At 63.0% G+C, this 51,422-nt stretch carries 48 protein-coding genes, 1 tRNA gene, 1 rRNA gene and 1 pseudogene; 28 read left to right on the top strand and 23 right to left on the bottom strand.

The window, feature by feature from the left end; genetic code table 11:
• Both AB4Y81_RS18755 and AB4Y81_RS18750 read left to right on the top strand, forming a co-directional pair.
• A pseudogene (locus AB4Y81_RS18755) lies at window positions 1–306 on the top strand (TasA family protein); the annotation flags it as partial.
• Between the two features lie 182 nt (window positions 307–488).
• Entirely contained in the window at window positions 489–968 is a 480-nt protein-coding gene (locus AB4Y81_RS18750) for a hypothetical protein (protein ID WP_144027695.1), read from the top strand.
• Between the two features lie 31 nt (window positions 969–999).
• On the opposite strand, the gene AB4Y81_RS18745 is transcribed toward AB4Y81_RS18750, so the two are convergent.
• Window positions 1,000–2,559 (bottom strand): glycoside hydrolase family 32 protein, encoded by a 1,560-nt coding sequence (locus tag AB4Y81_RS18745; protein ID WP_441996484.1) that lies wholly within the window; start codon window positions 2,557–2,559, stop codon window positions 1,000–1,002.
• A gap of 326 nt (window positions 2,560–2,885) precedes the next feature.
• Here AB4Y81_RS18745 and AB4Y81_RS18740 point away from each other — a divergent pair, with 326 nt between their 5' ends.
• From AB4Y81_RS18740 to AB4Y81_RS18715, 6 genes are all read left to right on the top strand, one after another.
• Complete coding sequence (locus tag AB4Y81_RS18740) at window positions 2,886–4,322, top strand: GH32 C-terminal domain-containing protein (RefSeq protein ID WP_441996482.1); 1,437 nt, start codon at window positions 2,886–2,888, stop codon at window positions 4,320–4,322.
• 45 nt (window positions 4,323–4,367) lie between these two features.
• The gene (locus AB4Y81_RS18735; RefSeq protein WP_018779915.1) at window positions 4,368–5,705 is read left to right on the top strand and encodes an ABC transporter substrate-binding protein; all 1,338 of its coding nucleotides are present in this window, start codon (window positions 4,368–4,370) and stop codon (window positions 5,703–5,705) included.
• Window positions 5,706–5,753: 48 nt separating this feature from the next.
• Window positions 5,754–6,635 (top strand): carbohydrate ABC transporter permease, encoded by an 882-nt coding sequence (locus AB4Y81_RS18730; protein WP_018779914.1) that lies wholly within the window; start codon window positions 5,754–5,756, stop codon window positions 6,633–6,635.
• Window positions 6,632–7,537 (top strand): carbohydrate ABC transporter permease, encoded by a 906-nt coding sequence (locus AB4Y81_RS18725; protein WP_441996479.1) that lies wholly within the window; start codon window positions 6,632–6,634, stop codon window positions 7,535–7,537. The genes AB4Y81_RS18730 and AB4Y81_RS18725 overlap by 4 nt, the downstream gene beginning before the upstream one ends.
• A gap of 38 nt (window positions 7,538–7,575) precedes the next feature.
• Window positions 7,576–8,649 carry a LacI family DNA-binding transcriptional regulator gene (locus AB4Y81_RS18720; protein WP_018779912.1) on the top strand — a complete coding sequence of 358 codons (1,074 nt, stop codon included), beginning with the start codon at window positions 7,576–7,578 and terminating at the stop codon, window positions 8,647–8,649.
• 109 nt (window positions 8,650–8,758) lie between these two features.
• Window positions 8,759–9,652 carry a glucose 1-dehydrogenase gene (locus AB4Y81_RS18715; RefSeq protein WP_441996477.1) on the top strand — a complete coding sequence of 298 codons (894 nt, stop codon included), beginning with the start codon at window positions 8,759–8,761 and terminating at the stop codon, window positions 9,650–9,652.
• A 286-nt stretch (window positions 9,653–9,938) separates the two neighbouring features.
• Here AB4Y81_RS18715 and AB4Y81_RS18710 read toward each other — a convergent pair whose 3' ends face one another.
• Together AB4Y81_RS18710 and AB4Y81_RS18705 are read right to left on the bottom strand one after the other, a co-directional pair.
• The gene (locus tag AB4Y81_RS18710; RefSeq protein ID WP_055974177.1) at window positions 9,939–10,397 is read right to left on the bottom strand and encodes a Clp protease N-terminal domain-containing protein; all 459 of its coding nucleotides are present in this window, start codon (window positions 10,395–10,397) and stop codon (window positions 9,939–9,941) included.
• 42 nt (window positions 10,398–10,439) lie between these two features.
• The gene (locus AB4Y81_RS18705) at window positions 10,440–10,643 is read right to left on the bottom strand and encodes a helix-turn-helix domain-containing protein (RefSeq protein ID WP_039239890.1); all 204 of its coding nucleotides are present in this window, start codon (window positions 10,641–10,643) and stop codon (window positions 10,440–10,442) included.
• A gap of 35 nt (window positions 10,644–10,678) precedes the next feature.
• Between AB4Y81_RS18705 and AB4Y81_RS18700 the strand changes: the two genes are divergently transcribed.
• The 3 genes from AB4Y81_RS18700 to AB4Y81_RS18690 all read left to right on the top strand — a co-directional run bounded on the left by AB4Y81_RS18700 (window position 10,679) and on the right by AB4Y81_RS18690 (window position 12,600).
• Window positions 10,679–11,461 carry a hypothetical protein gene (locus AB4Y81_RS18700; protein ID WP_441996474.1) on the top strand — a complete coding sequence of 261 codons (783 nt, stop codon included), beginning with the start codon at window positions 10,679–10,681 and terminating at the stop codon, window positions 11,459–11,461.
• Window positions 11,462–11,673: 212 nt separating this feature from the next.
• On the top strand, window positions 11,674–12,168 hold the full coding sequence (locus AB4Y81_RS18695) for a DUF2306 domain-containing protein (protein WP_441996472.1): 495 nt from the start codon (window positions 11,674–11,676) through the stop codon (window positions 12,166–12,168).
• Window positions 12,169–12,297: 129 nt separating this feature from the next.
• Window positions 12,298–12,600 carry a hypothetical protein gene (locus AB4Y81_RS18690; protein WP_018779906.1) on the top strand — a complete coding sequence of 101 codons (303 nt, stop codon included), beginning with the start codon at window positions 12,298–12,300 and terminating at the stop codon, window positions 12,598–12,600.
• Between the two features lie 268 nt (window positions 12,601–12,868).
• On the opposite strand, the gene AB4Y81_RS18685 is transcribed toward AB4Y81_RS18690, so the two are convergent.
• Together AB4Y81_RS18685 and AB4Y81_RS18680 are read right to left on the bottom strand one after the other, a co-directional pair.
• A complete protein-coding gene (locus AB4Y81_RS18685) occupies window positions 12,869–13,105 on the bottom strand; it encodes a hypothetical protein (protein WP_018779905.1) in 237 nt (78 codons plus the stop codon).
• Between the two features lie 174 nt (window positions 13,106–13,279).
• Window positions 13,280–13,774: a hypothetical protein gene (locus tag AB4Y81_RS18680; RefSeq protein ID WP_441996470.1), complete on the bottom strand. Its 495-nt coding sequence runs from the start codon at window positions 13,772–13,774 to the stop codon at window positions 13,280–13,282.
• Window positions 13,775–13,984: 210 nt separating this feature from the next.
• On the opposite strand from AB4Y81_RS18680, the gene AB4Y81_RS18675 reads away from it, so the two are divergent.
• The 4 genes from AB4Y81_RS18675 (at window position 13,985) to AB4Y81_RS18660 (ending at window position 15,956) form a co-directional block, all read left to right on the top strand.
• Window positions 13,985–14,707 (top strand): hypothetical protein, encoded by a 723-nt coding sequence (locus AB4Y81_RS18675; protein ID WP_144027694.1) that lies wholly within the window; start codon window positions 13,985–13,987, stop codon window positions 14,705–14,707.
• A gap of 19 nt (window positions 14,708–14,726) precedes the next feature.
• Window positions 14,727–14,879, top strand: a complete 153-nt coding sequence (locus AB4Y81_RS18670) for a hypothetical protein (RefSeq protein WP_018779902.1) — start codon at window positions 14,727–14,729, stop codon at window positions 14,877–14,879.
• A gap of 382 nt (window positions 14,880–15,261) precedes the next feature.
• Complete coding sequence (locus AB4Y81_RS18665; protein ID WP_227453687.1) at window positions 15,262–15,567, top strand: hypothetical protein; 306 nt, start codon at window positions 15,262–15,264, stop codon at window positions 15,565–15,567.
• Window positions 15,568–15,611: 44 nt separating this feature from the next.
• Window positions 15,612–15,956, top strand: a complete 345-nt coding sequence (locus tag AB4Y81_RS18660; RefSeq protein ID WP_055974199.1) for a hypothetical protein — start codon at window positions 15,612–15,614, stop codon at window positions 15,954–15,956.
• A gap of 228 nt (window positions 15,957–16,184) precedes the next feature.
• Here AB4Y81_RS18660 and AB4Y81_RS18655 read toward each other — a convergent pair whose 3' ends face one another.
• The 6 genes from AB4Y81_RS18655 to AB4Y81_RS18630 all read right to left on the bottom strand — a co-directional run bounded on the left by AB4Y81_RS18655 (window position 16,185) and on the right by AB4Y81_RS18630 (window position 20,957).
• A complete protein-coding gene (locus AB4Y81_RS18655) occupies window positions 16,185–17,615 on the bottom strand; it encodes a hypothetical protein (RefSeq protein ID WP_156369792.1) in 1,431 nt (476 codons plus the stop codon).
• A 172-nt stretch (window positions 17,616–17,787) separates the two neighbouring features.
• Window positions 17,788–18,069 carry a hypothetical protein gene (locus AB4Y81_RS18650; protein ID WP_441996467.1) on the bottom strand — a complete coding sequence of 94 codons (282 nt, stop codon included), beginning with the start codon at window positions 18,067–18,069 and terminating at the stop codon, window positions 17,788–17,790.
• Window positions 18,066–18,374, bottom strand: coding sequence for a hypothetical protein (locus tag AB4Y81_RS18645; RefSeq protein WP_441996465.1), 309 nt, complete (start codon window positions 18,372–18,374; stop codon window positions 18,066–18,068). Before AB4Y81_RS18645 ends, AB4Y81_RS18650 begins: the two co-directional genes overlap by 4 nt.
• Entirely contained in the window at window positions 18,367–19,056 is a 690-nt protein-coding gene (locus AB4Y81_RS18640) for a helix-turn-helix domain-containing protein (protein WP_441996464.1), read from the bottom strand. Before AB4Y81_RS18640 ends, AB4Y81_RS18645 begins: the two co-directional genes overlap by 8 nt.
• Window positions 19,057–19,854: 798 nt before the next feature.
• Window positions 19,855–19,931: transfer RNA gene (locus tag AB4Y81_RS18635), tRNA-Thr, on the bottom strand.
• Between the two features lie 147 nt (window positions 19,932–20,078).
• The gene (locus AB4Y81_RS18630) at window positions 20,079–20,957 is read right to left on the bottom strand and encodes a DsbA family protein (RefSeq protein WP_018779880.1); all 879 of its coding nucleotides are present in this window, start codon (window positions 20,955–20,957) and stop codon (window positions 20,079–20,081) included.
• 176 nt (window positions 20,958–21,133) lie between these two features.
• Between AB4Y81_RS18630 and AB4Y81_RS18625 the strand changes: the two genes are divergently transcribed.
• From AB4Y81_RS18625 to AB4Y81_RS18605, 5 genes are all read left to right on the top strand, one after another.
• The gene (locus AB4Y81_RS18625) at window positions 21,134–22,630 is read left to right on the top strand and encodes an alpha,alpha-trehalose-phosphate synthase (UDP-forming) (RefSeq protein WP_064723542.1); all 1,497 of its coding nucleotides are present in this window, start codon (window positions 21,134–21,136) and stop codon (window positions 22,628–22,630) included.
• The gene (otsB, locus tag AB4Y81_RS18620) at window positions 22,620–23,417 is read left to right on the top strand and encodes a trehalose-phosphatase (RefSeq protein ID WP_039239857.1); all 798 of its coding nucleotides are present in this window, start codon (window positions 22,620–22,622) and stop codon (window positions 23,415–23,417) included. The genes AB4Y81_RS18625 and otsB overlap by 11 nt, the downstream gene beginning before the upstream one ends.
• A 206-nt stretch (window positions 23,418–23,623) precedes the next feature.
• Entirely contained in the window at window positions 23,624–24,706 is a 1,083-nt protein-coding gene (locus AB4Y81_RS18615) for an ABC transporter ATP-binding protein (protein WP_018779877.1), read from the top strand.
• A gap of 88 nt (window positions 24,707–24,794) precedes the next feature.
• Window positions 24,795–26,390 carry a beta-N-acetylhexosaminidase gene (locus AB4Y81_RS18610; RefSeq protein ID WP_441996462.1) on the top strand — a complete coding sequence of 532 codons (1,596 nt, stop codon included), beginning with the start codon at window positions 24,795–24,797 and terminating at the stop codon, window positions 26,388–26,390.
• Entirely contained in the window at window positions 26,387–27,802 is a 1,416-nt protein-coding gene (locus tag AB4Y81_RS18605; protein WP_018779875.1) for a DUF4032 domain-containing protein, read from the top strand. Before AB4Y81_RS18610 ends, AB4Y81_RS18605 begins: the two co-directional genes overlap by 4 nt.
• Before the next feature lie 63 nt (window positions 27,803–27,865).
• Here AB4Y81_RS18605 and AB4Y81_RS18600 read toward each other — a convergent pair whose 3' ends face one another.
• Window positions 27,866–28,567 (bottom strand): GntR family transcriptional regulator, encoded by a 702-nt coding sequence (locus tag AB4Y81_RS18600; protein ID WP_229778712.1) that lies wholly within the window; start codon window positions 28,565–28,567, stop codon window positions 27,866–27,868.
• Between the two features lie 34 nt (window positions 28,568–28,601).
• Window positions 28,602–30,068 carry a chlorohydrolase family protein gene (locus AB4Y81_RS18595; protein WP_413308145.1) on the bottom strand — a complete coding sequence of 489 codons (1,467 nt, stop codon included), beginning with the start codon at window positions 30,066–30,068 and terminating at the stop codon, window positions 28,602–28,604.
• Window positions 30,069–30,228: 160 nt separating this feature from the next.
• Between AB4Y81_RS18595 and AB4Y81_RS18590 the strand changes: the two genes are divergently transcribed.
• The 6 genes from AB4Y81_RS18590 to AB4Y81_RS18565 all read left to right on the top strand — a co-directional run bounded on the left by AB4Y81_RS18590 (window position 30,229) and on the right by AB4Y81_RS18565 (window position 37,481).
• The gene (locus AB4Y81_RS18590) at window positions 30,229–31,263 is read left to right on the top strand and encodes an ABC transporter permease (RefSeq protein WP_235338879.1); all 1,035 of its coding nucleotides are present in this window, start codon (window positions 30,229–30,231) and stop codon (window positions 31,261–31,263) included.
• 64 nt (window positions 31,264–31,327) lie between these two features.
• Window positions 31,328–33,052 (top strand): ABC transporter substrate-binding protein, encoded by a 1,725-nt coding sequence (locus AB4Y81_RS18585; RefSeq protein ID WP_039239854.1) that lies wholly within the window; start codon window positions 31,328–31,330, stop codon window positions 33,050–33,052.
• 84 nt (window positions 33,053–33,136) lie between these two features.
• The gene (locus AB4Y81_RS18580; protein WP_441996458.1) at window positions 33,137–34,135 is read left to right on the top strand and encodes an ABC transporter permease; all 999 of its coding nucleotides are present in this window, start codon (window positions 33,137–33,139) and stop codon (window positions 34,133–34,135) included.
• Complete coding sequence (locus AB4Y81_RS18575) at window positions 34,132–35,184, top strand: ABC transporter ATP-binding protein (RefSeq protein ID WP_039239850.1); 1,053 nt, start codon at window positions 34,132–34,134, stop codon at window positions 35,182–35,184. The genes AB4Y81_RS18580 and AB4Y81_RS18575 overlap by 4 nt, the downstream gene beginning before the upstream one ends.
• Before the next feature lie 8 nt (window positions 35,185–35,192).
• Window positions 35,193–36,215: an ABC transporter ATP-binding protein gene (locus AB4Y81_RS18570; protein WP_441996456.1), complete on the top strand. Its 1,023-nt coding sequence runs from the start codon at window positions 35,193–35,195 to the stop codon at window positions 36,213–36,215.
• Between the two features lie 36 nt (window positions 36,216–36,251).
• Window positions 36,252–37,481: an amidohydrolase family protein gene (locus AB4Y81_RS18565; protein WP_441996454.1), complete on the top strand. Its 1,230-nt coding sequence runs from the start codon at window positions 36,252–36,254 to the stop codon at window positions 37,479–37,481.
• An 82-nt stretch (window positions 37,482–37,563) separates the two neighbouring features.
• On the opposite strand, the gene AB4Y81_RS18560 is transcribed toward AB4Y81_RS18565, so the two are convergent.
• The 7 genes from AB4Y81_RS18560 to AB4Y81_RS18530 all read right to left on the bottom strand — a co-directional run bounded on the left by AB4Y81_RS18560 (window position 37,564) and on the right by AB4Y81_RS18530 (window position 47,196).
• Window positions 37,564–38,049, bottom strand: a complete 486-nt coding sequence (locus AB4Y81_RS18560; RefSeq protein ID WP_441996452.1) for a pyridoxamine 5'-phosphate oxidase family protein — start codon at window positions 38,047–38,049, stop codon at window positions 37,564–37,566.
• Window positions 38,046–39,269, bottom strand: a complete 1,224-nt coding sequence (locus AB4Y81_RS18555) for an MFS transporter (protein WP_441996450.1) — start codon at window positions 39,267–39,269, stop codon at window positions 38,046–38,048. The genes AB4Y81_RS18560 and AB4Y81_RS18555 overlap by 4 nt, the downstream gene beginning before the upstream one ends.
• Window positions 39,270–39,717: 448 nt before the next feature.
• Window positions 39,718–41,181, bottom strand: coding sequence for an FAD-binding oxidoreductase (locus tag AB4Y81_RS18550; protein WP_413307876.1), 1,464 nt, complete (start codon window positions 41,179–41,181; stop codon window positions 39,718–39,720).
• A 113-nt stretch (window positions 41,182–41,294) separates the two neighbouring features.
• Complete coding sequence (locus AB4Y81_RS18545; protein WP_441996448.1) at window positions 41,295–43,229, bottom strand: glycoside hydrolase family 13 protein; 1,935 nt, start codon at window positions 43,227–43,229, stop codon at window positions 41,295–41,297.
• A gap of 2 nt (window positions 43,230–43,231) precedes the next feature.
• On the bottom strand, window positions 43,232–44,164 hold the full coding sequence (locus AB4Y81_RS18540; protein ID WP_441996446.1) for a sugar ABC transporter permease: 933 nt from the start codon (window positions 44,162–44,164) through the stop codon (window positions 43,232–43,234).
• Window positions 44,164–45,801 (bottom strand): ABC transporter permease subunit, encoded by a 1,638-nt coding sequence (locus AB4Y81_RS18535; RefSeq protein ID WP_189076865.1) that lies wholly within the window; start codon window positions 45,799–45,801, stop codon window positions 44,164–44,166. The genes AB4Y81_RS18540 and AB4Y81_RS18535 overlap by 1 nt, the downstream gene beginning before the upstream one ends.
• Before the next feature lie 96 nt (window positions 45,802–45,897).
• Window positions 45,898–47,196 (bottom strand): sugar ABC transporter substrate-binding protein, encoded by a 1,299-nt coding sequence (locus AB4Y81_RS18530; protein ID WP_189076866.1) that lies wholly within the window; start codon window positions 47,194–47,196, stop codon window positions 45,898–45,900.
• 209 nt (window positions 47,197–47,405) lie between these two features.
• On the opposite strand from AB4Y81_RS18530, the gene AB4Y81_RS18525 reads away from it, so the two are divergent.
• Entirely contained in the window at window positions 47,406–49,133 is a 1,728-nt protein-coding gene (locus AB4Y81_RS18525) for a glycoside hydrolase family 13 protein (protein ID WP_229778713.1), read from the top strand.
• 20 nt (window positions 49,134–49,153) lie between these two features.
• A complete protein-coding gene (locus AB4Y81_RS18520; RefSeq protein ID WP_189076867.1) occupies window positions 49,154–50,176 on the top strand; it encodes a LacI family DNA-binding transcriptional regulator in 1,023 nt (340 codons plus the stop codon).
• A gap of 13 nt (window positions 50,177–50,189) precedes the next feature.
• On the opposite strand, the gene AB4Y81_RS18515 is transcribed toward AB4Y81_RS18520, so the two are convergent.
• The 3 genes from AB4Y81_RS18515 to rrf all read right to left on the bottom strand — a co-directional run.
• A complete protein-coding gene (locus AB4Y81_RS18515) occupies window positions 50,190–50,711 on the bottom strand; it encodes a GNAT family N-acetyltransferase (protein WP_229778714.1) in 522 nt (173 codons plus the stop codon).
• Window positions 50,704–51,198 (bottom strand): SRPBCC domain-containing protein, encoded by a 495-nt coding sequence (locus AB4Y81_RS18510; protein WP_441996443.1) that lies wholly within the window; start codon window positions 51,196–51,198, stop codon window positions 50,704–50,706. Before AB4Y81_RS18510 ends, AB4Y81_RS18515 begins: the two co-directional genes overlap by 8 nt.
• 127 nt (window positions 51,199–51,325) lie before the next feature.
• A 5S ribosomal RNA gene (gene rrf / locus AB4Y81_RS18505) occupies window positions 51,326–51,422 on the bottom strand; the annotation flags it as partial.

The following is a 51,422-nucleotide window of genomic DNA, read 5'->3' as shown; positions in this document are numbered from 1 at the left end:
GCCTCCCTCCTCACCACCGACACCACCAACGGCCTGCAACTGACCATCGAAAACTGCTCCACCCCCTGGACCGGCACCGCCGCCCCCTACACCTGCGCCGGCACCAAAACCACCGTCCTGGCCAACGGCCCCGTCATCGCAGCGAACAAAACCCTGAACAACCTCACCTCCCTGACCTCAGCCAAAACCGACAACCTCAAAGTCACCACCGCGTTCCCCACCACCGCGGACAACACCTTCCAAGGCGCCACCTCCACCATCGCCTTCGCCTTCACCGGCACCCAACGCACCGAAACCACCAAATAAACCACCCCAAACCCCGGGAACCGGCCCGTCTTGCCCTTCAGGCCGGTTCCCGGCCATTACTGTGCCGGTCAAATCCAGGCTTTCCCTGAGTCTTGAGTAGACCTTGAGGGTCCGAAGGATCTTTTCCTGAGGATCCCTTGGGAGAGTTGGATCAAGGCCAATCCACACCATCAGAAACGGAAGTGACGACGAGCATGCGGATCAAGTTCATCCTCTGGCGCGGACCGGCCATCTTCCTGGCCGTCCTGCTGATGCTGATGGGCTTTTCGTTGTCTCCGGCCCATGCACAGTTCCACGACACCGAAAGCGCCGGCATGGCCGTGGCGGCAGCGCGGATCCCGGCACCGGCGGCCAATACCGTCTCCGTAACCAAGAGCTGTGATTCCTTCTTGTGGTTCGGCCAGGCCAAGATCAGTGTAGGAAGCTACACCGCCGTAACCTATGCGAACTACTACGAACTCAAAGTCATCGATCCCGACGGCGTCGTCCAGTTCACTGGAGATCTGAGCAAGTCGTCCGGCCGTTCCTACAGTTCGGGAATCCAGAGCGTGGGAAACCTCAGCGGAACGTGGACTTACCAGATCCGCGGTTATTACAAGGTGCCCAACTCCACCAACAGCTGGGCAGGCCAGCCGCTGACCGGCACGCTGAACTGCCCCTGAGCCGCGGAATCCGCGACGCCACGAAGAACTTCTAGATGGGGTTGCCGAACTCACGGATGGTTATACCCGTGAAGTTGGCAGGGCCACCATCGGCATAGAGGGAAATCCCGGTGTCGCCGTCCGCGAAGTGAACTTGCTGCGAAACAACGGTGTGTCCGGAATTCACAAAGACCTCCACGCTTTGTTTATCGACAAAGATGCGCAGGTGGACGGAGCGGGCGTTGGCATCAATGGGTGCGGCAGCACGGGTGTACGGTGCCAGCGAATAGCCGGCCAGCTCGGAGGGACTCCTGTCCACGTACAACTCATCGCCGTACTTTCCGATGTTCGTGTGCCGCGTTCCATCGGCCGAACGGCCCACTGAAACCCCGACATTGGCTGCTGCGTCCCAGGAGATACTGAGCTCCAGTTCATAGGCACGGCCGGTCCATGGCAGGACGGCGCTGCCATTGACGACGCGGTCCGGGAGGGCGGTGGTGGCACTGACGTAGCCCTGCAAGGCAGCGACCGGGGAACTCAGCAGGCTGTACCAGCCTCCTGCCTGCCTTTCCAGCCTCAGCTCCCGGACAATCGAGTTTTGCCCGTTGTACCCATCGGATGCGACGGTGGGGACGTCCCGGGCGGCGTATTTCCAGTTGTTCATCCATGCAACGGCAAGACGCTTGGTCTCCGGCGCTTCCACGGCCGGCCAAGTCACCCCGGCGTACCAATCCCAGCCCCAGTCCAACCACTGCGGCGTCAAGTCATCGGCAATGAAGGCCGAGCCGTTCCAGCTGCCAGTCCAGTACGCATAGGTCATGGGCAGGCCCACGCTGTAGGCATCCATGCTCGCGGCGAAGATCCAATGCCGGGTGCCATCGCCTGCGGTCATTTCAAACAGGTCCGGGCACTCGATCCCGCCGAGTGCGTGGTTGGGGTAGTCGAAGTTGGAGGTCCATTGCCAATCACGCAGGTTCGCGGAGGTGTAGAAGGCCGCATAGCGGGCCCGGCCGATGACGCACACCCATTCGCTGCGTGTCGCATCCCATTGGATCTTGGGATCGCGGAACCACTCAGCGTTGTCGATCTCGGCGGGTGTGGTGGCGGCCCGGCCGTCAGTGTTCACGATCACCGGATCCGGCAGCGCCGTGAAGTTGTAGCCGCCGTCGGTGGACCAGTACAGGTACTGCTCCTGGTACTTGCGGATGCCGTCGGTCGGCTTGGTGGCGAGCACGACGACGGCTCCCGCGCCAAAGCCTGCGGTGTTGGCCGTGTCCACCACTCCCGACCCGGACCAGACGGGGAAGTTCGGTTGGAGCGGCAGGACTACGCCGTGGTGGCTGAAGGACACCGCGTCAGTTGTGGTGGCGTGATCCCAACCGCCCTGGCCGTTGTTGATGCTGGAGTGCAGGTAGTACAGCTGGTAGCCGCCGTTGGTGTACACCGGCCTCTGCGGATCACACAACCATCCGGACGGCGGTGTCATGTGATAGACCGCCCGCTGCGAGGCAGCAGCCTGGGCGGAGCCGGACACGGCACCACCCATCAGCAGGGCCAAAGCGCCGGCTCCGGTGCCTTGGAGAAGGGTTCGTCGTGGAAATTGGGGCGTCATGAAGCGGTTTCCTCTCAAACATTCTTTGGTTGAGAACGCGGTGGGTGTGCGGATACGGCTGTGCATCCGGGCACGCCAAAGTGCGCCATCAAAGGAACTGGATTACTTCGTCCGGTGGGCGTGGCCAAAGGTGTCTGCTCGGCGTCGAGGGACACAGGTGTGCCTCCGGTAGCAAGGACGTTAGTGGCTGGGGGTTTCGGTGGTCAAGCGTTTTAGCGAAGAATATTTTTGAGCAAATTAACTTTGCTAAAACGCTTGATCAATGTGTGTGACCTGCGCTACCTTCAGTGTGATCAAACGCTTTAGCAGAATGGACATCAGCGCAGATGAAACGCTCAGTCTTCTTCCAACCCGCCGACGGCTGGGTCGGCGACCTCATCCCTTTCGAGAAAGACGGGGAGTTTTGGCTCTACTACCTCCATGAAGTCCGGTCACAGCCCAAACCGGGCACTTCATGGAACCTCATCACCACCAAGGACCTCACCCAGTTCGAGGACCACGGCGTTGCCCTCCCGCACGGAACCGAAGCGGAACTGGACTTCAACGCCTACACGGGCAGCGTCGTCGTCGATGACGCCGGAGTCCACCACCTGTTCTACACCGGCCAGAACCCCCGCAACCTGGGCACCGACGGCGCACCGCTCCAACTGGTCATGCACGCCACCAGTACCGACGGCATGCAGAGCTGGACCAAGCACCCGGAGCTCACCTTCGGAGCTCCCGACGGGTACGAATCCGGGGACTGGCGGGATCCCTTCGTTTTCCGGGATGAAGCCAAAGGCCAGTGGCGGATGCTGCTCGCGGCTCGGCATTCAGAAGGACCCGAGCGGCGTCGCGGTGTCATCGCCCAGTGCGTATCCACGGACCTGATGACCTGGGAGCACACCGAGCCCTTCTGGGATCCCCGCCGCTACATCACTCACGAATGCCCGGACGTTTTCCAGTGGGGCGACTGGTGGTACATGGTCTACTCAGAATTCTCGGAATCGTTCACCACGCGGTACCGGATGGCCAAGAGCCCTGACGGCCCATGGACCGTACCGAACCTGGACAGCATCGATGGCCGGGCCTTCTATGCGTCCAAAACAGCCGAACGCGACGGACGCCGCTTCCTCTTCGGATGGATCGCCAGCAAGGAAGGCAACAAGGACCACGGCCCTTGGGAATGGGCCGGCACCATGTCCGTCCTGGAGACCCGACAGAATCCGGATGGCACCCTCGGGTTCTCCTTCGCGGATGAACTGGTGGAGAGCTTTTGGGAAGACGTGCACGTATCGCTGGCGGACGAGCTGCCGGCAGCTTTGGACGTGCCGGACAGCTACGCAGCCCTGGTATCCCGGGAGGAGCTCCCCTCGCAGTTCTACGCCAAGGCCGTGCTGGACATAGGGCCCGACACCACCGAATGCGGCCTGCTCCTGCGGGCAAGCCACGACGGCGACCAGTCCTACATCCTGCGTCTGGAACCCAAGCGCGGCCGCCTGGTCTTTGACCGATGGCCCCGCGCCATCACCGGCGACGCCCAGTGGCACGTTTCCGGGGACGTCCCCTTCGATATCGAACTGGAACGCCCCTGCGACCTCACCCCGGGCGAGCACAGCCTTGAGGTGATTGTCGACGGCGACACTTGCGTCGCCGTCGTCGACCGCCAAGTTGCGCTTAGCGCCCGGATCTACGACCTGACGGCGGGACGGATCGGCGTTTTCGCCGGTGAAGGTTCGGTCAGCGTCACCGAACTCGAAATCCGTCAACGCACCGAAAACTAATACCCCCAACCCCAACCTCTGTTCCAATCAAGGGAGATTGCCGCAATGAAAAAACTACTCCGCGTTGCCGCCGTCGCAGCCGCAGCCGCACTGGCATTGACAGCCTGCGGCGGCGGAGGAAGCACCGCCGACCCTGCCAATGTCAGCCCCACCGGCGAGATCAAACCCCGCGAAATCTCGTGGCTGCTCTCCAGGCCCGCCGACGGCGCAGTCATCAACATCATGAAGAAGCTCGCCGATGACTACGCCAAGGACCACCCCGGCTTCGCGCTGAACCTCATCACCACACCGGACCGGCCGTCCTACATCCAGAAGCTCGAGACCCTGGCTGCAGCGAACAAGCTTCCTGAACTTTTTGACACCGACGCCACCCCGTTCGCCCAGCAACTGGCGAAGCAAGGCAAGATGGTGGACGCCGACAAGCTGTTGAAATCCTTGAACCTCTACGACGACTACCGTCCGGGCGCCTTGGACTACCAGCGTTTCGACGACGGTTCGCTCTACATGATTCCGTTCCAATTCGAGCTGGAATTCATGTGGTACAACAAAGCCCTCCTGGAGAAGGCCGGCGTTTCCATCCCCAAGTCCCTCGATGACATCCCGGCCATGTGCACGGCTTTGAGGAAGGCCGGGATCACCCCGATCGCCATTGACGGGCAGGACCAGTGGCCGCTGGAACGCTACGTTGCCTACCAGCCCTTCCGCGAAGCCGGTCCTGACTTCGTGCAGAAACTGAAGAAGGGCGAGTCCTCATTCTCCGACGCCCCGGGCCAGAAGACAGTCAAGTGGATGGCTGATCTCGGCAAGGCCAATTGCTTCCAGGACGGGTTCTCTTCGCAGGGATACTCGGACGCGCAGAACCAGTTCACGTCCGGCCAGGCGGCCATGTACAACATCGGAACGTGGGAGCTGCCTAGCCTTGCCACGGACAAGCTCAACCCGGCAGTCCGGGACAACATAGATTTCTTCACCCTTCCCACCACTGAGGGGTCCGTGACCGCGGCCAACGAGTTCGTCTCACCGTCCGGCATCGGCATGGCCGTGAACTCGAAGACCTACGATCCGTTGGTCAGCGACTTCCTGAAGTTCGCCCTGGAGAAGTACCCGTCCGAGTACGCGGCCACCGGCGCACTGTCCCCCACCACCAATGTTCAGACGGCAATCCCGGCCAACGCCACCCCGCTCTACAAGAAAGCGCTGGAGACGGCCAACGATCTTGGTGACAAGCAGGCCATGCCGTGGGATACGCAGTTGGACCCAACCACCAACGGCAGGCTCCAGCAAGAGCTGGTCCTGCTGGTCCAAGGCAACATCACGCCCGAACAGTTCACCAGCACGATGAACGACGCCATCAAGCAGAACGCGCCCAAGTTCTTCAAGTAAACGTAGCAGCGGGGGGTCGCAAGGCCCCCCCACCCGAAAGGCCCCGCCATGCTTCCCAACCGGTCAAGGACGTCCGTCCTGGTCTTCCTGCTCCCTCCACTGCTGCTGTACTGCGCAGCCGTGCTGTTCCCCATCCTGCAATCCCTGTTTCTCAGCTTCTTTTCCTGGAACGGCATCAGCGACATGGAGTTCGTCGGGCTTCAGAATTACGTCCGCATGCTCACCGCCGATGATGTTTTCTGGCGCTCCTTCTTCAACGCGCTCCTCTACCTGGCCATCTGCCTGGTCCTGCAACTTGGCGGCGCCCTGGTTGTCGCCAGCCTGTTGACCTCGCTGCGCCGGGGCCGGGAGCTCATCAAGACCCTGTACCTGCTGCCCGCGGTCATCTCCACTGTGGCGATCGCCTTCCTGTTCGTGCGCATCTACTCCATCGATCCCGTCGGCCTGCTCAACCAGCTCCTGCACTGGGTGGGACTCGGTTCCTTTGAACGCGCCTGGCTCTCCGATGTGAATACCGTGCTTGCCGCAGTTTCGGCCCCGGAGGGATGGCGATTCACCGGGCTCTACATGCTCATCATCTACGCCGCACTGATCGCCGTTCCCAAGGAACTTGAAGAAGCCGCCGTCCTGGATGGCGCCTCCAAATGGACGCTCTTCACCAAGATCCGCTTTCCGTACATCCGCCCTGTCTGGATCACTACCACCATCATGGCCACCACCTACGGCCTGCGCGGCTTCGACATCCCCTATCTCATGACCAACGGCGGCCCCGGACAATCCTCCGAGCTGCTCACCACCTACATGTACAAGACAGCGTTCACCAGTACGGACTTTGGTTACGCAAGCACCATCTCCGTCTTCATCGTGATCGAGTGCCTCGTCGCCGTCGGCCTCATCCTTTTCATGCTCAAGCGGAAGGCAGACTCATGATCGCCCAGACAGCCCCGACCACCAAGTCACCGGCAGCTCCGCCGTCGGCGCCGGCACCCAAACGGCGTCGCCGCAAGCCGAGCCTGTACCGGACGCTTTCGCGGGTCCTGATCATGCTGATCGTGATCGTCCAGGTGTATCCGTTGGCCTGGCTGTTCCTGACAAGCCTCCGCACGGAACAGGACTTCGCCACCGGAGACCCGTTCGCCCTGCCGAGCGCATTGACCTGGGACAACTACGCCCGGGCTTTTGAGACGGGTGACCTCGGCCGGAACATCCTCAACAGCTTCATAGTGACCATGGGCGCCAACCTTCTCATCGTCCTGTTCGGCATGATGGCCGCGTACGCCATCCAGGTCCTTGGCTTCCGTTTGAGCCGGTTCGTGCGGGGGTTGTTCCTGGTGGGCATCATCGTTCCCGTCCAGATCGCCCTGGTCCCCCTGTTCATCGACTACTCCACCGTGAATCTGCTGGACACCTACCAGTCGATGATCATTCCCCTGGCCGGCTTTGCGCTGCCCATGTCCATCTATCTGTTCTCGTCCTTCTTTGAGTACATTCCCCGGGAAACCTATGAAGCGGCTTCCCTGGACGGCGCCGGGCCGTACCGGATCTTCGGCCTGATTACCCTGCCGTTGTCGCTGAACACCGTGGTGACCGTGGTCCTGGTCAACAGCATCTTCATTTGGAACGACTTCATTTTCGCCAACACCTTTGTCCTCTCCGAGGACCTCAAGACCATTCCCCTCGGTCTGCAGAACTACATCGGCGCCATGGGCAAGGTGGACTGGACAGCAACGTTTGCTGCTGTCTGCGTGACCATCACACCGCTGCTGCTGGTCTTCCTGGTGTTGAACAAGGCCATGATCCAGGGCCTTGAGAGCGGGGCGAGCAAGGGATGACCACCACAGCGGATGGATATACTCCTGATGGAGGACAGATGATTTCGCAGGAGAAAAATTCAGGCAGCGCGGCCGATGTTCCAATCACCACCGACCGCGCCCATCCGGTAACCCTCCGCGAAGTTGCTGAAGCAGCCGGTGTTTCAACGGCAACTGTCTCCTTGGTCATCAACAAGAAGAAGAACGCCCGCATCGCTGACGACACACGGCAGCGCGTCCAGGAGGCCATCCAGCTCCTGGGCTACCGGCCCAATGCGATGGCGAAGAACCTTGTCAGCGGAACTTCCAAGTTCATCGGGCTTGTAGCGGACGGCGTGGCAACCACCCCGTTCGCGGGGCAGATCATCCACGGCGCGCAGGACGAAGCCTGGAAGCACGGTTACGCCCTGCTGATCGCCAACACCGAAGGAAACGTGGACCTGGAAAAGGACGCGATCGCCATGATGCTGGAGTACAAGGTCCGCGGCATCCTGTACTCAACCTGGTTCCACCGGGCCACGGAAGTTCCGGAAACCCTTCGTGAGTCCGACTTCGTGCTGGTCAACTGTTTTTCGCCGGATTCGCCGGCATCCCGCGCCGTAGTGCCCGATGAAGCCCAGGGCGGGAAATCGGCCACGGAAATCCTGCTGCGCGGGGGGCATCGTCGTATCGCCTTCATCAACACCACCACTCCCGCTCCGGCCAAGGACGGCCGGCTCGAGGGCTACCGGGAGGCGTTGGAAGCGGAGGGAATTGCCTTCGATCCGGAACTGGTGATGGAGGCGTACCCGGACCAGGAAGGTGGCTACGGCGCGACGGAGGAGCTGCTCAAGCTCAACGTTTCCGCCGTCTACTGCTACAACGACCGCATGGCCATGGGCCTCTACGATGGCCTGCGGGAACACGGGCTCGCCATTCCTGAGGACATGGCCGTTGTGGGCTTCGATAACCAGGAGGTCATTGCCGCGCACCTCCGCCCGCCGTTGTCCACCGTTTCCCTGCCGCACTACGAACTCGGGGCGGCCGGCGTCCGCATGTTGCTCGGCCTGGATCAGGCCGCTGGCGACGGCCCCGTGAAAATCGCGTGCCCCGCCGTTGAACGGGCTTCCGTGGCGGTGCACACCGCAGCTTGATACGGGAGGCGGTTCCCCGGTTTGGCAGGGACGCCTTCACGTGTCTAGGCTGGAAATCATAAGCTTACTTAGCTTTCGTGTTCCACGCCTAAGAAACCGGAGGACCACCATGACTGACCAGTACACCTTCCGCAACCCGGTCACCGCCTACGAGCAGATCTCCCCGCCAAAGCAGCACCAGCCCGAGCCCGGCCTCGACGCCGAACTCACGCCCCAGGCGGATCTCGGCGAGGAAAGCTACCGCGGCACCGGACGGCTTGAGGGGCGCAAGGCGATCATCACCGGCGCCGACTCAGGGATCGGCGCAGCCACCGCCATCGCCTTCGCACGTGAGGGGGCAGACGTCGTACTGTCCTACTTGCCCGAAGAAGAAGAGGACGCCGCGCGGATTGCGGCACTTATCGAGGCAGCAGGCCGTAAGGCCGTGAAAGTCCCCGGCGACCTCAAGGACCCGGCGACCTGCCAGGAACTGGTGGGCACCGCCGTCGCGGTTTTGGGCGGCGTGGACATCCTGGTCAACAACGCCGGAAAGCAGGTTGCCCAGGAAAACCTGGCCGACATCACGGACGAACAATTCGACCACACACAGAAAACCAATGTGTATGCAATGTTCTGGCTGACAAAAGCGGCGCTCCCGCACCTGCCGGCGGGCTCGACGATCATCAACACCACGTCCATCCAGGCATATAACCCGTCGCCCACCCTGGTGGACTACGCCACGACCAAGGCGAGCATCAACAACTTCACCAAGGGACTCGCGCAACAGCTCGCACCGAAGGGCATCCGCGTCAACGCCGTTGCACCCGGACCCATCTGGACTCCCCTGCAGGTCAGCAGCGGTCAACCCAAGGAAGAGCTCCCGGAGTTCGGCCAGTCCACTCCCCTGGGCCGCGCCGGGCAGCCGGCCGAACTGGCTCCGGCCTATGTCTTCCTGGCGTCGGCGGAATCCAGCTACGTAGTGGGCGAGACCCTCAACGTCAACGGGGGCAGCCCCACGCCATAGGCGCCACTTGGCACCATCACGACGGCGACGCCTCCACACGCTGGGGCGTCGCCGTCGTCGTCCCAGCCGCGCAGCCCTCGCGTCAGGGCCGGACAGCACTTCTGGGAGATGCGTCCGGCCCTGCGCCGCGGATCCGATGGGCAGCACCGGCCGACGAGGGGGGTCATGGGCCGTTGCCTGGATCCGCTGGATTCAGTCAAGTCGCTCCCACCCGCGGGGACACGAGTAATATGTACTCGTTTTTTGCTCCCGTTGGAGCCTCCCGCTACTTGGACTCTCTTCGGGACTATTGGGAGAGCAGCCGTTCTCGAACAGCTTCACGGTTTACCTTGAGCTCCTCGAACAGGGCGGACACGGGGTCATGCTCCTCCCGATCCAACAGGGAGAGTAAAAGGCTCGATGCGGTGATCTTCCGGGATTTTTGATCCACAGCAGATTTCACCATGCTCGCCATGACCTCCTTGGCTCCGGAGCTGAAAGGCGGCTTCCTTCCGCGGGTTGGCATGGGTGCCCGTACAAGTCCCTTGCTTTTGAAGCCGATGGCCTCCAGCGCAGCGGCGTCAAGCCTGGCCGCCGCCTTCCGCGCATCGTCCAGGGAGACGCCCAGGACATCAGCGGGGCCGCGTTCGTGGAGTGCCCCCAGGAGCAGGTGCTCAGTTCCCATTCGCTTGTCGCCCAGACTGCGTGCTTCTTCCATGGCAAACCCCACGATCCGGCGGGTGTCATGGGTAAATTGCTCAAACATTGCTCAACTCATTCCCTGTACTTGGTCATTCTCCGTAACGGGTCATTCCCTGTATTTGGCATGCACCGATTGCCGGGAAACACCCAAAGCGTCACCTATCTGCTCCCACGTCCAGCCTTGCTCGCGTGCCGCCCGGACATGGACGGCTTCCACTTGCTCGGCCAGGCGGTGAAGGGCACCCACGGCCCGCAATCCGACGGCGGGGTTGGTGGAGTGGATCTGCTCGGAGAGTTCATCAGCTTCCATGCTGTCAGGCTAGACTGACATGAGTCTTTGTGTCAATGCAGACTGACAAGGAGCTTCTTGCCGGCATCCCGACCTACACGGCTAGACTCGTCGTGAAGGACGGATTGGGGGATCCACAACGACGCGCGGCATCATCGGTCGTTCCGCTGGTCGGTCGAAACCAGCGAGCAAAGGACCCCATGGCCTTCTTCCAGGATTTCCCCATTCCAACCCAGCCCAAACGTGGGCGCCAAGGCCGCTTCGTTCCCCCGCCATGGTCCGGAACACCCCGCTACGAGCTCCCCGCGCTGGTCCACATCGGTCAGTTCCTGTACTTCAGCCCCACCAGGGTGATCGCCGTCAAGGGCGTTGAAGTGTTCTCCACCGGATGCAATTTCGATCTGACCTGGATCATCCGCCGGGCCGACGAGACAGACGAGGAATGGGAAGCCCTCAATGGCGTGTTCTTCCAGCACGGGTTCCGGCCGAAGCCCGAACAAAATCTGCTGGATGTGCTCCTGCTGTTCGGCGTAGAACTCCCTGACGGTTCCCGCGCTTTCACCGGGGCCCACGGAGGTGGCCGGTACATGGACCCGTCACAGCAGCCCACAGCTCCCGTCCTCTCCTTCAACGGCGGTGGAGGCAGTGGCGGTGACGACGAACTTGCCGGCTCGGGATCACTCTGGCTGTGGCCTCTTCCCGAGGAAGGCGACCTTCGGCTGGTCACGCAATGGCCCGCGCTCGGCATCGAGGAAAGCTCTCTAATTCTCGACGGCGGACAGCTGCGGGCTGCTGCCACAGGGGCCAAGGAGTTCTGGCCGGGCGAGTACACGCCATAAAAACGCTCGAAGGCTACGCAGGCAAGGATTTGCAGTGAGTAGCTGCCACTACCGTGTGCCTCCGGAGAATCCAGTTGACCAATATAGCGGCCACGATTGTGATCGCCGCCAGAGACCACGGACGTTCGAGCCGGAACAGGGTAACGATTCCGATCATTGCGCCCATGTTGCCGCAGTCCGTCACTGCCCGTCCGACTCGCTAGGCTGGCCGTATGCCTTCGCCGTGGACTTTCCTGATCGCCCTGCACGCCATCGCTGCGGGCTACGCCCTGATCTTCGGCGCCGTAAACCTGCTCAAGCGCAACAAAGGCTCCGCAGCACACAAGATCCTGGGCCGCATCTGGGCGGCGACCATGTACGTCGTCGTCCTCACCTCATTCGGGATCCGGACCATCGACGGCGGGTTCAACTGGCTTCACGCACTTTCTGTGCTGACTTTCTGCACCTTGACCCTGGGCTTGTGGTCCGTCCGTAAGGGCAACATCCGCGCTCACCAACGATTTATGACCGGCAGTTACTTCGGACTCATTGGCGCGTTCATCGGCGTCGTTGCTGTACCGGACCGACGTCTCCCCCAAATGGCCGTTCACGACCTCGTCGGCTTGACCCTCTGGGTAGCAGCGTTGGCTCTCACCGCCGGGCTGACTGTCGCCGGCCTGACGCAGCTTCGTCAGAAGACCACGCCAGGGGCCAGCGTCCGGCATTAGTGCCGAACAGCGTCCCGAGACTTTCAATAATATGAAGGTGCGCCCGCTGAAAGACGTGTAACACCGCCGCCCAGCCACGGCCACACCGCACAACAGCCGATCCACCAGACCAACCAACGAGAAACGAATATGGACCTTCTTGACGCCCCCACAGTAGTGATCCCTGCCGTCCTCCTAGTGCACATCACCGGCGTGATGATCGTAGTGGCATCGGCTGCCGGCCTGGCGATTTCCCTGTTCACCGTAGTGATGGCCGTGCACTTCACCCGAACAACATGGGGACTGACGCAAAACCTGCGAGACCAGGAGCCGTTCCGCAGCAGCTGGAGTAAGGTTCTTGGCACTTTGAAGGCAGGGGTTGTCGCGGCACGCCCTCTGATCGTGGCGACACGGCAGAAGATCAGCCAGCTGAGATCGTACAAACCCCAGTAGCCCGGCTGACGTCCATGCAGCGCTTCTTCTTCTCGTCGGGCCCGCTCCATCGTGTGCGTTGCGTAGGCTGGGGCGAATAAGCGACGTGACTCGGCTTAGGGAGACGACCCCTCAGGAGTCCCACAAGATCTGCATGATCGGTCGGTCGGAGCAGATTGAATCCCTCGCCCTACGAGACGGCGTGTCCCTTATCGTGTCATGCCTGGAGTGGGCCTGCTGCAGTCCTTGAATAAGGCATCGTGGCGGGCAGCGACGTGCCAGCACACTCCTACATGTTGAACATCAGACGCCATTTGACCGGCACACCGTTGACGGTGCTGATGACGGTGCAGTACTGAACGATAGTGCCGCGCTGGGCGTAGTATTCAGCGGCCTGGTTGCACGTTGAAAGTGACTCATAGGTGTACACCCTCAACGTGGCCGCCTGGGCAGGAATCGCACCGCCGACGAGTGTGGAACCTGCGATGCCCAATCCGAGCAATGCTGCGGCAATTCTGCGTTTCATGGTTACTCCCCCAAATAGTCCTGTATGGATAGAGCGAAACTATCAGAGGGGGTTTCTGGCGTATATGGGCAGGGGTGCCCATGTCCGCCAGATGTAGGCGCCATGCCCTCTCCGCAAGAGTTTCTCAGGGAGCCGAAGTGGCGGCTGAGCTCAAGTAGCTCCGCCACCACACGCTTAGCCCAGCCTGGCCGCCCAATACTGGCGCTGCTGCGAAGTTGCGGAGAGAACCCGCGGCGCTAACACCGCCTCAGGCCAGATCTGCACCAGATAGTCTTCAACAGCTGTCGAAGAGACCAAGTCGGGAGCCGCATCGCGGCCCACAGCGGACACTCGGATTCTGTAGTCTCCGGATTCGTCCTCCCCCATTTCTCCCAAGGCCGTCAGTTCCTCCATGGGTCCGCCGGCGGCCACCCGCCCTGCAGGAAGATTGGCTGAGACTTCATGAACGTCCTCCCACCCTTCCAGAACAGACTCGGGACGGGCACCTAGGACGTCTACAGTCATGGTGACCGGCCCCGAATTGATGCCGGTGTGGAACAGTGTGGTCCGGAAAGGCTGCTGGGCTCCACCTGCCCGGCTGGTTTGCAACGCCGCCACGGGGTCAGCAGGCGGGACCGGCTCCACTACCTGCTCGGCGGCTCGTAGCCCGTAAACACCTGAGATAATCATCGCTGCCTTATGAGACGTGTGCTTCCCTCCAGACGCTGGGAAGCGGCTCCGCGAGGCTCGTGGTGCCAAGCCACAACCCCACCCTCTATGACCCGGCACAGCGGACCTTTCACTGCAGTGGGGGACTTGACTTGCAATCCTCAGATCCTCTCTTAACACTGGACTGATCGGCAACGGACCGAAAAATAGTCAAGATTACTGGGGGATACCTTGAAAAAATCCGCGTTCGGAACCGCAATTCTTCTTGCTGCTGGTTTGACCATGGCATCTGTTCCGGCAGCAACAGCTGCTCAGTCGCCGGCACCCAAAGTGGCCGTTTCAGACGTGAACCAGTCCCTGGAACAGGCTCGTGAGTTCCTTACCCTTTACAAGGTAACGGCGGAAACTCAGGAGAGACTGGTCGCCAAATACCAGCGTGGTGAGACCTGGGACTCATTGAATGGGGCCACGCCGGTGGATACCCAAACCGTCGAGAAGACGGGCAAGACAGAAACTGTTTCCCGGTTCGCTGACGGCTCCGTTAACGTCACGTCAATTCAAAAGCCAGCGGCCGCGCCTCAAGAGGGCGAAATAACAACCCGTGGTATCAGCGAGTGCGGGTACTACCGTGTCGGAGCGACCGAGAACTACGACAATTGCTTGGTCGACTTCTGGGCGGGCCTGGTCTACATGGGCTTCCGCGCCGACTACTCCGCTGTCGATAACAATGTCGACTACATTCGAAGCATCTACTCCCCCGATTACATCATCGGCGGAGCATCGAGCGCAGAACAGACGGAGTTCGCGGTAACTCGAGAGTATGAAACACCCGGGGCCCCCGCGACGGCTCGCTTGACCGTCCTCGCCTATCCTGCCGGTACGCCCTTCGCGTTCAACTTCTGGGTTCAGCTGAATGTTGGCTTCGGCGGAGCCTACATGACCTACTCGTCCTAATTATCCAAGGAGGATCACCATGGGTGGAATCGCCGCCTGGCACCTCATCATTGCCGCAGTAGTCATACTCGTTCTCATCGTCGTGGGAGTGCTGATCTACATAGCCAAACGCGGCATCCCGAAGGGCATCGCACGCCGTGCTGCCCGCGGTAACGCAAAACGAACCCACTGACGGTCCCTATACGCAGGAGTCAAAGGCGACGGAGAGATCCTCCGTCGCCTTTGACTCCGCAGACCGGCCGTCTGCTTCAGCTCGAATGACAGCTACGTATTCAAGCGAAATGCTGTTAGCGAATCCAATTGGTGGTGGAACCAGACAGGCATAGTTTTGAATTGGAAGCCCCGCCGGTCCCCCATCGGCGGGGCTTTCCTGCGTGGTGGCTAGAATCAAACACACAAGAGCCTGAGGGGGCAGCGCCATTAAGAAGCCAAAGTTCGCATTCCTAGTCACGACGCTCGCAGTTAGTTCGTTTCTCGCGGGTTGTTCCGGCGAGGCACCCGGTTTCAAGGCGCTCGAGCGTCAATCCACAGCGAGCGACAGCCTTCCCGACGGTGTGAATTTCGGGCCCGACACAAACCTGAGCAAAGTACTTTTGGTCGCCGAGGCCAACGGTAAGAAATTCTTCCTCGGACAGGATGAGGAAGGGCTTACCTCATGCCTCGCTGTCTATCCCGTTGAAAACCCCGCCGGCTGGCACGCCAGTTGCGCAGGAAAGGGTTCAGGACGTGGAGAGATCCTGAAGGCGTCAGGGCCTGACCAGAAAACATCCATTCTCGTCCTAGACGGCTACGACACCAAAGACCTGGAAGCTTCCGGCTTCACCAAGGTACACGCCAACATTCTGGTCTCGAATAGTTAAGGCACGTCGGCTCGGCGCGAGTTGTTTAGAAAGCTTGGCCCGCCATGCACCTGGTTCAGCACATAGACGACGCGGTCGACCGCTACTGGACCGTGGACGTGAAGATCATCGGCATCTGGGAGAACGGACCGGCCGCCTGCGTAGTGCACCGCCGCTCCATGGACCCAACCACGATCCTGGGCCACCGGTTCGAGTTCACGCCCACCTCAGCGGACGGCACCATCGAAGGCTACGCGCGGGACATAGCGATCAATCTTGCCGAACCCCTAGGCACACTTGCGGCCACCACCCGACAGGACGAGCACGGCATCGTCTGGGTCGTCATCCCCGCGGACCGGCCAACACCGGAGCCGCCTGCCGAGGTCTTGGAGAAGCTCGGCGATCGGTAGGACGTTAGTTCACTTCACCACAGCAGTTTGAGGCTGACGACATCAACTGTCGGCCTTGAACGCTGCCAAGGAAGCAGGGGTCATCTTCGGCCCGCTCATGGCCCTGATCTTCATCCCGTTCTACGCAATCAGCCTCATCCTGTCCGACCCAACAGCGGACCGAGGCCGTCCGCAGAGCCATCTACTGGGCCGAGCACGCCACCGGTCAGTAGTAGTCAGGCGCAGACCTCACACGCAGCGGTCGTCGAGTTCGGCGTTCCAGATGGCGTCCTCGTTCTCCTGGATGTGCAGCCGGATGTCCCACGCCTTCGAGTGGCTTCTCCGGTCCGGCGCAGCCACCTCCTTGGGGCCTGCCTGAGCGATGGTGTTCTCCCAGTCCACGAGCTCCGATGTCAGTTTCAGGTCTGTCGTCATGCGGACCATCTTGTCCAGCGCCAGTGTGTAGTAGACGCCATCGGATGGCTGGTCGAACGGGTACAGGCCCTGGTCCTTGTAGAGCTTCCGGATGACGGCCATCTGCTTCTTGTTCGGATAGAACGCCTTGTAGACGGACATACCGTTGAACTTCTCGTACTGGACGCTGATGAACGCCGCCGTGTACTCACGCACCGCTGCCGGCGCTTCCAGCAGTGTCGGGGCGACCAGGACACTGAGTCGCGGGTTGGTGATCTCAAACGTCGGGTAGGCCAATGTCCCATGCTCATCGAGGCCTACGCTCAGGGATGCCTCCGCCGGATGAGAGCTGTACCGCTGCAGGCTTTGCTCAAATTCGGTCCGGGCGTCATCCCAAGGGGTGGGCTTGGCAAAGCGCTTGTACCCGGTCATCGGGAACGTCGCATCATAGGGCGGGTATTCGACGCCGGACGGGTGGAGCTGCTTCCATTCAACCGGCTCCTGGCAGACCCGTTGGGTCAGATCCTCGTAGCCTGCTCTGGCTTCTGCCAAGGTGTATCCGAGCCGTTCCCGGGAATCCCCAAGCAATTCGATCATCACTGCGCGGCCGGTCGGGACGTAGAAGTCATCCTCGAACGGCTCCAGTCCAAGCTGACGGCAGTACTCGACGAGCATCTCGTGGGTGAACCGGTCCGTCGTTTTCGGTTCCTCGTACTTGGACGTGTCCTCGAAATCGTAGGGCTCGCCATTCTGGTTGAATTTCCACGGCTCAAAGTTGCTGAGGCTCAGGAACCGCTTCAGCCCTTCCTTGTCGTGGACTGTGAAGGTCCGTGAACCCCAACGGCCTCGGCCTGGTTCATCGTCGAACCGTTTGATGTTCCGGGGTTCGTCCTCGACCTCGACAGTAGTGATTCCGCGGGCGTCCGGGAAATGCATGTGAAGGGCGGCATGAAGGTTGGACCCTCCGCGGGAGTTGTCCACGATGGCAGTCCATTCCGGGTTGCTCGTCTCCAGAAGAAGCCACCGATAGCTCCAGTCGAGGGGTAGGAGTTTCTCGAAAAGTTCGGGAAGCGTGCCGTTCAGTTCAGTGACACCAACCCCTGTCCCGCCTTCCGTCGGACGGCCTTGAGCCCACACCCGCCACTCGTGAGCGCTGTCGTCCAAGGGCAGGTTGATGAAACCCATCCGGGTGGTGATCGGCGCCCATTCATTGCCCAGCAATAGCTTCGCTGACAACTTTTGGGCAGGTGTTTGACGCGGTGGCACTATGAGTTCCCTTCCTGAACGGGCGATTGATCGCCCCGACAGCATGCATGCTGCCACATCAAGCCCTTCAACTTTGACATGCGTAGTTTCAGGCTGCGCTTTGCTCTTACGTCAAATAACAATGGCCGGGATTTTATGACCATTGTTTTTAGACAGCCGCTCCTCGACGTTGTCAGCCGGATTTGAGGCGGTTGGCTGGCGGCAGGCTGTGATTGGCGGCAAGTATGCGCAGCGCGTCTATCGCCGGTGTCCGGTCGACCGGGTCCAGCAGCTGCCACGATCGGTGCCCCGGATCGGCCAGCTCTTTGTGCAGGGAAAGAACCCGTGACCTATCGCTGCCCTTCATCTGGGCCGCCGTGCCCAGCGGTGTTCTGATGGTCGCGCAGAGGACGACGGCATCATCGAGGTGCCGATCCCTGTCGCGGGAGTCCTCGCGGTAGGCCGCGCCTTTCAAGACCAACGCCCCGAGGGCATTCGGGATGCTGATGAGTACCGGTTCGTCGTCGTCGCCGCACCGGTCTCGATGTGCAGCACAATGTCGACAGACGCCGTTGGCCTGGAGACGGCAAGACCGGCGGCCGCAGCGTGCAGTTGCACCATGAGCCCACCGACCAACGTCCATTGGGTGGACGGCAGGGCACGGGCCAGTTCCACGCACTGTGGCCATGGTGTTCCCCAGCCTCCAGGAGGCACAGGCACGTCCCAGGTCTCGCGGTCATCTTCCGCTTCGGCGACTGCGTCCAGTTCAGGTTCAGACATGGAGCAGTTCGTTGATGACGCGTTGTCCGGCGCTGCGTTCGCGGGTTGCCAGTGAGTCCATGAGGTCCACGGCGATCGCTGCCACCAGCGCCCGGCCGTCGGCAAAGGGTTCATCCAAATCGACTTCATGAATGATGGCGTTGCCGTCTGGATCTTCAACCAGGCCGAACGCGTCCGCGAGGGCGGATACGTCGCCGATCATGACATAGCCCTCTGCAGTCCCGCTCCCGCCGGCCATCCCGAAGGTCCCTGCAATGGACTCCTCGCGCATGGCCGAGGCGCCACTTGGGATCAGGTGGTCGCTAAGTGCGGCCAGCCCGTCCGAAGTCGCCCTATAGCGATGGGTTATGTCCTTGTTCCGGGCAAGAACACGAACGGCGTCGGCGTCCAGCTCACGCAGTCGCCTCTTCAACCGGGACTTCTCCGAAGCGCTGATCCAGGTGGGGTTCTGGCCAGAGAGCAGCGCCAATGCAGCCCAAGCAATCCTGGCCGTCCAGGCGCGGCCGCGACGGGTACCGGCCAGGGCCAGGCGCTCCACCGACTGACGATCGATGAGCAGCATACGGCCAGCCCTGCCACTGGCCGTCAACTGGCCAGAGCCGAGCAGGCCATGAACGGACGCGCGGGTGATACCGAGCCTCTCCCCCACCTCCGCGACGGTCATCCCGTTCATGTTCTGCATACACTAAACCATACCTAGGTAAGGATATGTGTCAATACTAGGAGCCACTGCAGTGTGCGTCCTGCCAATCCTGCGGGCCCGATACTGAGTGCGAAGATTGAGGCCAGATGAAAGGGCTGTGGTGGGGAAGAGCAGGCCAAAGGCATGGGGCATTGTTGTGCGCCTCGATACGGGCGAGACGCTCTATTACTACCTGCACCCCAGCCGGCCAGGAGACCGCTGACAGCTTCAAGTCTGGTCTCTCGCGTCTGTCGTCGCACGTTCAAAGTGGGGTTGGCTGCGCGGTTGTGGCTTTGCCCTTGGTCGAACCGAACTTGCTGTACGTCCGAGTGGCCCCGTCCCAGCCGCGGAACCTGCAACTGGCCCGCCACTTCCCTGTCGTCTCGTCCTTCGCGGCGCTGATCGTTCCCCAAGTGCCAATCGGCAGGCTGGACCTTCCCATCAGGAGGTCCCGTTCAAAGGCTCAGAATCAGTCCGGTACTTGGCCGTCCTTCGCACACTGCCTCTGCAACTCTGATGCTTCGACGCGTCGGAAGTACAGCCGGCACAGGTGTTGTTCCTGGTATCCGCCGGAATGGGTTGACACCTGCCGACGGTCTTATCTGTATCCCTGAGCGTCCCTACGTTGTCTCGGTCCGTCGTCGCCCTCAGGGCCTTCTTCTCTGACTGCATGGTTCCCTCTATGCAGCTGGGGAGCCCGCTGGTGTCGTCTGCCTTCTTGAAAACGTGTAGTGCCCTGCATTTCAGACACGAAAAACCCCTCCATCCCGGGCAAACTCGCCGGAATGGAGGGGTTCGTGGAGCCCCCTGTCGGATTCGAACCGACGACCCCCGCTTTACAAGAGCGGTGCTCTGGCCAACTGAGCTAAGGAGGCACGCTCCGGCTACCCGGAACCATGCGCGAAAGAGCGCTAGATAAGGTTAGCCCAGACCATCCCCGTCAACGAAATTTGCCTGAGCAACAACGGCCGGCCACCTCAACGAGAAGGTGACCGGCCGCCGTCGTGATGTCAGATAAAGGCTTAGCCCTTTGCCGTGATGGCGGTCTGGATCTCGGCGTTCAGGTCAGTGGAACCGTCCCACTGCTTGCCGTCGACGAAGATGGTCGGCGTGCCGGTGATGCCGATTGCGGCTGCTTCTTGCGTGGCAACCTTCACCCAAGGACGGAACTGCTTGCTGTCCACGCACGAGTCGATGTTGGCGGCGCCAACCTCAGTGGCCATGGCTTTCAGGTCCTTGTCGGAGATGCCTGCGCTGCCTTCGGCCGGCTGGCGTTCGAAGAGCAGGTTGAAGAAGTCCGCATACTTCTCCGGGGAGGTGTTCGCTACGCATGCTGCGGCGTTGGCTGCGCGGGATGAGTAGTTGGTGGTGGACTGCAGGTCCAGGAACCCGAGGGGACGGTATTCGAGGGAGATCTTGCCTTCGTTGCGGAGGTTGGTCAGGGACTCTCCGTAGGTGGTCTCGAACCGCTTGCAGACGGGGCAGATGAAGTCGATGTAGGCGATCACCTTGACGGGCTTGCCGGCCTCAGCTTCGCCGCCGGGCACGGTCACCGTGGCGGGCTTGGTGGCGGGAGCGGAGGGGACATCGGCGACGTTGACGCTGCCGGGCTCCGACTTCACCACTTCGCTGCCAGCCAGCAGCGTGACGCCGCCGTGGACGTTGCCGTTGGCCGGCGTCGGGCCCTGGTCTGCAACCGGCGCGTTGTTCTGGATGTTGCCGATGACCACCGCGGCGATTATGGCAATGATGACGACGATGGCAACCACGATGCCCCAGCCGACCAGAAGCTTGTTGCGCTTCTCCTTCTTCAACTGTTCTTCGCGGATTGCTCGCGCTTTTTCCCGTGCCTGGGCGGTGCGTTCAGCCTTTGACAGGCGGGATTCGTTTGCGGGGCTCATCAGTTCCTCGGGTTACTCGACGTCGTAGTGAATAGCTAGGGCAACGGGGACAGTTTACGGGAGCCAACTTGGAGCTCTACCGCGCACCCGTCCTCCCGGTAGTTGAACGATCAACCGCCGGGGAAGATTCCGCTAGTAGGCTGGGAGTTGAGTCACAGCAACCCCAGGGAGCATTGATGCAGGATTTGGCAAGCGAGAAACTCACAACCGAAGAAGGCGTTCGGGCTTCCCCCGTCAAGAAGCCCACGGCAACCAAGTTCGATTTTATGGTGGTCTCCAACAGGTTGCCCGTCGATCGGATCAGCGACGACGGCGATGAGAAGGACGGCTGGCGCCGCTCGCCAGGCGGCCTGGTGACGGCGCTCGCGCCGATGATGACCAAGTCCGACGGCGCGTGGGTAGGTTGGCATGGCGCTCCGGATGAGACCGTGCGCCCGTTCAGCCATGAGGGCATGGACCTGATCCCCGTACAGTTGAGCAGCGATGACGTTGAACTCTTCTACGAGGGCTTCTCCAACGCGACCATCTGGCCGCTCTATCACGACGTCATCGCACCGCCGGAGTTCCACAGGACCTGGTGGGATTCGTACCGCAAGGTCAACAGGAAGTTCGCCGACGCCGTAGCCCGGCACGCAGCACAGGACGCCACTGTGTGGGTGCAGGACTACCAACTCCAACTGGTTCCGCGCCTGTTGCGGGAATCCCGGCCGGACCTCAAGATCGGCTTCTTCAACCACATTCCCTTCCCGCCGCCGGAGATCTTTGCCCAGCTGCCGTGGCGCCGCGAAATCATCGACGGCCTCCTTGGCGCTGACCTGCTGGGCTTCCAACGCCCCAGCGACGCCGGCAACTTCATGCGCTCCGCCCGCCGCTTCCTGGGCGCCAGCGTGAAGCAGCAGCAGGTTCATGTGAAGGGCCCGGACGGGGAAGTGACCCACATCGCCAGGGCGCAGGCGTTCCCCATCTCCATTGATGTGGACCAGATCCGCGAGCTCGCCGCCAGGCCGGACATCATTGAGCGGGCCCGGCAGATCCGCACGGACCTGGGCAACCCCAAGACCATCCTCTTGGGCGTGGACCGGCTCGACTACACCAAGGGCATCCGGCACAGGCTCAAGGCTTTTGAGGAACTCCTGGCGGACGGGCATATCAAGGTAGAGGACGCTACCCTTATCCAGGTGGCCAGCCCCAGCAGGGAGCGCGTGGAGCAGTACAGGCTTCTGCGCGAGGAAATCGAGGGCACCGTAGGCCACATCAACGGCACGTACGACACCATCCAGAACACGGCCGTGCGCTACCTGCACCACAGCTACCCGGTGGAAGAGATGGTGGCCCTGTATCTGGCTGCGGACGTCATGTTGGTGACGGCCTTGCGCGACGGCATGAACCTGGTGGCTAAGGAATACGTCACGGCCCGTTCCGAGGACGACGGCGCACTGGTCCTCAGTGAGTTCGCCGGCGCAGCCGATCAGCTCAAGCAGGCCCTGCTGATCAACCCGCACGACATCGACGGCCTCAAGTCCACCATCCTGCGCGCCATCAATCTCTCCCCGAAGGAAGCACGCCGCCGCATGAAACTGATGCGCAAGCAGATCCTGGACCACGATGTCGATCATTGGTCGGCCGAGTTCCTGGCCGCCTTGGAGGAGAAGGTGGTTCGTGATGACAGCTGAGAACCTGTCGCTGTCACCGGAACTGTTGGACGCCGTCCGTCGTATTTCCGGCACGGAGCACCTGCTGGTGGCGTTGGACTTCGACGGAACCCTCTCGCCGATCGTCGACCGGGCCGAGGACGCGCGTCCCCTTCCGCGTTCGGCTGCAGCGCTTGCGAGCCTCGCCGAACTGCCACGCACGACGACGGCACTCATCTCCGGCAGGGCCCTGGACAGTCTGCGGCGGGTCGCCTCTCCCCCGGCCAACACGCTGCTGATAGGCAGCCACGGCGCCGAGGTGTGGCTGGGCGAGGGATCCCTGGGCCTGGAATTGGATGAGGACCAGCGGAAGAAACTGGCTGCCGTCCGTGAGGTGCTTGCCGAAATCGTGAACATCGCCCCCGGGACGGTCCTCGAAGACAAGCCTGCCGGGGTGGTCCTCCATACCCGGATGGCCGAGGACGACGTGGCGGAGGACGCCGTCGAGGCCGCCACGCGGGTCCTGGGCGACTATCCGGGGGTGTACCTGAAGACGGGGAAGCGGGTGTTGGAAACCTCCGTGGTCCACGCTTCCAAGGGCGAAGCCGTGGAGTTCCTCCGCCAGGCGACAGGTGCCACGGCCATCCTGTTTGCCGGGGACGACGTCACGGATGAAGACGCCCTGGGCAGGCTCATGGGTGATGACGTCGGCATCAAGGTTGGCTTGGATTACACCCAGGCACAGTACCGGGTGGAGGCTCCCGTCCACGTGGCGGAGTTGCTGGAAGCGCTTTTGCGCGAGCGCCGACGGGTCACCGCGGAGGCCTGATATGTGAGCAGTTGCATATGTGATGTTCGTAACATTTAGGTAGTTAGTCAAAAAGTCTGACATACTCTTGGTTGTGATGTGACGCACAGTACCGTGCGGCGTTACACGATCCTCCCCGGCCTCAGGCCGGGGAGTTCAACTGAAGAAAATGAACCATTCACAACGGATCGTCCGGCACGTACCTGCCGGTGAAGGGATTGATAACTGTGGCTACAGTTACTTTTGATAACGCTACGCGTCTGTACCCGGGCACAGATAAGCCCGCCGTCGATAAGCTCAACATCGACATCGCCGATGGCGAATTCCTGGTCCTCGTTGGACCCTCCGGTTGCGGTAAGTCCACCTCCCTGCGCATGCTCGCAGGTCTTGAGGATGTGAACGCCGGCCGCATTCTGATCGGTGACCGCGACGTCACGGATGTTCCCCCGAAGGACCGCGACATCGCAATGGTCTTCCAGAACTACGCCCTGTACCCGCACATGACCGTTGCGGACAACATGGGCTTCGCACTGAAGATCGCCGGCGTTTCCAAGGAAGAGCGCGCAGAGCGTGTTCGCGAAGCCGCCAAGCTTCTTGACCTTGAGCAGTACCTGGACCGCAAGCCCAAGGCTCTCTCCGGTGGTCAGCGTCAGCGTGTTGCCATGGGACGCGCAATCGTCCGTAACCCGCAGGTCTTCCTCATGGATGAGCCACTTTCCAACCTTGACGCCAAGCTCCGCGTCCAGACCCGTACGCAGATCGCATCCCTGACCCGCCGCCTCGGCGTCACCACGGTTTACGTGACGCACGACCAGGTCGAGGCCATGACCATGGGTGACCGCGTTGCAGTCCTGAAGGACGGTCTGCTCCAGCAGGTTGACACCCCGCGCAACCTGTACGACCGTCCGAAGAACGTCTTCGTTGCAGGCTTCATCGGCTCCCCGGCCATGAACCTGCTGGAACTGCCGGTCGTCGACGGCGGCGTCCAGTTCGGCGGAACGGTTTACCCCGTGCCGCGCGACGTTCTCCAGGAAGCCCACGGCCAGACCGTTACCGTTGGTTCCCGTCCGGAAGACCTCGAGACCGTCGGCAACGGCGAAGGCCTCCAGGTTGAGGTTGACGTGGTTGAAGAACTCGGTGCCGACGCTTACGTCTACGGCCACACCATCCTTGATGGCAAGAGCCACGACATCGTCGCACGCGTCGACGGCCGCCGCCCTCCGATGAAGGGCGAGTCCATCTTCGTTCGTCCGCAGTCCGGCCACGTGCACCTGTTCGACACCAAGACGGGCCTGCGCCTGGGCGACTAATCGCGTCTGTACGTTCCGCATTGTGATGGCGGCCCGACCCTTCCGGTCGGGCCGTTATCACGTTAACCTTCTTCCCGGAAAGAACGGCATGAACACCACAGATCACCTGATTCCCCGGCCCTCCCACGTCGCACCCCAGGACGGCCCCGCTTTCACCCTCTCCCCCGGCGCCAGGATCGCGGCCGGCCATGCCGCCGCGCAGCCCGCTGAACAGTTGGCCGCGCTGCTCCGCACCGCCACCGGCTTTGCACTGCCGCTGGTTGAAGAACACCGCCCAGGAGATATCGCCTTGGAGTTGGTGGATTCGTTCGACGGCGGCCGTGAGGCTTACACACTGACCGTCGCCGAGGATGGCGTCCGGCTTACCGCCTCCACCCCTGCCGGCCTGTTCAACGGACTGCAAACGCTCAGGCAGCTATTCCCCGCAGCGATCGAAGAAACCGACGCCGCCCAAAACCGCGACGCCGGCACCTGGGTGGTTCCCGCCGTCGAGATCCTCGACGCTCCGCGCTTTGCCTACCGCGGCCTCATGCTCGATGTTGCCCGCAACTTTCTCACGGTGGAGGAGGTCAAGGAGCAGATCGACGTCATGACGCAGTTCAAGTTCAATGCCCTTCACCTGCATCTGACCGACGACCAAGGCTGGCGGATCGAAATCCGCCAACCGGAAGAGAACCCGTCCGGCTTGGACTACAGCAAGCTGACCGACGTGGGCGGGCAGGGAGCGGTGGAAGTCGCCACGGCAGTTCCGCCCCGCGGCAAGTCCGGTTTCTACACCCAGCAGGATTTCAAGGAACTCCAGGCGTACGCCGCTGTCAGGAACGTCGTCGTCATTCCGGAGATCGACCTTCCCGGACACGTCAACGCCGCCCTCGCGGCCATTCCGCAGCTCAACCCGGACGGCGTCGCCAAGGACATGAGCACCACTGCCGACGTCGGCTGGTCAACACTGGACGCCTCACTCCCGGCCACCTACGAGTTCGTAGCCGAGGTCCTGGGCCAGCTTGCCGCGATAACCGTTGGCCCCTACCTGCATATCGGTGGCGACGAAGCATTGGTAACGGGGCACCGGAACTACCTCGACATGATGCAGGAATTTGCCCGCTTGGCTTCACTCACCGGAAAGACCGTGGTGGGCTGGAACGAGTTCGCCGAGGCAGAGCTTCCGAACGGGGCCGTGATCCAGTACTGGTTCGGAGATCTGGAAGCGATTGTCCAGCAGGCTGATACCAGCACACCCACAGTGATCATGTCGCCGGCAGCCAACACCTATCTGGACCAGAAGTACTCCCCGGAGAATCCTGTTGGCCTTGAATGGGTCAAGGGCGGCCCCTTCACCTGGGCCGAGTACTACAACTGGGACCCGGCCCAAGGCGGCCTGACGGACAAGCAGATTCTGGGTGTCGAAGGCCCCCTCTGGACCGAGACCGTCCGCAACAACCAACAAGCACAGTGGTTGCTCTACCCACGGGCCATCTCGCTGGCGGAAGTCGCCTGGACCGGCCAGGAGTTGCGCAACGCCGGTGACTTCCGACGTCGGCTGGGCGCCTTTGGTGAGCGCCTCGCCAAGCAGGGCGTCGTCTTCCAGGAGGCCCCCGACGTCGAATGGTCAGCCCCGCCGCTGAACCCCTTCACGGACGCGGGTGCGTCCGCTTCCCCTGAATACGGAACAATTGAGGCATGAGCGAGCAAAACGAAGCCCAGTGGCACGACGAACCCACCGACTACGGGCAGATCGGCAAGCTCCCGCGGACCGAGGCTGCCAGCGCGCAGGATGCCGCCCCTCCGGCAAGCGTCATCGGTTCGCTGAACATCACGGCGGCAACGGCAGATCCGGAGTTGCTGGATCTGCCCTGGCACATTGCGTTGGAGGATTGGCCGGCTGAGAACCTTGCCGCCCTTCCCCGCGGTATTTCCCGGCACATTGTCCGGTTCGCCCACTTGGGCGGTTCGGTGATCGCCATCAAGGAAACGTCGGAGCACGTTGCACGGCACGAGTACCATATGCTGCGCAAACTGGCGCGGCTGGATGTGCCCTGCGTGGAGCCCGTAGCCGTCATTACCGGACGCACCACGGCGGACGGCAGGCCGCTCAATCCGGTACTGGTGACCCGGCACCTGAAGTTCTCCATGCCTTACCGCGCCCTGTTTTCGCAGATGCTCCGCAAGGACACCCTGACACGCCTTATTGATGCGCAGGCCCTCCTGCTGGTCCGCCTGCACCTGATCGGCTTCTACTGGGGCGACGTCTCGCTGTCCAACACGCTGTTCCGCCGTGACGCAGGTGCCTTTGCCGCCTATTTGGTGGACGCCGAAACGGGCGAGCTCTACCCGGACCTTTCCATGGGCCAGCGCGAATACGACCTTGAGATCGCCAGGGTGAACATCGCCGGTGAGCTCATGGACCTGCTGGACGGCGGCCTCATTGAGGAGAAGGTGGATCCTGTAGCCACCAGTGAGCTGATCATGGGCAGCTACCGCCGGTTGTGGACTGAACTGACCGAGAAGGAATCCTTCGAACTGGGCGAGCGCTGGCGCGTGGGTGCACGCATCCGGCGCCTCAACGAGCTCGGCTTCGACGTTGAAGAATACGCCATCAAGACGACGGCGGACGGCTCCACCATCCAGCTCCAGCCCAAGGTGGTGGACGCCGGGCACCACCAGCGGCGGCTGCTGCGCCTGACCGGTTTGGACGCCCAGGAGAACCAGGCCCGCAGGCTCCTGAACGACATGGACCAGTTCCGGGCCGACAACAACCCGGACCTGGACGAGGAAATCAGCGCGCACATCTGGGTCAGCCAGATCTTCGAGCCCATTGTCCGCTCCATCCCGCGCCATCTGGCGGGAAAGCTGGAGCCGGCAGAGGTCGTTCACGAGGTCCTGGAACACCGCTGGTACATGAGCCAGAAACAGGACAGGTACGTGCCGTTGGCTGAAACCGTGCAGTCCTACCTGGACACTGTGCTGCAGCACCGCCGTGACGAGGCCGCCATCATGTTGAACCCGGACACGGAACTGCTCAAGATCCTTGAGGTCGAGGTGGAGGAGTCAGGCCGGTACGACGACGAGGACGAGTACCCGGACGCCGACGACTAATGGAGTTTTTGTACAGTTAACGCCCCTAAGACGGCTCCTAAAGGGCGTTATCTGGACAAAAACTCAGGGTTCCAGGGTTTCCGCGAGCCCGTTCAGCACGGGCTCGCGGCCCAGCTCGATGTGCGAGTACGCCAGTGAATAGGCCAGGTCCGGCTTGCCCTTGAGGATCGCGTTGCAGAGTTCCGTATGCTCGTCGCGTTGGAGTTCGTTGCTGCGGTTGTGCGTGAGCCCGAAAATCCAGCGCATCCGCCCAAACAGCGGCTTCACGGATTCGATGAGGAGCCTGTTCCCTGACAGGCGCACGATCTCGGCGTGAAGCTCTGCGCTGATCACGGCGACATCCTCGGTCCGGTCCTCGTCGATGGCGGCGTTGGAGGCCTCCATGAGTTCCTCCAACCGGCCGCCGTCGCTGCCCTCGGCCACCCGGGTGGCGGCCATCCTCGCGGCGAAGGTTTCCAAGCACAGGCGGATATCAAAGAGCTCATTGACGTCCGTGAGAGTCAGCTGGCGGACCACCGCCCCGCGGCGCGGGAAGGTCTCCACGAAGCCGTCCTGCTCCAGGCGCTGGATGGCCTCACGGACCGGGATGCGGGAGACGCTGTAAATCTCCGAGAGTTCGCGTTCGCGCAGCCGCACGCCTTGGGCGTACTTGCCCGTGACAATGCCCTCCAGTACCAATTGGTAGACGTTCTCCGCGCGGGCCTCATCATCGCGGCCATTCCCGGTTTCCGGCATCGCCTCAGCCACTGTGGAACTTCCCTTCATCACTGCGTACGCTGCCGCCGCCGGGCGGCGCCGGTCAGCGTTCCAACCGAGCATACACGGGCGGAAACAGCTCATCGGCCGGGCGGTTCCCAAAGTCACGGCTGCTGTAGGCTCCACGCATCCTGTCGAATAATTCCTGCCCCTTGGACCGCCAAAAGGCCAGGTCAACGCCTTCGATCGTCCCGTCAACCATGATGGTCCGGCCTGCCACGACGGACAGCACGGCCTGGCGGGCTGTGCCGTTGAGAAGGAGGGTCCGCAGCGGGTCGTCGTGGACGCCGTCGCGGACGTCTTCCAAGGAGAACGCCACCATGTCAGCCTGGGCGCCGGGCTCAAGCCGGCCCAGGTCCGGGCGCCTCAAGGCGTGGGCACCGCCCAGCGTGGCGGCGTCGAAGTATCCGGCGACGTCTCCGGCGTCGTTGCTTCCGGCGAGGATTTTGGCGAGCTGCACGCCGGCATCGATGCCCCGGATGAGATCGGGCGGAAACGAGTCCGTGCCCAGGGAAATGTTGATGCCCGCGCTCTTGTAGGCGTTGAAGGAGTCCAGTGTGCTGCCGTAACGCATGGAGGTGAGGGGGCAGTGGATGATGCTGGCGCCGCTGTCCGCCAACTGCGCGAGGTCGCCGCGATCCTCGCCATGGACCGCAGGGTTCCTGTCCGTGTAGGTGGCGTGCGGGATCAGGAGCCGCTCGTTGAGGAGGCCTACCTGGTCGAGGAGTTCCAGTGGCGTTACGCCGTGCCAGTCCTGGATGAGTTGTCGCTCCACGAGCCCTTGCAGGGAGTGCAGGCGCACCAGCACGTCCCGCTCGCTGGAAGCTGCGGCAGTGGCTTTGAGTAATTCGATGTCCAGCGTCTCAATGCGGCACGGGAGCAGGACTCCGTTGACCAAGGGATCGTTGAGCTCGTTCGCGTGGTCAATGAAGCGCAAGGCGTCGGCAAGACCCTCACGGCCGCGGTCGTCGTCGAACATGACTGAACGGCTGCCATCGTCCAACACGACGTTCACGCCCGAGCGGTAGGCCGGGCCGAGGTAGCCGCGCAGGCCCAGCCGCCGGCTTGTCTCCGCCATGCCCGCCAGCTCCTCGAACGATTCCGCCCATTCGGAGTGCACTTCGGAGGCGATGGGCATGTAGGTGGTGATGCCGTGCAGGACGAGTTGGATCAGGGCGTACTGACGGATCTGTTGGCGTTCCCCGGCCGTGAAGACATCGGTGCGGCGGTTACGGAAATAGTCCTCGGACCACTGGTGGCCTTTGGCCTGCTCAGCGCCGGCCCAGCTGTCCAGGATGAGGTGGTCGATGTCGGTCAGGGCATCGAGATCGATCAGGCCGGGCATGAGCAGCGCATCCCCCATGTGCCGTTCCTCGTCCACAGGACCGGTGAAGTCATGGCCCACGAAGTCGATGGTGTGGCCGCTGTAGACCACGCACGCGTTTTCCAGCAGCACGTGATGTCCGTTGTGATGGCCCAGCACGTAGCGGGCGGTGACCTTTGTGCGCACGTCGTCTCCTGTTTCCTGTCCCGTCCGGACAACTCGTATTACTCTCTGGTATTCCAAACAGTACATTATTTGTGATTTACATCGCATGAATCCTGCTCTAGTCTATTTTGGTATACAAGAACTCCGGAGCAAGCTCCTGATCACGAAACGAGCAGAACCGTTGACCCAGATACAGTCCGTCGAACCAAGTACCGGCAGTCCGCCGCTGCCTCCGGCAACGACGCCGGAAGGCAAAGTGGCGGCACCTGCCGAAGCCCGCTCACTGCTCGCCACCGCATGGATGCGGATCCGGCGCAGCAAGGTGGCACTTCTTAGCCTGTGCGTCGTGGTGGCAATCCTGTTGTTCGCCATCCTTGCCCCTGTGCTCAGCGCCATGTCCGGCAACGATCCCTATACGTCCAACACCAGCCCCGAAGTGCTGGACGACTTCCAAACACCCGGGCTGCCCCTCCCAGGGTTCATGTACCCCTCAGCGCAGCATTGGTTGGGTGTGGAGCCCGGACTGGGCCGGGACCTCTTCGCGCGGCTTGCCTACGGCGGCCAGGTCTCCCTGACCATTGCGCTGCTTTCCACTGCAGTCTCCGTGGTCCTCGGCACGGTCCTTGGCGCAGCCGCCGGCTACTTCGGCGGCAAGACAGACGCCATCATCAGCCGGATCATGGACCTGTTCCTCGCGTTCCCGCACCTGCTCCTGGTGCTCTCGCTGACGCCCATCCTGCAGTCACGGCTCCGCAATACCCCGCTGGGTGAAGGCAGCTTCCTGCCCATGGCCTCGCTGGTGATCATCCTGGGCTTCTTCGGCTGGGCCTACCTTGCACGCATCGTCCGCGGCCAGGTGCTGAGCCTCCGCGAGCGCGAATTCGTGGAAGCCGCCCGGTCCTTCGGCGCCTCCCACCTCAGCGTCCTCTTCCGGCAGATCATCCCCAACGTCATGGGAGTCGTCCTCGTGTACGCCACCATGCTGATCCCCACCAACATCTCCGCCGAAGCAGCACTGTCCTTCCTCGGCGTCGGCGTCAAGGACCCCACACCGTCGTGGGGCCAGATGCTCAACGCCGCCCAGTCCGGCAACTGGTACCTCAGCGACCCGTGGTTCCTGGCAGTACCGGGCATCATGCTCATCGTCACCGTGCTGGCCTTCAACCTCCTGGGCGACGCCGTCCGGGATGCGCTGGATCCCAAGTCCTCCCGCTGACAAAAAACCCGCCGACAAATTCCGCACCATTCCCCGCATCGCCCCACCCTCTACAAGGAGCATCATGAAAACCCCCGCAAGAGCCCTTGCTCTTTCCGTGCTGATTGCCGTGGCAGCCACCGGCTGCGGCGCCGGCCAAAACCAGCCGGGCAACTCCAAGCCCGCAGAGTCCGTCACCGAGCTGGCCCCCAATGTGGTCAAGTCCGGATTCACTTCCAAGGGCGGAAATCTCAACGTCCTGATGTCCTCCGATTTCCAGACCCTGGACCCGGGCAACAGCAACTACGTCCAGACGGCCAACGTCGGCCAGCTGTACTACCGCACGCTCACGATGGCCAAGGAAACGGCGGGCCAGCCGCCAACGGTGGTCCCGGACCTCGCCACGGACACGGGCAAGGTCTCCGATGACGGCCTCAGCTGGACGTTCACCCTCAAGGACGGCGTGAAGTTCGAGGACGGAACACCCATCACCTCCGCCGACATCAAGTACGGAGTGGAACGCACCTTCGCCCAGGATGTCTTCACCCAGGCGCCGCAGGAGTTGAATGCAGCGCTCGACGCCGGCGGGTACAAGGGGCCGTACAAGGATCCTGCCGCTGTGCTTCAGGCTGTTGAAACGCCCGACGAGCGCACCGTGGTCTTCCACCTGAAGAAGCCCTTCGCCGAGTTCCCGGCCTTGGCGTCGCGCTCCAACACAGCTCCGGTCCCCAAAGCCAAGGACACCAAGCTGGACTACACCAACCACCCCGTTTCCTCGGGCCCGTACATGGTGGAGTCCTACAACCGCGGCAAGTCCCTCAAGCTGGTCCGCAATCCGCACTGGGATCCGGCAACCGACCCCAACCGCTCCGCCCTCCCGGACACCTTCAGCTTCTCGCTGTCCACGTCCCAGGCCACCATCAGCCAGCAGTTGCTTGCCGACTCGGACCCCAACGCCATCACGCTCGACTCCAACGGCGCGCTCCAAACCTCCGACTCCGCAAAGCTGGCAGATGCCAAGGTCAAGGACCGCGTAGCTTCGGGCCTGCTGGGCTGCAACGACGTCCTGAGCCTGAACACCCAGAAGATCAAGGACCCGGACGTCCGCAAGGCGATCGCCTTGGCCCTGGACCGCCAGTCCATCCTGGTGCAGTACGGAGGACGCCGCTTCGGCGAGATCACCCAGAGCCCGCTGAACTCCAAGATGCGCGGCTACGTGGAAACGGAGCTGGAACTGGACCCCACCGGCAAGCCCAAGCTCGAGGAAGCCAAGAAGCTCCTGGAAGGCAAGGACTACCCCAAGACCCTGACGTACGGCTACGCCAACAACCGGGACGCCTTCAAGAACACCGGCACAGTGGTCCAGCAGAACCTCAAGGCCCTGGGCATCGACGTGGAACTGGTTCCGATTCCCGCCCCGAACTACTACTCGGTCCTCGCCAGCGAACAGCTCCCGGACATGGGCCGCTCCGGCTGGTGCGGTGGCGCCGACCCGGCATCGGTCCGCACCTCCGCCGACCCTCTGTTGGGACCGAACAATGAGGGCACCAGCTATGGCTTCTCCAACACCTCCCGTTACTTCGACCCCGTTGTGTCCAAGGCCATGTTCGATCTGCGCAACACGGACGGCACCTCCGAGGAACTTGGCAAGAAGTGGGCAGAGGCCTTCGGTTCTGCCTTGAAGACCTACCCGATCGTCCCGCTCATCCGCAGCCACACGAACAGCGTGGTCGGTTCGAATGTCCGCAATGCCCAGGTGGGCTACTTCTTCGGCGGCATCGACCTCTCCATCGTCGGCGTCGAGCAGTAACCGGGCTTTGACAACCATTCGGGCATAGTCCAGAAGGAGAAGCGGGCCGCCTGCCCCGGCGGGCGGCCCGCAACCACCACCATGATGACTTTCATTCTTCGCCGGACCGGATCGCTGGTCCTGCTGCTTGCCGCCGTCAGTTTCATTACGTTCACGCTCTTCCAGCTCGGTCCGTCCGATCCCGCCGCCGCAGCCTGCGGCCAGGAGTGCACTCCCGAACGCGTGGCTGAAGCCCGCGTAGCCTTGGGCATGGACCAGCCATTCCTTATCCAGTACATCGACTACATCCGCGGCTTCTTCTCCTCGCGCATGATCGGCGCTCCGGGAGCCCAGACGCTTTGCGAATGGCCCTGCCTCGGCAAGTCGTTCCAAACCAATGAGAACGTTGCCGACATCATCGGCCGCTCGCTCCCCTACACCTTCTCCATGGCCATCGGCGCACTGGTCCTGTGGACCATCACCGGCGTCGGACTGGGTCTGCTGGCCGCCCTCCGCAAAGGAACGCCGGTGGACAAGTTCATCGTGGGTGCTGCCTCAGTGGGGGTCTCGCTGCCCATCCCGGTCACCGGCTTGTTTCTGCTGCTCCTGTTCGTCAACCAGCTGCATCTTCTGCCGTTCACCACCAACGAAATCAACAGCCCGTTCGGACCGCAGGGTCCCGGAGCCTGGGTGGCCAACTATCTGTTGCCGTGGATCGCCTTGGCTGTCCTGTTCAGCGCCTCTTACATCCGCGTCACCCGAACCAACATGATTGAAACCTTTGGCGAGGACTTCATCAGGACCGCCCGCGCGAAAGGACTGGCACCCCGGACGGTCACGTTCAAGCACGGCGTCCGTGCCGGCATCACCCCGGTTGTCACCATGCTCGGAATGGACATCGGCCTCCTTCTCGGGGGCGCGGTCCTCACTGAACAGATTTTCTCCGTCCCGGGCCTGGGCTTCACGGCAGTGCATGCGGCCATCTCCGGCGACCTTCCAGTCACCATGGCCATCACCATGCTGGCCGCGTTCTTCGTCATCGTTGCGAACGTCGCCGTGGACCTCGCCTACGCCGCCATCGATCCCCGAGTGAGGCTCCAATGACCCAGCTTCAGACCAACACCGCGAGCGCTACTGCCGGAAGTACAGCAACCGCTGCTTTCCTTGAAGTCCGCGGTCTCACAGTGAAGTTCCCTACGGATGACGGCGTTGTCTCCGCAGTGAACGGCATGGACTTCGCCCTGGAACGTGGCGAGACCCTGGGCATCGTGGGTGAATCCGGATCCGGGAAGTCCGTCACCAGCCAGGCCTTGATGGGCCTGCTCAAAGGCACCTCCGCGCAGGTGACCGGGCAGGCCATGTTCCAAGGCAAGGACCTGGTGACGCTGCCCGAGTCCGCCATGCGCAAGCTCCGCGGCCGCAACATCGGAATGATCTTCCAGGATCCACTGTCGGCACTGCACCCCTTCTACACTGTGGGCCACCAGATTGCCGAGGCCTACCTGGTCCACAACAAGGCGAGCAAGAAGCAAGCCCGGGCAGCCGCCGTCGACATGCTGGGAAGGGTGGGTATCCCCAGCCCGGAGCAGCGCTTCGACGAGTACCCGCACCACTTCTCCGGTGGAATGCGTCAGCGCGCCATGATCGCGATGGCGCTGATCTGCGAGCCGGAGCTGCTGATTGCCGACGAACCCACCACCGCCCTGGACGTGACTGTCCAGGCGCAGATCCTGGACCTCATGTCAGAGCTCCAGGAGGAAACGAACTCTGCGCTGATCCTCATCACGCACGACCTCGGCGTAGTGGCCGAGGTCTGCGACAACGTGCTGGTCATGTACGGCGGCCAGTGCGTCGAGTCCGGGCCGGTGGACGACATCTTCTACGACACCCGGCATCCATATACCCTGGGCCTGCTCAACTCCATGCCCACGCTGAACAGCGCCGCGGGCCGGCTGAACCCGATACCCGGCCAGCCGCCGTCGCTCCTTGACCTGCCGAAGGGCTGCATCTTCAGCGCACGGTGTCAGTACGCCGAGCTCGTCGGCGACGGCGTCTGCGCCAAGCAGCGTCCGGAGCTGACAATCGACGACGGCCACGGCCAACGCTGCCACTTGAGCGGCCCGCAGATCATCACCATCCGGAATTCGCGTTAGGACCAGCCGTGGAACATGAACCAATTCTCCAGGTGGAGAACCTGCAAAAGCACTTCCCGCTGAAGGGCGGGTTGCTGCCGGGAGCCGCCAAGCGATCGGTCAAAGCGGTCGACGGCGTGTCCTTCAGTCTCGCCCGCGGCCAGACTTTGGGGCTCGTGGGTGAGTCCGGTTGCGGCAAGTCGACCACCGGCCGCATGGTGGCCCGGCTTATGGACCCGACGGCCGGGCGGATAGTGATCGACGGCGTGGACATCAGCCAGTTGCGGGGCCGGGAGCTGTACAACTTCCGCCGCAAGGTCCAGATGATCTTCCAGGATCCTTTCGCTTCCCTGAATCCGCGGCAGAGCGTGGGCACAGCCATTGCCGCTCCCATGGTGGCGCAGAAGATCAACCCTCCTGGCGGCCTGAAGAACCGGGTCAAGGAACTCCTGGACCAGGTTGGCCTGAAGCCGGAACACTACAACCGGTTCCCGCATGAATTCTCCGGCGGGCAACGCCAACGCGTAGGTATTGCCCGGGCCATTTCCCTGAACCCGTCGGTCATTGTGTGCGATGAGCCCGTCTCCGCGCTGGATGTCTCCGTGCAGGCCCAGGTGGTGAACCTCCTGCAGCAGATCCAGCAGGACACCGGCGTTTCCTACATTTTCATCGCCCACGATCTCTCCGTGGTCCGGCACATTTCCCACGAAGTTGCGGTGATGTACTTGGGCAAGATCGTGGAGCAGGGACCCCGCGACGAGCTCTTCCGGAACCCCCTGCATCCCTACACCAAGGCCCTGCTCTCGGCAGTGCCCCTGCCGGATCCAAGGGCTGCCCGGGAACAGGTGAAGATCCGGCTTCGAGGCGACCTGCCCTCTCCTGCCAATCCGCCCAGCGGCTGTGTCTTCCGGACCCGTTGCCCCTTGGTCGGGACCCTCCCGGAAGAACAACGCCAGCGCTGCATCAACGAGATTCCAACACCGGCGACGCCCGCCGCGCCGGCCTGCCACCACGCGGGTATGGCCGCAACGGCCCTGGCGGGCGTGAAATAGACGCAGGCAATTGATCCACAACCAAAGGAGCAACCATTGAATACCCTGATCCGTGCCGTCCGCCCGTGGGGGCACGCGCTCAGCGATGTCACCATCGTCGCGGGAGAAGCAGGCGGCAAGATCACCGGCGTCGAACCTCATGACCCGGACCGCGCCGTTCCAGCCGACGTGACCGTAGTGGAGGGACGCGGACGCTTGCTGCTGCCATCCTTCTCCGACGTCCACGTCCACCTCGATTCCACCCGGATCGGTTTGCCGTTCCGCGAGCACACCGGCGGTCCGGGTGTGTGGACCATGATGATGAACGACCGGAAGAACTGGCGCAACGCCGAGGTGCCACTGCAGGATCGCGTGAACGACACCCTGGGGAGGATGATCGCGAGGGGCACAACCCGGGTCCGCTCCTACGCACAGGTTGACGTGGACTGCAGGCTGGAACGCTTCGACGCCGTTGCTGCCGCCAAGGAGAAGTTCGCCGGCCAGGCTTCGGTGGACATTATTGCTTTCCCCCAAGCCGGCTTGTTACTGGAGGAAGGGACGGTGGAACTCATGGAGGAAGCGCTCAAGGCCGGTGCCAACGTGATGGGTGGCATTGATCCCTGCACCCTGGACCGGGACCCTGCGAGGCACCTCGACATCGTGTTCGGCCTCGCCGAGAAGTACCAGGTCCCCATCGATATCCACCTTCACGAACCCGGCGAACTCGGCGTCTTCAGCACGGACCTCGTGCTGGAACGGACGCGGGCCCTGGGGATGCAGGGCAAGGTGACCATGTCCCACGCCTACCAACTGGGCAGCGTCAATGAGGCCACCACCCGCAGGCTGATTGACGCCTTCGCAGAGCTTGATGTCTCCATGGCTTCGGTGGCTCCAGCTGCTGCCGGCCAGTTGCCCATCCCGCTGCTGACCGAGGCCGGCGTCCGGCTCGGCCTGGGCGAGGACGGCCAGCGTGACTACTGGTCCCCCTATGGCAACACCGACATGCTGGACCGGACGTGGCAGCTCGCATTTACCCATGGCTTCCGCAAGGACGAGTTGATCGAGCACTGCCTGGCCATCGCCACCATCGGCGGGGCGAGCATCCTGGACCCCGCCGCGACCCGGCTGAAGGACACGGCCCACCGTCCCGGCGTCGAGGTTGGCGATCCGGCGGAACTGCTCCTGGTGGACGGCGAAACTGTGGCGTCCACGGTGATGGACCGGGGCAGGGACCGCACGGTCATCCACGCCGGCAAGGTAGTGGCCGACCAGCTGGAACTCGTCTAGCCGGCACGAAACCCGCCCCTGACCGAGCTCCCGCCCCGCAAGGGGAAGAAGCCGGACAGGGGCGGGTTTCTCTTGGTTCGGCCTATTCGGCGCGGGCCGTGGGGGCGTTATCGAGCGGCGTCCACCAGGTCACGGCAGGAGTCACCGTGAAACGCCGTCCCGTTACTTTGTTGGGTGTGATGCGGATGAACTGCTCCTTTTGCCCTGCCTCCCAGGGAAAGAGCAGGAGCCCGATGGTGTCCAGCACCTCCTGGGTCAGTTTCACGGCCGACGCCTGGCCTTTGACCACCACGCTCCACGCCACGCCGGTTTCGGCGTTGACCCCATCGGCTTCGATGGCCACTGGCGCGTCGCCGAGGGCAGCGTGGAGCTTGGTACCCTCGCCGGTCCGGAACACCATGGTGCCGTGGTCAACCTTGTAGTTCACGGGGAAGATGTCCGGGTGGTCGTCCACCCACACGGCAAGCCTGCCCACTGAGACACCCCGGAGGAGCTCCCAACATTCGTTGGTTTCAAGGATTTCGGTGGCGGGTGTTGCTGGCTGATTCGTCCCTGATGAGTTCGTCATAACGCCGAGGATACGCCGCGGGGGTGCGCCCCGACAGGCCCGGCCGGCTCCGGGGCTGAGTCGGCTGATCCCACACTGACCAATGGTCCGCGGATTGCGAAGAATCCAGCACCGGCCAGCACCACAGCTTCCGCGGCAAGCACGCAGAACGTCACCTCCCACCCTCCGGTCACCGCATGCAGCAACCCTGCCAGCAGCGGGCCGAGGGAGGCCAGGGCGAATCCGAAGCCCTGGCTCATGGCCGATAGCCGCCCGGCAGATTGCGGCCCGGCTGACCGGATCACTACCAGGGCCATGGCCAATCCGAAGCCTGCGCTCTGGACAACCCCCAAAACCCCGACGGCGATGAACTGCAGTTCCGTAGGTGCGGTGAGGACTCCCAGGAGGGCAACGGCCACCGACAACCCCAGTCCCGGCGCCATGACCCGCAGGATACGCGGGCGGCTGGCAAGGACCGGGGCCAGCAAACTGGCCGGGAGTCCCGCCAGGCTGAACCAAGCGAGCAATGCCGCAGAGTCGGCTGGCGAAAGACCCCGGGATACCAGGTACACGGCCAGCCACGACGTGATGGCGAAGTACAGCATCGCCTGAAGGCCGAAGAACGCCGTGACAGCCCACGCCGTGCGCTGTCTCCGCAGCGGTGTGGCTGCACCGGAGGCTCCGGAAACCGTACCCGCAGCGGCGGGTGCCGCCGTCGGCCGTCCTCCGGACCGATGGATCAGGAACGCGCCGATCAAGGCGGGCACCGCCCACACCGCGAGGGCTGAGGGCAGGTTTCCGCCGAAGGCCTGCTCCAGGGGCTGAACGAGTCCCGCGCCCAGCGCAGCGCCGAGACCGAATCCCATAGTGCACAGGCCAGTCCACCAGCCGGTGCCGCGATTGGCTTTGACGATCTGCGGTACCAGCACACTTGCGGTCATGATCGCCGAGCCCGCCAGGAATGTACCGGGCAACAGCAGTGCAGGCACCGTCGCACGAACGATCAAGGCCCCAGCCAGTACCAACAGGGCCACCGCAACGGCACGCCCGGTTCCGACCCGCCGGGCCAGCCAAGGCCCGATCGGACCCGAAATACCAAAGGCCAGCACCGGCAGGGTCCCCAGCAGCGGAAGCAGCGCAGGATCCAGCCCAAACACCCCGGGAACCTGGTTCATCACCCCGGCGACGGTGGTAATGGCCGGCCGGAGATTGATGGAAACCACAACGAGAGCAAGCAACACGAGCCCCGTAGCAAGTCGGCCCCCACTCCCCGAAGGTAGGACACCAGCTCTGCGCCGTTCTTCCACGTCAATCTCCTCATAGCCACTTTGGTATACCAAGCAAGACTATGAGGAGATTGACGGAAAGTAAATGCAGGGAATCGGTGGGGTGTAATAAGCGGTCGGTAAAATTTGGGATACCAGTGGGTGCCCAAGGTGCACCGACCAACAGGGCCGGAACGCGGCAGCGCGCGTCCAAGGTGGGCAGCCTACGTCACCGCCCCAAAGGGCCGGAACGCGGCAGCGCGCGTCCAAGGTGGGAAGGCTACGTCACCGGCCCAAAGGGCCGGAACGCGGCCGCGCGCGTCTAAGGGAGGCACGACCGAGCGCGCAGAGCGTTCCGGCCCTTTGGGCCGCCCACGCGCCCACGCGCCCACGCGCCCACGCGCCCACGCACCCACGGACTGCCCTAGATAGCCTTCCCCGGATTCAGGATCCCCTGCGGATCGAACAACTCCTTGATCCGCCGCTGCAACTCACGCACCGGCTCAGGCTGCTCAAGCCCCAGCCAGCGGAGCTTGTACTGCCCGATCCCGTGCTCGCCCGTGATGGTCCCGCCCATTTCCAGGCCTACCCGGATGGATTCGTCGAGGGCGGCGTTGAGGCGGACCAGTGCGTCGGCATCCGTGGCGGGGTCTACCCTGTCCATCCAGAACGTGGGGTGGAGGTTGCCGTCGCCGGCGTGGGCCACTACTTTGAGGCGGACCTGGAAGCGTGCGGCCATGGCTTCCAGTTCGGCGACAAAGTCCACCAGGCGTGAACGCGGCACCGCGATGTCTTCCCCTACCCTGAACTCGTCGTCGACTTCCACGCCGCGGCTGTTGCGGCGCAGTTCCACCAGCATTTCCGCTTCGGCGCTGGCTTCGGTGGTGACTGTGGCGCCGCCCGCGGCGAGGACCTCCCGGACGACGTCGGCCTCCGCAGCGGCGCCGAAGCCGTCGGTCTGGATGAGGAGCAGGGACTTGCCGCGCTTTTGCAGGTCGCCTCCGTGCAATTCGTCCAATTGCTCAAGGGTGCCGTTGTCCAGGAGTTCCATGATGGCGGGTTGTACCCTCGCCCGGCCAACGGCCAGCACTCCGGCGGCAGCGTTGCGGAAGTCCTGGTAGAACGCAGCGATGGTGTGGACTTCGCGCGGGAGGTACTTCAGCCGGACAGTTATCCCGACCACGATGCCCAGGGTTCCCTCGGAGCCCACCAGCAGCGCGGTCAGGTCGTAGCCTGCCACGCCCTTGAAGGTCTGGTGGCCGGTGTGCATGAGCGAACCGTCCGCCATGACAACATCCAACGCCAGCACGGAATCGCGTGTCACGCCGTACTTGGCGCAGCGCAGGCCTCCTGCGTTCGTGGCCACGTTGCCGCCGATGGTGGACATTTTGTAGCTCGCCGGGTCGGGCGCGTACATGAGGCCGTGCGGGGCGGCGGCGGCGTTCAGCTCGGCGTTGATGACGCCCGGTTCGACGACGGCGGTCTCGTCATCGGGGTTGAGGTCCAGGATGCGGTTCATCCGTTCCAGGCTCAGGACGATGCAGCCTTCGGTGGCGTGCGCTCCTCCCGATACGCCGGTTCCCGCGCCACGGGCGACGATCGGCACGTGATGGGCGGCGCAGCTGCGAACCACGTGCTGGACATCCTCTACGGATTCTGCCCACACAACGGCCAATGGAAGGTGTCGCTCCACTGTGGGCCCTTGGTCGATTGAGTAGACCGTGAGGGTTTCTTCGTCCCGGGCGAGTTGGCGGTCTTCAAGGCCGTTGGCCAGTTCCGCCAGGAATTCCCTTTGCGCGGCCGTGTGCCGTGCAGTTTCTGTTCCGCCGACTGTGCGGCTCCTGACGCTTTCTCCTGATGTTCCGGCTATAGCCGTTTCGTCCGACAAGACATTCCCTCCACATGTGCACCGCGGACACGCCAAACCGGCAGTCTTCGCAGTGTTTTCTGTGGTGCCAGTCTAGCCAGACCGGCGTCGGCCGGCACGGAACCCAGCAGCCCCTATCGGCCCGGCACTGCGGTTCCCGGGAGCTCCCAGACGCCGGCCGACGGCCCTTCCGCCCTCAGCCGCACGCCGTCGACGCCGGTTGGTCCGGCCGGTGCCGACGTCACCGTCCCGGACTGGTGCGGTGGCGCGGCCAGCAGTGCCCGCAATTGCGGTTCGGACAGGACAGAGGAATCCATGACGACAGTGGCGTCGCACCTCGCGGCGAAGACCAGCGCTGAGGTCCCGGAGCATTCACGGATGAAGACCAGGGCATCCCCTTGGGCGTGGAGCCATCGGATCCCGCCGTCGCCCAGTGCCGGCAGCTCTTTGCGGAGCCGTCCCAGGGTGGCGTAAGCCGAACGCAAGTCCTTGCCCACCCGCTCCGGGGCGTCCCAGGGCATGGGGGTCCGGGAGTCTTCGCCGTTGAACCCTTCCAGGCCGAACTCATCGCCGGCGAACATGACGGGAACGCCCGGCAGGCAGAAGGCGAGTACTGCGCCCACTTCCGGGCCGCCGTCGATCATGACCGTTGCCGCCCGGGCGGTGTCGTGCGTGTTCAGGGCGTTCATGTTGTTTTGTCGCACACCCCAGCTAAATCCCGCGGCCAGATCCTGGTGGGTGGCCAGGAAATCTTCCGCGCCGATCCTGTTTGGCCCTGTTTGGGGCGAGCCGAAGAAGTTCACATCCGGAGCGTCCTTGGCGAGCCAGGACCACAAGGGGCGGGTGAAGTTGGAGTACGTCATGGCACCCTGCCAGTGTTCACCGGTGACATCGGGGGCTGCGTCGGACGTGGACTCGGCCAGCAGGGCGGCATTCGGGTTGATCTCGCGAACCCGGTCCGCGATGAGCCGGGCTACTTCGTGATTGAGGTCCACGGATCCGAGGCGCCCGGTCATGTTGCCGACGTCGATCCGCCAACCGTCCAGACTGAATGGTGGCTTGAGCCAGCGCGCCACCACCGAGTCTTCGTCGGTGATGAAGCGTCGGCGCAGAGCATCCGAGGCCCAGTTGAACTTGGGCAGCGACGGCACTCCCCACCAGGACTCGTAGCTGGAATGGTCGGCGCTGAAGTAGTAGTAGCCTGCTTCCTCCGAGCCCGGATCTGCGAGCGCCTTGACGAACCACTCATGCGCAGCGCCCGAGTGGTTCGCGGTGAGGTCCCCCAGGACCTTGATCCCGCGTGCGTGCGCCGCTTCCACCAGCTGCACCAGGGCCTTGTCCCCGCCCAGGAGCGGGTCCACCGAGTCGAACGTGGATGCGTCGTAACGGTGGTTGGAGCGGGCCGGAAAGAACGGAGTCAGGTACAGGACATCGACGCCCAGCTCCCGGAAGTGATCGAGCTTGCCCGTGATTCCCGGCAGGTCTCCCCCGTAGAACTGAGTAGCTGCCTGCCCGCCCGTCCCGACAACCGGCTCATCCCAGGAACATCCGATGGCCCAATCGGGAACAGGGTGGCCATCTGCCTGCTCCGAGCGGGCGAACCTGTCCGGGAACACCTGGTACATGGTTCCTCGGCGGAGCCACTCCGGCGCCGGGGCAAACGTTGTCGCCCTGAAATCGGCGGCGTCGGACACATCGCGCCGGAAAAGCCCTTGGGCGTTGAGGTTCCAGTAGCTCCGCCCCACCGTGCCAGATACCGCCGTGCCGGCGGGAGCGCCGTCGTCGTGCGCTTCTGTGACTTCCAGCAGGAAGCGGTACTTGGCCACGGGGTTGGCTACCAGCATCGCCGCTTCCCACCATTCCCAGCCGTCGGCCGTGCCCAGCCGGATGGCGGCGTCGTAGCGCGGCTCGCCGTTCTGGACGGATCGGACCCAGACCTTCGACGCCGGACCCCACCCCTGGGGGACGCGTACCCGGAGGCGGACGGTATCGCCAAGGGATACGGACTGAGGGGAGGACGTGGAGACGAAGATGCGAGAGCCGTCGTGGTGCGGAAGCGCGATGGGCATGGTCAGCCTTTCACTGAGCCGGCGGTGAGTCCGCTGACAATGTATTTCTGCAGGAACAGGAACAGCGCCATGACATGGATGGCCGCGATGACTGCGCCGGCTGCGAAGACTCCCCAGTTCTCCGAACGCTGCTGGGCCACGTAGGAGTAAAGCCCGACGGCGAGTGTCTGGCTGTCGGGGTCTGTCAGGACCACGCTGGCGATGACGAATTCGCTGGAGATTCCAATGAATGCCAGCAGTCCCACGACAGCAAGGATCGGTGTCACCAGACGGAGGATGATGCCGAAGAAGATCTGCACGTGGCTGGCGCCATCGATCTTGGCGGCTTCGTCCAAGGATTGCGGGACAGTATTGAAGAACCCGTACATGAGATACGTGTTCACGCCCAACGCACCTCCGAGGTACACCATGATGAGGCCCAGTTGGCTGCCGAGCCCCAGGGCCGGGATCACCTGTGAGATGCCGCTCAGGAGCAGGAAGATCGCGACGACGGCCAACAGTTGCGGGAACATCTGCAGCAGGAGCAGCGTCAGCAGGCCCACCCGGCGGCCCTTGAAGCGCATCCGGGAGAAAGCGTACGCGGCCATGGCACCGAGGAACACCGTGGCGGCTGAGGTCACCACCCCCACCACCAGCGTGTTCACGAACCACCGGGCGAATGGGCGGCTTGGATCGCTGAAGAGAGCCACGAAGTTGCCGGTGTCGAATCTCGAGAACAGCCCGTTGGAACCTACCAGGGTGCCGTTGGAGTCCAGTGCCGCGGACAATACGTACAGGAGGGGGAACACGGCGAAGATCGTCGTGACGACTCCCACCACATGCCGCCACCCCTTGTCTTTGAACCAAACCCCGAACGGACGGCGCTTGGGCACCAGCGGCGAGGGGCCGCTGTCGGACGCTGTTTCCTTGCTGGCGGCGAGAGTGCGTACGCTCATCAGTTCACGTCCTCGAGTGCTTTGGTCTGCTTGAAGCTGATGGCCGAGATCGTGGCCACGATGATGAAGATGATGATGGCCAGTGCGCTGGCCAACCCGTAATCACGGCCTGTTCCCTGGCCGAAAGCCACCTTGTAGACCAGGGTGATCAGGATGTCGGTGGCTCCGATGTCGCGATCGGTGTCCGCGAAGCGTGGACCACCGCCAGTCAGCATGTAAATCACGTTGAAGTTGTTGAAGTTGAATGCGAAGGACGAAATGAGCAGGGGTGCCACGGACACCAGGAGCAGCGGCAGCTTGATGGAGCGGAACACCCGCCAGGCGGAGGCGCCGTCCATGCGTGCGGCCTCGTCAATTTCGGAGGGCAGCGACTGCAGCGCGCCGGTGCAGACGAGGAACATGTACGGGAAGCCGAGCCACACGTTGACCACCAGCACGCTGACCTTGGCCAGGACGGGGTCGGTCAGCCACCCGATGTTCGCACCGCCCAGCAGGGTCTGGTTGAGCCAGCCGAACTCGGGATTCAGGATGCCGGACCATACCAATCCGGAGAGGAAGGCCGGGAACGCGTAGGGCAGGATCATCAGTATCCGGTACACCTTCTTGCCACGGAGGTCCTCACGGTTGAACGTGATGGCCAGGAAGAGGCCCATGATGAAGGTCAGTGCCACCGATGCAATGGAGAAGGTGAAGGTCCAGATAATCACGCCGAGGAGCGGTCCGCGGAGGCTGGGATCGGTGAAGGCGCGGGCAAAGTTGTCCAGGCCGACGTCGATCTTCCAGCCGGTAGCCAGCGTTTCACCCTTGGAATCCGCGAACGCACCTTTGCCGTTGTCGGTGTACTGGGTACCGGTTTCAGTGTCCGTGAAGGTGTCCGTGCCGGCGTCATAGTGCAGGGCGGGCTTGAACTGGTAGGCCGTGCTGCCGTCCGCAGTGCGCAGCGTTCCGTCAGCGGGATCGCTGGAGACCGGGACCGCGATCTTCAGGATCTCCTGTTGATTGGCCACGATCTCCTGGAACTTGAGGGTCTCGTAGCCGGGCAGGGAGTTTGCTTTGCCGGTGGAATCCTTGCCCGCAGCCGTCGCGTCTGCGAGTGCTTGCCCGGTGCTGCCAATCTGCGCTTTCCCGGAGGGGTCCGTGAACAGCAGGTAGAAATCACTGCCCTTGGTGAGCACGGATGCCTTGTACGCGGGCGAATCCGGGACACGCTTCTGGGCAGTTAACTGGATGGCGGAGATGGCATCATCCTTGGTGCTGTTGTGGCCATCTCCGTAGTTGGTGAACGCGATGTAGCCGCTGAAAACCACCACCAGGACCTGGAAAACGAGCAGGAACAGCACACCGGGAGCGAGGTACTTGGCCGGCAGCCCACCCTTGCGGAGGTAGATCCAGTTGATGGCAAGGACCACCAGGGCGGACACTCCCAGCGCAGCCCACGACTGGCTCAGGAAGAGCATCATCAGCACGTAGACGGCGAAGGCATCCACCAGGCCCAACAGGACAATCTTCAGGGTGGTGCCCTTGAGGGAATCGGGATGGTGTTTGCCCTGCATGCGGCGGGTATTGCCGCGACGCGGCCGGGGCGGTGCGGTGCTGGCGGCGGTTGCCGGGAGTTCTTGGAGGTCTGGGGTTGGCATTGTGGGTCCTTGCGTCAAGCGGATGGCGGCAGGCACGGGCCGGACGGTGGTGTGCCGCCCGGCCCTGGGCAGACCGGTGGAATCACCGGTGCGGGATCAGCCGCCGATCTTGGACTTGATGCTGGCGGCCATCTTGGCCCATGCCTCAGCCGGGTCGCCCTGGCCCTTGATAATGGCAAGCTCCGTAGCTCCCCAATCAGCCCACACTGCACTCATCTCGGGGATGGCAGGCATGGGAACGCCGGTGGCACCGATCTTGCCGAACGCTTCCACCACGGGATCGCTGGCAGCCTTCTCGAAGGAGGACTTGAGGGCCGGCGGACGGCCGCCGGCTGCATACATGGAATCCTGGGCAGATTCCGAGGTGAGGTAGTTGGTGACGAATTCGTTGGTGGCCAAGGCGTTGGCGCTCTTGGCACTGATGAAGAAGCCGTTGACGCCGATGAAAGGCTGGGCAGGTTCGCCACCGGCGGTGGGCAACTCGTCCACCGCGAACTTGATGCCCTTTTTCTGGACATCCGGAACGTTCCACGGTCCGGTCAGGAAGTACGGGGATTCGCCGGCGAGGAACTTCTCCTTGGCGATGTCGCCGGTGATGTTGGAGTTGATGATTTTCTCGCCGGTATCGCCCCAAACGGCCAGCTTCTTGGCAAATTCGACGCCGGCAGCGTCACCAATGAGGAGCTGCTTGGCGTCATAGCCACCATCGGCATTCTTGCCGAAGACCTGCGAACCCATGGAGGCCTGCAATGGGTACAGATGGTACGGGTCGCCCTGTTTGGGGTCCATGCCGACCAGGAACGGGAACGTGGCTTTACCGTCAGCAACGGCTTTCTTTCCATTGGCCACAACTTCGTCCAAGGTGGCGGCTTTGCTGTCCACGATGCCGGCGTTACGAAGGAGCGCGATGTTCTCGATGGCGTACGGGACACCGTAAACAGCCCCGTTGTAGGTCATGGCCTTGATGGAGGAGTCCTGGAACTGCCCGGCCTTGTCGCCGAGTTCCACGGGTGCGATGACGCCGTTCTGGACGAATTTGCCGATCCAGTCATGGGGTCCAACAATGAGGTCCGGCCCCTGTCCGGTGGGCACCTGGGTAATGAAGTCGTCCCGGACCGCTGCGAAGTCCTTGACCACGAGCTTCACTTCGATGCCGGTGTCCGACTTGAATTTCTCGGTGATGTCCTTCAACGCCGGCGAGCGTTCGGCGTCTACCCACATGGTGATGACACCGGCTCCTGACGCTTTGAGGTCGGGCTTTGCGGCTTCGGAGGTGGGCGATGTGGAAGCGCTTCCGCCGCAAGCGCTCAGGGCCAGGGCTGCCACGGCAGAGATGGCTCCCGTGGTGAAAACGCGGCGGGTGGTTCGAGTCTCGAGGGTGTTGTGCACCTTCATTGGTGTCCCTTTCGTTCTTTTTCCTTCGACGGCAGGGGCTCTGGGCCCGGTCGCATCGCCGGTGACATGGCTCACAACTGCAAGCGCTTCCACACACTACAGGGCAATTGCTTCTTTTGAAAAGCGCGCTTGCATGTCAGCCTGTAAAGAAAGCATCCTTAGGACTGGAAACGTTTACAATTTTGCGCTTTCTCTTCTACGATGACTCCATGTCCGTTGATTCCTTGCTCCAGGTTGCGGCCCACGAGCCCCCTGCAGCCTTCACACAGCTCACCCCGGTCCACGACGCCTCCACGGCTCACGGATGGTGGCGCTCCGCTGTGATTTACCAGATCTATCCACGCTCCTTCCGGGACCTGAACGGGGACGGTGTGGGAGACCTGGCGGGCATTACTGCCGAACTCAGCCAGTTGGCACGCTTAGGGGTCGACGCCGTCTGGCTGTCGCCCTTCTACCGCTCACCGCAGCGGGACGCCGGTTACGACGTCAGCGACTACTGCGACGTAGATCCACTGTTCGGGACCCTGGCGGACTTCGATGCCCTTATCTCGGAGGCCAACAGGCTCAACCTCCGGGTCATCGCCGACATCGTTCCCAACCACTGCTCGGACCAGCACGTCGCCTTCCAGGCAGCGCTGGCCGCCGGTCCCAACAGCCCCGAGCGGGATGTTTTCATCTTCCGGGACGGTCTGGGACAAGACGGCAACGAGCCACCCAACAACTGGCAGTCGCACTTCGGCGGACCCGCCTGGACGCGGGTCATCGAAGCCAACGGGCGGCCAGGACAGTGGTACCTCCACCTCTTCGATTCCTCGCAGCCCGACTTCAACTGGGACAACCCCGCAGTGCACGCCGAGTTCGAACGCGTGCTCCGCTTCTGGCTGGACCGTGGAATCTCCGGCTTCAGGGTCGACGTCGCCCATGCACTGGTCAAGGCTCCCGGCCTGCCCAACTGGGGTGGCCGGGCTGACGGCAACAGCACGGAAGGCTTCCCCGGCCAGGACGCCCCCATGTTCGGCCAGCCTGCCCTCCACGGGATCTACCGCCGCTGGCGGACCATCCTGGAAGAGTACGGTTCGGACCGCATCCTGTGCGCCGAAGCCAACGTGGATCCGCTCCCGCGCCTGGCCCAATGGGTACGTCCGGACGAAATGCACCAGGCGTTCAACTTCCCTTACCTGCACGCAGGTTTGGACCTCAACCGCCTGCGCCACATCATCACCGACTCCTTGGTCTCGCTGGACGCCGTAGGCGCCCCCAGCACCTGGGTCCTTTCGAACCACGACGTCGTCCGCCACGTCTCACGCTTCGGCTACGACGGCCCTGGTCCCCGTGACGGCGATGGCATCGGCCCTGACGACGTTCAGCCCAACGAACAGCTGGGACGACGCCGGGCTGCCGCGGCCACAATGTTCATGCTCGGCCTCCCGGGCGGTGCCTATCTCTACCAGGGCGAAGAGCTGGGCCTTCCCGATTCCTCCAGCATTCCCGGGAGTCTGCGTCAGGACCCCACCTTCGCGCGAACCGGCGGAGCCAGGATCGGACGCGACGGTTGCCGCGTACCCCTGCCGTGGCGTTCCGCGGAGCCCCATGCAGGATTCGGTCACGGTCGGGACCCCTGGCTTCCCCAGCCCGAGTCCTGGCCCGCACTGGCGAGGGACGAGCAGGAGTCTGATCCGGCGTCGCACCTTAACCTGTACCGGGCGTTGCTGGCGGAACGGGCACGGCTGCGGCTGGGCGCCGGGTCCCTCGCCTGGGTGGAGGACTACTGCACGCAGTCCACACTCGCGTACCTCAACGGGGAAACGCTGGTGGTCATGAACGTCGGCGAAGAGCCCCTTCCGCTTCCGGCGGGCGAGGTCATCCTGCGCAGTTCCGCGGCGGACGCCACCCATCCATTAGGCTCGGGGGAGACAATCTGGCTGTCAGCCAGCTAACTTTCCCACCAAGGAGCAGCATGACCGGCATCAAGGACGTAGCCGAGCGCGCAGGGCTGTCCGTTGCCACTGTTTCACGGGCCTTGAGCGGGAAGGGCCACGTGTCCCCCGCCAGCCGGGAACGCGCGAGGGCAGCAGCCGCGGAGCTCGGTTTCGTGTTGTCGTACCATGCCTCAAGCCTCGCTTCCGGCCGTACGCACAACGTTGGCCTGGTGGTGCCCTCGGTCCACCGCTGGTTCTTTTCAGCGGTGATCGAGGGCGCTTCGGCCGCCCTCCTCGAAGCCGGCTACGACCTCACCCTGTACAACATCGGTGAAAACCCGGCTCATCGGCACAGCGTCTTCAGTGACTTCCTGCTCCGCAAACGGGTGGACGCAGTGATCGCTGTTTCCCTGGAACTCAGCGAAGCCGAAATCCAGCAACTCCATGCCATGCACCGGCCCATTGTCGGCATTGGCGGCCCCCTTCCCGGGGCTTCGACCATCCGGATCAACGATGCCGGCATCGCGATGCAGGCCACCAATCATCTGCTGGGGCTTGGCCATACCAAGATTGCCCACATCACGGGAAGCGAAACCTACGACCAGGACTTCCAGCTGCCCGGAACCCGCCGCGGCGGTTTCGAAAAAGCAATGAACGACGCCGGCTGCCCGGTGAGGCCCGAATGGATCGTTACGGCGGACTTCACCATCGAAGGCTCCTACGCCGCTGCCCGGCAACTGCTGGCCAGTGCGCCCGAACGGCCCACCGCCGTGTTCGCAGCATCGGATGAGATGGCGATCGGCACCATCCTGGCCGCCCGCGATTTTGGGCTGCGGATTCCCGAGGACCTTTCCGTGACGGGCATCGACGGCCACGACCTGGGGAACGTCATGGGCCTGACCACGATCGACCAGGATGCCAAGGGGCAGGGGGCACTGGCGGTTCACACTCTGTTGGGTGCCATCAATAACGGCCTGGTACTGGAGCCCGAGGACGCCGAACACCCCACCAAACTGGTGGTGCGTACAAGCACGGCAGTGCCCAAGGTGGGCTCAGCCTAAGCCGGGGCGCAACCTAGGACAGCCGCCGCTCCATCACGAGCTCACGCTTGGTGGTGTCCTGCGGATAGGGCTTGCTGGCTCCGGTGGTTTCGAATCCGTGGCGTCTGTAGAAGGCCTGGGCGCGGGAGTTGTCCTCATGCACGCCCAGCTCCAGATAGCCGGCCCCGAGCTCGTTTGCCGCAGCTGCGCAGGCCTCCTGGAGAAGCTCGTCAGCCAGGCCCAGCCCACGATGCTCAGCTGCGACGTACACGCTGATGAGCATCGCCTGCAGTGGGCGCTCGGGATCTTGTGGATGCTTGGCCACTACCCGCATCAGGCCACAGAGTCTGGAGCCGTCCTCGCCGCCGTCAGCCACCAGGGTAACGCTGGATTCCCCGGACATGGCAGCGGCTCGTTCCCGCCACTGGCTGTCCGTCTGACGCCGCGCAGCTGCAAGGCTCTCCACGTACGCCATGGGGGTGTCGGCAAGCATCTCCAGCCGGACATTCTTGAGCAGCAGCCAATCGCCTGCGTGGAGCCTGCGGACCCTAGGCAACTGCTCCGCCCATGAACCGGGCGTAGCGCTGGAGGACCCGAGGCCAGCCCTCGGCATAGGAGGCCCTGGAGGCCGCAGGATCTTCCGCGCCCTCCCAGCCATCGTGGATCAGGCGCACCTCCGTACCATTTTCGACGGCGCTGAACACCACCCGGATCTCGGTGGACCACAAGGGAGTTCCGGCGGGATACCAGCTGGCGTGGAAGGACAGCGGGGGCTGCCAGTCATCGATTGTTCCCCACACGGACGTCCGGCCGTCTTCAGCCGTCTCCAGGATGAGGTTCTCCTCGAACTCAACGTGGGAGCCCGCACCGTAGACGCTTTCCTCTTCCAAGGGCCACCAGAGATGCGGGTGGTCCGTGAATCCTTGGAAGGCGTGGGAGACGTCGCTGGGGACCACAACACAAACGATGAGCGGCTCGAGGTCGTTACTGCCCTGTTGGGCCGACTCGGGCTCCGACTCGGGGTGGCTGAAGAGGTTTTCCATGACCACCAACTCTACCGGTGGACCGAGCCCAGACGCATTGTGGTCCTGAGGGCCAGTACGTGGGGAAGTTGAAGTGTTTGTTAAATGGAAGAGCCCCAACCGTGGTTGGGGCTCTTCGTTAATGGTTGTCCGGCGGTGTCCTACTCTCCCACACCCTCCCGGGTGCAGTACCATCGGCGCTGTGGGTCTTAGCTTCCGGGTTCGGAATGGGACCGGGCGTTTCC

This window comes from Paenarthrobacter sp. TAF1 (assembly GCF_052113825.1).
GTDB classification, from domain to species: domain Bacteria; phylum Actinomycetota; class Actinomycetes; order Actinomycetales; family Micrococcaceae; genus Arthrobacter; species Arthrobacter nicotinovorans.
The sequence above is the reverse complement of the archived record's forward strand: the minus strand, read 5'-3'. Positions and strand labels throughout refer to the sequence as shown.

Bases quoted from the DNA above. Each gene is read 5' to 3' on its own strand.
- AB4Y81_RS18545 (WP_441996448.1), bottom strand. From the start codon at position 43,229: ATGCCCATCGCGCTTCCGCACCACGACGGCTCTCGCATCTTCGTCTCC.
- AB4Y81_RS18575 (WP_039239850.1), top strand. From the start codon at position 34,132: ATGACCCAGCTTCAGACCAACACCGCGAGCGCTACTGCCGGAAGTACA.
- AB4Y81_RS18725 (WP_441996479.1), top strand. From the start codon at position 6,632: ATGATCGCCCAGACAGCCCCGACCACCAAGTCACCGGCAGCTCCGCCG.
- AB4Y81_RS18600 (WP_229778712.1), bottom strand. From the start codon at position 28,567: ATGAAGGGAAGTTCCACAGTGGCTGAGGCGATGCCGGAAACCGGGAAT.
- AB4Y81_RS18705 (WP_039239890.1), bottom strand. From the start codon at position 10,643: ATGGAAGCTGATGAACTCTCCGAGCAGATCCACTCCACCAACCCCGCC.
- AB4Y81_RS18670 (WP_018779902.1), top strand. From the start codon at position 14,727: ATGGGTGGAATCGCCGCCTGGCACCTCATCATTGCCGCAGTAGTCATA.
- AB4Y81_RS18645 (WP_441996465.1), bottom strand. From the start codon at position 18,374: ATGTCTGAACCTGAACTGGACGCAGTCGCCGAAGCGGAAGATGACCGC.
- AB4Y81_RS18540 (WP_441996446.1), bottom strand. From the start codon at position 44,164: ATGAGCGTACGCACTCTCGCCGCCAGCAAGGAAACAGCGTCCGACAGC.
- AB4Y81_RS18695 (WP_441996472.1), top strand. From the start codon at position 11,674: ATGCCTTCGCCGTGGACTTTCCTGATCGCCCTGCACGCCATCGCTGCG.
- AB4Y81_RS18580 (WP_441996458.1), top strand. From the start codon at position 33,137: ATGACTTTCATTCTTCGCCGGACCGGATCGCTGGTCCTGCTGCTTGCC.
- AB4Y81_RS18640 (WP_441996464.1), bottom strand. From the start codon at position 19,056: ATGCAGAACATGAACGGGATGACCGTCGCGGAGGTGGGGGAGAGGCTC.
- AB4Y81_RS18740 (WP_441996482.1), top strand. From the start codon at position 2,886: ATGAAACGCTCAGTCTTCTTCCAACCCGCCGACGGCTGGGTCGGCGAC.
- AB4Y81_RS18660 (WP_055974199.1), top strand. From the start codon at position 15,612: ATGCACCTGGTTCAGCACATAGACGACGCGGTCGACCGCTACTGGACC.
- AB4Y81_RS18560 (WP_441996452.1), bottom strand. From the start codon at position 38,049: ATGACGAACTCATCAGGGACGAATCAGCCAGCAACACCCGCCACCGAA.
- AB4Y81_RS18520 (WP_189076867.1), top strand. From the start codon at position 49,154: ATGACCGGCATCAAGGACGTAGCCGAGCGCGCAGGGCTGTCCGTTGCC.
- AB4Y81_RS18630 (WP_018779880.1), bottom strand. From the start codon at position 20,957: ATGAGCCCCGCAAACGAATCCCGCCTGTCAAAGGCTGAACGCACCGCC.
- AB4Y81_RS18710 (WP_055974177.1), bottom strand. From the start codon at position 10,397: ATGTTTGAGCAATTTACCCATGACACCCGCCGGATCGTGGGGTTTGCC.
- AB4Y81_RS18735 (WP_018779915.1), top strand. From the start codon at position 4,368: ATGAAAAAACTACTCCGCGTTGCCGCCGTCGCAGCCGCAGCCGCACTG.
- AB4Y81_RS18610 (WP_441996462.1), top strand. From the start codon at position 24,795: ATGAACACCACAGATCACCTGATTCCCCGGCCCTCCCACGTCGCACCC.
- AB4Y81_RS18530 (WP_189076866.1), bottom strand. From the start codon at position 47,196: ATGAAGGTGCACAACACCCTCGAGACTCGAACCACCCGCCGCGTTTTC.
- AB4Y81_RS18685 (WP_018779905.1), bottom strand. From the start codon at position 13,105: ATGAAACGCAGAATTGCCGCAGCATTGCTCGGATTGGGCATCGCAGGT.
- AB4Y81_RS18730 (WP_018779914.1), top strand. From the start codon at position 5,754: ATGCTTCCCAACCGGTCAAGGACGTCCGTCCTGGTCTTCCTGCTCCCT.
- AB4Y81_RS18625 (WP_064723542.1), top strand. From the start codon at position 21,134: ATGCAGGATTTGGCAAGCGAGAAACTCACAACCGAAGAAGGCGTTCGG.
- AB4Y81_RS18680 (WP_441996470.1), bottom strand. From the start codon at position 13,774: ATGATTATCTCAGGTGTTTACGGGCTACGAGCCGCCGAGCAGGTAGTG.
- AB4Y81_RS18510 (WP_441996443.1), bottom strand. From the start codon at position 51,198: ATGGAAAACCTCTTCAGCCACCCCGAGTCGGAGCCCGAGTCGGCCCAA.
- AB4Y81_RS18720 (WP_018779912.1), top strand. From the start codon at position 7,576: ATGATTTCGCAGGAGAAAAATTCAGGCAGCGCGGCCGATGTTCCAATC.
- AB4Y81_RS18700 (WP_441996474.1), top strand. From the start codon at position 10,679: ATGCAGACTGACAAGGAGCTTCTTGCCGGCATCCCGACCTACACGGCT.
- AB4Y81_RS18585 (WP_039239854.1), top strand. From the start codon at position 31,328: ATGAAAACCCCCGCAAGAGCCCTTGCTCTTTCCGTGCTGATTGCCGTG.
- otsB (WP_039239857.1), top strand. From the start codon at position 22,620: ATGACAGCTGAGAACCTGTCGCTGTCACCGGAACTGTTGGACGCCGTC.
- AB4Y81_RS18745 (WP_441996484.1), bottom strand. From the start codon at position 2,559: ATGACGCCCCAATTTCCACGACGAACCCTTCTCCAAGGCACCGGAGCC.
- AB4Y81_RS18715 (WP_441996477.1), top strand. From the start codon at position 8,759: ATGACTGACCAGTACACCTTCCGCAACCCGGTCACCGCCTACGAGCAG.
- AB4Y81_RS18605 (WP_018779875.1), top strand. From the start codon at position 26,387: ATGAGCGAGCAAAACGAAGCCCAGTGGCACGACGAACCCACCGACTAC.
- AB4Y81_RS18535 (WP_189076865.1), bottom strand. From the start codon at position 45,801: ATGCCAACCCCAGACCTCCAAGAACTCCCGGCAACCGCCGCCAGCACC.
- AB4Y81_RS18690 (WP_018779906.1), top strand. From the start codon at position 12,298: ATGGACCTTCTTGACGCCCCCACAGTAGTGATCCCTGCCGTCCTCCTA.
- AB4Y81_RS18525 (WP_229778713.1), top strand. From the start codon at position 47,406: ATGTCCGTTGATTCCTTGCTCCAGGTTGCGGCCCACGAGCCCCCTGCA.